Origin of the sequence: Collinsella aerofaciens, from assembly GCF_020709435.1 — a bacterium.
Lineage (GTDB): Bacteria > Actinomycetota > Coriobacteriia > Coriobacteriales > Coriobacteriaceae > Collinsella > Collinsella aerofaciens_AU.
Map to the genome: position 1 here is coordinate 1 of NZ_JAJFDP010000016.1, position 41,405 is coordinate 41,405.

Sequence of the window (41,405 nt, forward strand, 5' to 3'; positions counted from 1 at the left end):
AGTGGCGGCGGGGAGGCACGGTGGCCATTATTCGGTGACCGGGATTGGTCAAAATAGTTTGACTATTAGCGGCTAAAATCGCCCGGCGCTAACATCGATGCAGCGTCTGGAGAAAAGGGCGTCAGCCTGTCTGCTGCGGACAAAATAATTGACTCCGTCTCTAATGAACTGCTGACTGGCTCCAGGAGATTCGAGTATGGGCGGTCCTATGCCATGCTTCTTGGGGCGCTGCGGAAACACCTTAAAACTGACTGCGTCGCGATGGATCCATCTGAGCGCTTCGACTATATCGTTAGCATCTTTTCCGAGGGCTCCCTGCGGCGTTTCTCCGATTACCTTGATGCAGACATCTCGATCATGACCATTCACTCCGCTAAGGGGCTCGAGTGGGACACTGTTTTCATTCCGGGCGTTACGCGTTTCGATTGGCCTGGAGGGATTTGCTCTCGTTGCGAAAATGCTGGTATATGCTTACGTTCTGCGCGAGGTTGCCAGATTGCTGATGCGAAGAAAATGCCAGATGGGCTTATTGAGGAAATAGGCCTGCTGTACGTCGGCGTCACTCGCGCCCGCAAAGCGGTATATGTCTCCGCTTCTATGCAGCGCAGGACAAATTACGGGAACTATCAGGTTGCCCGCCCCTCTTGTTTGACGTCTCTTCAGGGCATTGAGCCTGTGAGTTGGACGGTCATGGACGGGGAGGGGTGATTTGCGGCAGTACGGAGCGTGCCTACTGTTGGCGCGAGGTCCGGTCAGTGGCCTGGCCGGACCTCGCTGGGTGTGAAGAGGCCGTTCAGTGCGAAATATAGTGCCTTAGGGCTTCGGAAAGTTCGTCTCTCAGGTCGCCTTCCAACAAGGAAATTGCACGATCGACATAGATTTTGTTATCAATTCCGAAGTAATGCCCAACGCTTGTTGCAAGAGACTTATCGTTAAATAGCCCGAGAATCTCATTGTAATCATGGTCTTCAATGGCCTGTTGATATCTGTCGTTAACGTTCTTTTCTATGCTCGCAATATTAATTAAGGATACTATGCCATCGGCAGTCAACTGCTCATTATCCGAAATAGTTATTCCGGAAAGCACTTCCTTTACGCCTGCTACAAGCGCTTCCGATGTCTGCTTCTTTGCTTGTTTGCTGAACCTTTCACTTACATATGTCTTAATGCTGGAAAAGGTCTTATCTGCATCAGCACCGAAACGCTGAGATAGAATCTGCACCGCTTCTTTGGTGAGAAAGAGATTTTCAACTTCTGCGACCTTGAGGTGGAAGATCCCCTTTTCCTTAAGTGTGCCGAGCTGTTCCTCGGTTTTAAAGTCTCTGTCTATGATGCCCTGGGCCTTTATGGCATGAAGGCTTGAGGTACGATTATATGCCTTCACATTATTGATGACCTGCTCGCATCCGCCGGAAGGGACTACATAACAATCGGGAAAGAGTGCGGAATAGATCCGCTTGTCGTAACTTCCTTCGGTCCCTTCAACGAATAGGACCTCTTTCCTGTTGCCAAGGAGCTCTATTAAGAGCTCCTTTGGAAGGTCGCTATCGGGAAGCATTTCTAATTCCCATTTGGTGCCATCGAAATTCTTAACCCAGATGATATCTGAGCTTCGGTGTGTTGAGGCGAAATTAACATCGTGGGTTATGTAGATAAAGAGGCAGTCTGGGCGCGACTGCTCTAGGGAAGTCCAGAGTCGCGCCATAAGCGATGGATGCAAATGAACTTCAGGCTCATCCATGATGATTATTTTGTCGTTTGGGACACAAAGAACTTGTGCGGCAAGATATAGCACTGAACGCTCGCCGTCACTCATTTGCGTTGCGCTGTAGCGATCCGTATTACTTTGGGAGTACGCGTAGAAGGCCGCGTCTTCCTGTTCAATCTTTCTTTGAGGAAAAACTTCATCCCAAATTACTTTAAGCTTATCTAGGGTTGTTTTCGGTAGAGGGGGTCTTTCTGCAGAAATAGACTCTGCATGCCTGCATTCATCAATAAATCGCTGGTTTTCAAGATTTACTTGTGCGATGAGGGCTGCTAAAACATCGTCAAAATCGTCAAGGAGCTTTGTCGTATAGCTTTCGCCAAATCCCCATCGAACTTTTTTGTTTTCTTTATATTGAGAGCCGCCGTAAAAAACGTTATCTTCTGCTTCTGCAAAGCTTTTTAAAGGGACTCTCTCAGAAAAATTGATATCGCGTTGTGCTGAGATTCTATGGACCTTTTCGAAATCTTGTTGCTCTATCCAAGCTCCGAGTTTTGATTTGCCTGACCCATTTGCTCCGATGATAACGACGGAGTTGACTTGGGCAATACGGCAGAACTTTATGTTGTCGGCATTGGGTAGCCAGTATTCATATTTCGATTCGTCTTCTGACAATTGTCTCACCTAGTTAATTACGATTATTTATTGATTTAATCATAGTATTGATAAGTCCCAGTGGCTTGCTTGGATCCGGCTTTGCATTGCCATGCTTTTCGATTTTGCGACCATGGTTGTTCTCGTCGGGCTTAAGGTGCCACTCGACCGGTTGCCATTCGATGTTTGATACTCCCGTTGGTATGCAAATTTGGGCGTTTTGATAGCGAGGTTGCGCGTGATGCCTCGGAGTGACTCATAGGTTGGGTGTGGAGTTGGGGCCATTGAAGATGGGGCCGTTCAGATAAATACTATTACCAGAATCGGTCTCCCTATTTAGCAGCCGCTCAAAGCGGTCGTGCCGCACAGTGCCGATCTGGCGCCCGTCCATCAAGTCATCGATATACGTCTCTTTGGGTGCAAACTTCAGTAGGTTGATGACGCCATCGTTCACGTTCCTGCTGCTGAGCGCTGGAAAACCTGACTTCGACTATGATGCCCTCTCTGGGTCGCCTCCATGTTATACTTGCCGTAAAAACTTTACGGCAAGTATAACATGGAGGTCTCGATGCTAACGCGTTTTGAGGTCGAGGGATTCCGAAACTTCTCCCATAGATTTACCTTCAATTTGACCGATGTCAGGGACTACAGATTCAACACGACGGCCATTGAGGGAGGTGTCGTTTCCTGCGGTCTTATCTACGGTAAAAACGCTGTCGGTAAAACAAATTTCTCCAATGCTCTTCTCGATATTTCAGCAAATGTGGGGCGTCGGACCTTCTATTCCAATAAAACTAATTACCTCAGCGCTGTTGATGGAGTCGCGTCAGCCCGCTTTGCTTATACGTTCCGCTTTGGAAATGACGAGGTCGTCTATCGTTACGAAAAGACTGGGATAACAGACTATCTTCGTGAGACAGTGGCTGTTAACGGCAAGATTGCATTTGATTACGACCACCGTGCAGGTAAAGTTCTCGATGGCGATTTGGCTTCTATTGGTGCCGATCGATTAAACTGGGAGTTCAAATCTCCCGGCATTTCTGTTTTGGCGTATGTGTGCAATAACATTCCTTTTGAGAGGGCAATGCCTCTTTTTAAGCTTTATACGTTTGCGCGGTCAATGGATGCCATTGGCGACGCACATATGAACGACCGTAACCTTGTCTCTACCATCGCCGAAAACGTTATTTCGAATGACTTGGTTTCTGAACTTCAGGCTTTTTTGAATGACTTTGGAATTCGAGAACGCCTTGCTGCGCGTGAAACGCCATCGGGTGATATCGCTTTGTACTTTGAAAAAAGTCGACTTATTCCGTTTGCGGAAAACTGTTCAAGCGGCACTGTTGCGCTGCTGCGACTGTTTAATTATTTCCATGCTACAAGTGTGCCGTCCTTGCTTTTTGTCGATGAGTTTGATGCGTTCTACCATCACGATCTCGCCGAGAAGGTCGTTGACTATTTTAAGTCCCAGACTGGACGCCAGGTGCTTTGCGCATCTCATAATACGGACTTGTTCAGCAATAAAATCCTTAGGCCAGACTGTCTATTCATTCTTTCGGATCACAATATAATTTCCGCAGCCAATGCAACAGATAGGGAACTAAGGGAGGGGCATAACCTCGAAAAGCTCTATAAGGCTGGCGAATTCGATGTCTAGGAAGCAAGTCCTGCTTATTGTTGAGGGTGAAAAACAAGAGATTAAACTCTTCCATGCTCTCTTTGAGTGCTATGGCCTCGACATTGGCTATGAGATCGTTTCCTATAACACAAATATCTACGAGCTTTACGAAAGGATGTTTTCGGACGGCTTTCAGGACGACTTATCGCTTCTCGGCGTCCTTAAGGAACGCGCGTCCGAAGAGGATAAGTGGTTATTTGACCAGGATTATTCTGATGTTTTGCTGGTCTTTGACTATGAGCTCCAAGATAATAGGTTCTCACCTGCACGGTTGGAGGAAATGCAACGTTACTTTAACGAGAGCACAGACAATGGCAAGCTCTACGTTAACTATCCCATGGTTGAGGCATGTAAGCATTTTCTGAAAATGCCCGACGTAGAATATTTGAACAGAACTGTTTCGCGAGAAGACGTTTTGAAATACAAGTCAATCGTTGGCAATGCTTCTAGGTATCAGAGTTTTGAGCGGCATTTTATTAGACCTGACGTTGATGAAATGATTGTGCTTACCGCCATCAAGGCGCTTCGGTTGTGCGGCCATAACGGCGAGGCCGGTTATGAGTCTGAGTATAGAGATCTTGACCATGAGACGATCGTGAAGGCGCAAAACGATACTTTGCGTTTGGCTGATGAGGTATGGGTTCTTGGTACCTGCCTGCTATTTATTTTGGATTACTCAACGGGTCTTATTGATTTCGCAGGAATCGAGTCGAAGTTACTTGGCTAGGTTTCTGGATGCTGCTAGTTTTGACTAATGTTGTCAATGCGGGACTTTCATTTCGGAAGTGAGGGGAAAACCGGAAACCTCCGAGCATAACCGGTTTTTTACCAACAAAACCGCAGGTCGCGAATGCCCAAAACCGGGGTCTGGTCTGCCGATCTCGGTTTTTCGCCGTACTTCCGGAAACGCCCGACGGAAGTATGCGGCAAATTCTGGAACCCTCGAGCACAGTGGCTTTTTCATGAAAAGAAACCGCAGGTAGAAGCGTTGTCACTTTCCAGTGTGGTCGGCATGTCTAGAATTTGCCGCATGCTTCAGGATTGGGCGCTTATTTAGCACCCTCGATGCCCCACATCCTCTAAAAAAGTTCTTAAAACAGCCTTAAAGATTTTGGGCATAAGCGCTGACAGCGTACAATACGCGTGTTTGACTATGGCAAAAGTAGAGTTTTGGGGAGGGGTGCGCCGTGGAAGTGCTGGTTGTTGGCAACACCGCGTATGTTGACGATGACTTTTGCGCCAAGGCGTTCCCCGGGGACCACGTTAAGGTCGTGGCCGCGCAGGACGCGCGCCGCGATGAGTCGTCGCCCCATGCCTCGTGGAAAGAGCTCCTCCAGCACCTGGACCAGGCCTACGAGTTTGACCGCGTGGTCTACCTTTCTACCTACCTCACCCCGCATACCGAGACCTTTGGCGACATCGAGCTGTTGCGCTCGGTGTTTCGTGCCTGTATGGGCCGCAATGTGCAGTTTCTGTTTATTGCGGGGCCCGTGGGTGCAGAGGGCGCCGCTGGCGGTTGTTACGATGACGCCACGGCCGCCAGCGGCGCCCAGACGGGCAAGGGCATTATCGCCCGCGCTGCCAACGACCTGTGCCGTCACTATGCCACGCGCGAGGGCATCCAAGCCAAAGTCCTGCGCGTGCCGTTCCTGTATACCGCATCGCCGGCATTAACCGACCCATTTTTGGTGCCGCTGTTCGAGGCGTGCTCGGGCGGGTCAGTCGCGCTTCAGGGTGCGGCGGATGCGCCGTTTCCCCTGCTGTGTGCCGAGGAGCTCGCGGTGTTGGTGCATCGCATCTTTGACAGCTGGGATGCCAACTTTGAGATGCTCGACGTTGCAGACGCTTTTGGCCATACGGCGGGCGACCTGGGCGAAGCGCTTCAGGTGCTCTTTCCAGAACTTACGGTTGCCTATGGCGAGTCGGCTGGCTACGACCTGCCCGCGGACGATACCGTTCGCCTGCGCTACGGCTGGTTCCAGCGCTACGATCTGCTGCGCGACCTTTCGACCATCCAAGCTCGCTGGGCCAACGCGCGCACCAAAAAGACCAATCCGCTGCGCGCGGCCATCGACCGTATTCAAATGCGCACGCTGCCTGTCAAATGTCTGGAGACGGGCGTTGCCTGGGTCTTATTCGAGGCGCTGGAGCGCTTGTTCTCCCAATCGGCTCAGCTCAACGTGCTCGACTATCGCCTGCTTTACGTGGTGCTGATCGGCATACTGTATGGCCTGGACTTTGGCTTGGTCGCGGCACTTCTGGCTTCGATTGGCTTGGCGGCGAGCTACTTTACCCAGTACGGCTACACTTTCCAGGGCTTGTTTTACGAGCCCTCCAACTGGCTGCCGTTTATCGCCTACTTTGTGGTGGGCGCCGTGTGCGGCTATGTGCAGCTGCGCAACAGCGAGGCCATTAAGGTAGAGCGCGACGAGAACGAGCTCGTGCGTAATCGCAATACGTTTCTCACACAGCTCTACCACGATGCCATCGAGGACAAGCGCGCTTACAAGCGCCAGATTGTGGGACGCCACGATAGCTTTGGCAAGATCTTCGCCGTGACGCAGGAGCTCGACGTGCTCAACCCGCGCGACATCTACCGCAAGTGCTGCGAGCTGCTGGGTGAGATTTTGGATAACGACACGGTAACGATCTATCACGTTTCGGGTGAGTCGTTTACTCGTTTGGTCGCCGCGAGTCCGGCAATTTCTGGCGATGCGCTGCGTTCGTTGGCGCTCGACGATCTTAGGGCCATGATGGACAGCGAGGACCGCTCGGGCTTGTGGGTGAACCGTAAGCTGGTGCCGGGGCTTCCCATGTTTGCTTACGTGATGGAGCGCGACGGGGCGCCCGCGGTCTTTATCTTTGTGCGCCGCGCGGCCGAGGGCCAGATGACGCTCTATTACCAAAACCTCTTCCGTATTCTGTGCGGCTTGGTAGAAAGCGCGCTGGGTCGTGCATTTGATTACGAGGCCGTGGCACAGGACAAGCGGTGCATTGCGGGCACACGCGTGCTCAATCAAGATGCCTTTGCCCAAGAGCTGCTGGCAGCTCAGACGCTTGCGGACAACAAGATGGGCAGCTATTTGCTCCTGCGCGTGGTGCCGGGGTTGGAGCCTGTTGGCGAGCTGGTCGGGGCAATTGGGTCGACGATTCGCGAGAGCGATGCCGCAGGTCTGGTCAATGGCGACATGCTCTACCTGCTCATGCGCCAGGCGAACGATGGCGATCTGCCCGTGATTCAGGCGCGCCTGGCCGCCAAGCAGATTACCGTCGAGCACGTCGATGGCGAGGCCGCAGTGGCGCTGCTGCAACAGATTGCGTCCGCTCGCGAAGACGAGGGGGAGAGTGCTTGATTTCGCTCGTAATCGCGGCGGTGTTGCTACTGATCCACATGCTGGTGTGTCTGGTGCTGTCGACGCTCGCAAAACTAGGCATGCTGCCGGTGCGTGGTCACATGTTGCCTGCGATGGTGCTGGTTCCGCTGTGGGGTCCGTTGCTCCTGGTGCTCTGCGCGCGTGGCGAGGCGTTTGGCGACGCGCTTGAGGACGGCACGTTGGAATCGCTACTCTTGAACGACGAAATTCGCCGCGGCATGCAGGTGCAGGTACGCGAGGGCGATGCCGGCGTGGTGCCGCTCGAGGAAGCGCTGATTGTCAATGACCCTAGCGATCGCCGCCGTCTGATGCTCTCCATGCTCACCGACGACCCAGATGCCTATCTGGCGCAGCTGCAAGCAGCCAAGCTCAACGACGACGTTGAGGTGGCGCATTATGCCGCGACGGCTGTGGCGCAGATCTCTAAGGAGTCCGACCTTAAACTGCAGCAGCTGGAGCGTGCCTTTAAGACCGATCCCAGCGCTCAAAACCTTGATGCGTACTGTGACTATCTGGGCGAGTGCCTTGCATCCGGACTGGCCGAGGGCCGCGTGGCGCAGATTCAGCGCCAACAGTACGCCCGTTTGCTTGCGCGCCGTTGCGAACGCGAGGATGGGGCTGCACTGCGCATCCGTTATGCAACGGCGCTGGCCGATGCCGGCAAGCCGGACGAGGCCGAGGCCGTGATTACGCAGCTTGTGGCCGAGGTGCCGGACGATCAGGAGGCTTGGATGCTCTGCCTGCGCTTGGCTGTAATGCGCCGCGATGGCGAGGGCGTGCGGCAGGTGATTGACGCGATCGACAACCAACATGTGTATTTGAGTGCTGAGAACCGCGATAAGCTGGCGTTTTGGCGCGACGGAGGGGAGGCCCGATGAGTCTGGTACATCGTGTGCGCGACCATGCGGGTCGCTTTCGCTGGATGGGGCTGCTCGTGGTATGGGCGGTCTTTATCGCTATGGCAGCCGTGCTGTTAATCGAGCGCGCCGGCGTGCAATATAGCTCCGGGCAGCATAAGTTGGGCATGCTTGCCGCCAACGATGCAGTGCCGGCCTCTTCGGCGATCTTTGGCCAAAAGCCCACGTGCTTGGTTATTTCCGACTCGGACCAGGACGGCGTTGACGACGTCAAGGACCAGTTCGATCAGATTTTGCTCGACATGAAGATTGCCCACCGCGATGTGGATATTGCCACCGATGGCGCGGATGCGATCCCTTCGCTCACGGCGTTTGACCGCGTGATTGTGCTCATGCCCTCACTCGACGGGCTCGGTACGCATCTGACCGACCTGATGAGCTGGGTGAATGCCGGCGGCTCGCTCATGCTGGGCATGACGCCGGAGAACTCCGGCTATCTGCAAGCCGTTGCGCCCAAGTTTGGCATCGATACCGTGGGATATGAGTACACGACTGCCGAGAGCATCGTCCCGAGCAAGGACTTTATGATCGGCGGTGGCCAACGCTACGAGTTTTCGGACCCCTTTAAATCGTCCCTGCTGGTTTCGCTGCGCGAGACGGCGCGCGTGTGGGCCAAGACCGGCGATGCGGGCTCGCCGCGCGAGACGGCGCGCGTGTGGGCCAAGACCGGCGATGCGGGCTCGCCGCTCATTTGGTCGAATGATTGCGGCAGCGGACGCACCGTGGTGTGCAACATTGGCATCTATGACAAGGTCATGCGCGGTTTTTACGCCTCGGCGATCAGCCTGCTGGGCGATGCCACGGCATATCCCGTCATCAACAGCGCCGTCTTCTATCTGGATGACTTTCCTAGCCCCGTGCCCTCGGGCGACGGCACCTACATCAAGCGCGACTACGGGCTTTCCATCGCCGACTTTTATGCCAAGGTCTGGTGGCCCGATCTGCAAAAACTCGCGCAAAAATACGGCATTCGCTATACCGGCGCGATGATCGAGAACTACGAGGACGTGGTCAATCAGACTGAGCCCGCGCGCCAGCCCGATACCACGCAGTTTCGTTATTTTGGCGGCATGCTGTTGCAGATGGGCGGTGAGCTGGGCTTTCACGGCTACAACCATCAGCCTCTTGCGCTCTGGGACACCGACTATGGCACGCTGTACGACTACAAGACATGGAAGAACAAGGAGACGCTCGTCGCATCGCTCAACGAGCTTATCGCCTTCCAGGACGAGGTGCTGCCCAACGCGCACGGTTCGGTTTACGTGCCGCCGTCGAATATCCTTTCGGCTCGTGCGCGCAAGCTTATCGGTACCGATGTTCCGCGCATTAAGACCATTGCCAGTACATACTTTGACGACGGTACCGACTTGCCCTATGTGCAGGAGTTTGGTGTGGCGAGCGATGGTATCGTGGAGCAGCCACGTATTGTTTCGGGCGGCATGGTCGACGATTCCTATATGCGCCTGGCTGCCGTGTCCGAGCTCAACATGCACTACGTGAGCACGCACTTTATGCATCCGGACGACCTTTTGGACCCCGATCGCGGTGCGAAGGAGGGCTGGGAAGTCTACAAGGGCGGCCTGACCGACTACCTGGACTGGCTTACCAAGTCTGCACCCGACCTGCGTCGCCAGACCGGCTCGGAATGCTCGGGTGCCATCCAGCGCTTTTCGTCCGTGACGGTGAGCGTGGATACCAGCGCGGATGCCTGGACGCTTAGTCTGGGCAACTTTCACGACGAGGCGTGGCTCATGTTTCGCGCCAACAGCGGCGAGCCAGGTGCAGTCACGGGTGGCGAGATTGCGCATCTGACGGGCGACCTGTATCTGGTCAAGGCCACAGACAAGACGGTGGCGATCGCGCGTAAGGAGGGTGGCGACAAATGAGAATCTGCTTGGTACTCGAGGGTTGCTACCCCTATGTGCACGGCGGCGTATCCACCTGGATGCATGGCTATATCCAGGCTATGCCTGAACATGAGTTTGTGCTGTGGGTGATCGGCGCGCATGCTGCCGATCGCGGCAAGTTTGTCTACGAGCTGCCCAACAACGTGGTCGAGGTGCACGAGGTGTTCCTGGACGATGCCCTGCGCCTTTCGGGCGAGCAGCACGAAGCCAGCTTTAATGACCGCGAGCGTGAGGCGCTGCGCCGTCTGGTGTCGCTCTCTAATCCGGATTGGGACGTGCTGTTCGATATCTTCCAGCGCCGCCGCTTGCATCCGCTCTCGTTTTTGCAGAGCCGCACCTTTATGGACATCTTTCGCGACGTATGCCTGGCCGAGTATCCCTACACGCCCTTTGCCGACGCGTTCCACACCATGCGCTCTATGCTGCTTCCCGTTCTGTATCTGCTGAGCAGTGAGGTTCCGGTGGCTGATGTGTACCACGCGATTTCGACCGGCTATGGCGGCCTGCTGGCAAGTCTTGGTTCCAGCATGAATGACGCGCCGGCGCTGTTGACCGAGCACGGCATCTACACCCGCGAGCGCGAGGAAGAGATTATTCGCGCCGACTGGGTGGTGCCGTCGTTTAAGGACCGTTGGATTCGCTTTTTCTATCTGCTGTCCGAGGAAATTTACCGCCGCGCCTTCCGCGTGACGAGTCTGTTCCACAACGCTCGCAAGACGCAAATTGACATGGGCTGCGATGCCGATAAATGCCTGGTCATCCCCAACGGCATTCAGTTCGCCCGCTTTAAGGACATTCCCTTAAAGCCCGATGACGGCTGGGTGGACATTGGCGCGGTGGTGCGTTTGGCGCCCATCAAGGACGTCAAGACCATGATTTACGCCTTCTTTGAGCTGCATGAGCGCCTGCCGCACGTGCGCCTGCACATCATGGGCGGCGTGGATGACGAGGAATATGCGGCCGAGTGTCATGCGCTTGTCGACACCTTGGGCGTGCGCGACCTGATCTTTACCGGCCGCGTGGACGTGGTTGAGTACATGGAAAAGCTCGACTTTACGATTTTGACGAGCATCTCCGAGGGCCAGCCGCTGAGCGTGCTGGAGTCGCTCGCCGCGCGTCGCCCCTGTGTGACGACCGAGGTCGGTTGCTGTCGCGAGCTGCTGGAGGGCGCACCGGGCGACGACTTTGGCATTGCCGGGTTTGTATGTCCGCCCATGTATCGCAAGGGTTTGGCGGACGCCATGGAGCGCATGTGTACAAGCCGCGCCCGCCGTATCGAGATGGGGGAGCGCGGCCAGCGCCGCGTGGCCACGTATTACCTGCACGAGCAGATGCTCGCCAACTACTGTGCGCTCTACGACGAGACAGCGCGCGCGTTCGGTCTACCCAAGAAGGAGGTGTAGCCCATGGCTGGAATCGGTTTTGAGCTCAAACGCCTGTTTAAGCGCAAAGGCCTGTTTGCCACGATGCGCGCCTATGGCTATGCCGGCATCGTGTGCACGGGACCTATGCTCCTGGGCGTGTTGCTGCAGGTGGGCATTCTGGTGCTGTGCGGCATGTGGGGTGTGGACCGTGCCAGCCAGGACCTGCTGGTTTGCATGGTGACCTATACGCTGCTGGCGTCGCTTGTGCTGTCGAGTTTTTTCTCCATGCCGGTCACACGCTTTTTGGCCGATATGCTCTTCGCCGAGCGCGAGGATGAGATCCTGCCCTCGTTTTGGGGCTCCAATGTCATCATGCTCGTCGCGGGCACCGTGCTCTACGGCGTCTTTTTGCTGTTCTCGGGCGCCACGCTGCTGCAGGGGCTGCTGTGCCTGTGGCTGTTCAACATCATGATCGTTAACTGGAACGGCATGAGCTACCTCACGGCCATTAAGGACTACCGCGGCATTCTGTATAGTTTTGCCTGCGCGATTGCCGTGGCATGCGTATGCGCGCTTGTTGCGCTGACGTTGGGCCTGCCGCCGGTGGAGAGTTTGCTGGCTTCGATCGCCGTGGGCTATGGGGTAATGCTCATCTGGCACGTGGTGCTGCTCTACCGGTATTTTCCGCAGAGCGACTGCGGCCCCTGGCTCTTTTTGCGCTGGCTGGACCAGTATATGCCGTTGGCGTTGACGGGTTTGTTTACCAACCTGGGCCTCTTTGCGCACTTGGTTATCATTTGGGCCGGGCCCATCGGCGTGCAGGTTAAAGGCCTGTTTTACGGTGCGCCCTACCACGATGTGCCGGCGCTCATCGCGTTTTTGACCATCCTGGTCACGACCGTCAACTTTGTGGTGTCGGTCGAGGTCAACTTCTATTCGCGGTACCGCAACTACTACAGCCTGTTTAACGACGGTGGCGTGGTGGGCGACATTATGGTTGCCGAGGAGGATATGCTCGCCACGCTTAACCGGGAACTGCGGTTTTGTGCGCTCAAGCAGCTGTTTGTGACGGCGGCGGTCATCTCGCTCGAGACCACGGTGCTCTCGGCCTTGCCGCTGGGCTTTAACAACCTGATGCACGGGTATTTTCGAACGCTGTGCGTGGGCTACGGCCTGTATGCCTTGGGTAATACGATCCTGCTGATCTTGCTGTACTTTACCGACTATAGGGGTGCCGTGCTGGCGTCCGGGCTGTTTGCGGGCGTTGCCGGGCTGGCGACGGGTATCTCGCTGGCATTTCCCGCGCAGTTTTATGGGTTTGGGTTTTTGCTGGGCGCAGCGGTGTTTTTTATCGTGGCGCTGCTGCGACTCGATACCTATACTGCCAACTTGCCGTATCGTATCCTGAGTCAGCAGCCCATCGTGGCGACAGACAAAGAAGGCTGGTTTACCGAGTTGGGCCGCATGCTCGAGCATGCAGGGCAGCGCTACGAAGAGCAGCGTCTTGAGGGCGAGCCGCACAGCGCTTTTGAGCGCGCAGTAGTTCGCGTATACCGTAACCATTGGGGAGGTTCTGATGACCGATAAGATGATGTCTCGCCGCCGCCTGATCGAGGCGGCTGCCGGTGCGTTGCTGCTTTCGGGCTGCTCGTCTCAGGACGAATCCTCGACTAAAAAGGTCAAAAAGCAGGGCAAGATAAAAAAGGCCGATGCATCCGACCAGTCTAAGCACTTGCGCGACAAAGATGACCTGTATGAGGTCTACGACGACTCAGGCATCGTGACTATGTACCTGACCGTCTCGCGCGGTAACAGCTCCGAGAACACCGATCACTCCTGGGCTGAGATCAACACGTATTCGGTGTATGACTATCAGGCAATGGATGTCGAGCGCTACCAGGTTTTGGGCTTATTGCAGCCGGGTGACGACAAGGGTCCCGTTGCGGGCGAGGTCGGCTACGGCGAGGAGGCGCCCAATGCCACCGTGCAGGTGCGCGGTCAATCCTCGAGTAAAGGCGTTCAGAAGAACTATAAAGTCGAGCTTAAGCGTGGCAAGGGCACGTGGCGTCAACAACGTTCCATCGCGCTCAATAAGCATATGAGTGAGGGTCTGCGCTTTCGTAACAAGATGGCCTACGACTTGATCCGCGGGATTCCCCAGATGATGGGCCTGCGCACGCAGTTTGTGCATCTGTGGGTGTGCGACCAAACCGAAAAGTCGAATGATACGTTTGCCGACTACGGCCTGTTTACGCAGGTCGAGCAGCTCAACAAGACGGCTCTTAAGGCCCATGGGCTCGATAAAGACGGGCATCTGTACAAGGTGAACAACTTTGAGTTTGAGCGCTATAAGGACATTATTAAGCTGGCTGACGACCCGTCGTTTAATCAGGCGGATTTTGACTATCTGCTGGAAACAAAGGGTGATTCCGATCATTCGAAGCTAATTGAGATGCTCGATGCGCTCAATGATGATTCGCAAAAAATCGACGACGTGCTCGCAACGTATTTTGATTCTGAGAATCTGGTCTATTGGATGGCGTTTCAGATATTGACGGGCAACTGCGATACGCAGAATCGTAACTTCTATTTGTATAGCCCGCTTAATTCCAAGGGTTGGTACTTCTTGGATTGGGATAACGACGGTATGCTGCGCAAGCGTGAGCTTGAGATCCAAGACCATACGGATTATTCGAGCTGGGAACGCGGCGTCAGCAATTACTGGGTCAACGTATTGTTTCGGCGTGCCTTAAAGAGCAAGTTGTTCCGTCGCGAGCTCGACGACGCCGTCAAGGACGTGCGCTCCTTCCTGACCGAGGCGCGCCTGAGCAAGATGATCAAGCATTACCGCGAGGTGACCGAGTCCCTGGTATTTGCGTCACCCGATATCGACCACCTGCCCGTGACCAAGGACGAATACGAACAGATTGCCGCGGCGATTCCATCCGAGATCGAGGAAAACTACAAGAGCTATCGCGAGAGCTATAAGAAGCCCATGCCGTTCTACATCGGCGTGCCGCAGATCGAGAACGGCAAACTGCGCATTAACTGGGATGCGTCTTACGACTTTGAGACGCGCGATATTCGCTATACCGTGGAACTGGCGCGCGACTATGCCATTACCGATGTGGTCTTTAAGGCCGAGGACGTGTTGCTGCCCGAGGTGACCTGCGATGCGCCCGATACCGGCCAGTACTTTGCGCGCGTACGTGCTACCAACTCCGACGGTTATACGCAGGATGCGTTCGATTATTATGTGACCGACGACGGCAAGCAGTACGGCATGAAGTGCTTCTACGTGCAAGACGGCGGCAAGGTCGTGGAGGACACGTATGCGGAGGGCTAGCGCGCTGCTTGAACGCTTGGCGGCCCCGCCCGAGCGCAGCACACAGGAGCGATACCGCCACGAACTCAAATATCTCATCAACGAGGGTGAGCACGCTGCGCTTGCCTGCCGCATGTCGCCGGTGTTTATGCTGGACAAGCATGCGCGCTCGGGCGGTTACACCATTCGCAGCCTGTACTTCGATGATTATTGCAACTCGGCGTACGAGGAAAAAGATGCCGGCATTCTCATGCGAAAAAAGTATCGCGTGCGCATCTATAACGGCAGCGACAAGGTGATTAAGCTCGAGCGCAAAAAGAAGTACGGCAGCTGGATCTACAAGGAGGACGCGCCGCTCACGCGCGACGAGTTTGAGCGCATCCTGGCCGGCGAGTACGACTTTTTGTTGAGAAGTCCCCACCAGCTGTGCCGCGAGTTCTACATCGAGAGCATCTGCAACATGATGCGCCCGCGGACCATCGTGGACTACGAGCGCGAGCCGTGGGTGATGGACGAGGGCACCGTGCGCATCACGTTTGACATGAACGTGCGTGCCGCGGTGGGTAGCTTCGACATCTTTGATGCGACGCTGCCCGCGCTGCCCGTGCTAGAACCCGGCAAGCTGGTGATGGAGGTCAAGTTTACGGAGTTTTGCCCGCAGCTCGTGCGCGATATGGTGCCGCCGGGCGCGGCCGAACTCACGGCGGTCTCCAAGTACTGCCTGTGTTACGAAAAGACCGCCTACCTGCGCGGATTTAATTACTGGGAATCGGATTTTGAGAACCGAGGGGATATTTAGACCATGAGCACCAGGGACTTTTTTAAGAACTCCGTCTTGGAGGCGTTTGGCCAGGTCGACCCTGCCAAGATCGGCCTTTCGCTGCTCGTGGCGCTCGCCATGGGCATCCTGATCTATTACGTGTACAAGCGCTTTTTTACCGGCGTGGTGTATTCGCGCAGCTTTGCCGTGACGCTCGTGGGCATGTGCGTGCTCACCTGCATGGTCACGCTTGCGATCTCGACGAACGTGGTCATCTCGCTCGGTATGGTCGGTGCTCTGTCAATCGTCCGCTATCGTACGGCGGTCAAGGACCCGCTCGACCTGCTGTATCTGTTTTGGGCCATTACCACGGGCATTACGGCCGGCGCCGGCATGTATGCGCTCGTGGGGCTCACGGCGGTGGTGATCGTGGTGATGATCGCCGGCTTTGCGAGCCACCAGGACAAGGCGCGCGTGTACATGATGGTCATCCACTACACGGGCCAGACCACCGGCGACGATATCGTGCGTGCATTTGGGCGCACCAAGTTCACCGTCAAGTCCAAGACCATGCGCGGCGACAACGTCGAAATGGCTGCCGAGGTGTTCTCGGATGGTGTAGATATGCCCTATGCTGACGCCATCCGCGCGCTCGACGGCGTGGAGGACCTCACGCTCATCCAGTACAACGGCGAATACCACGGGTAATTTGGTTCCGGCGCTCGCTAGCGTTTTTTCGACCTGGGTGAAATCGATTCATCCGGAGTGCCTTCATGGGTATCATGATGAAAGCGATTTCAATGACAGGGGTACTCGTGGTAAAGATGAAAGATGTCGCCGAGCTGGCGGGCGTTTCGAGCGCCGCCGTCTCGCGCTACCTCAACGGTGGGTATATCTCGGCGGACAAGGCCGATCGCATTAAGCAGGCGATTGAGCTGACCGGATACGTGCGGTCCAGCCAGGCTCGCGCGCTGCGCACAGGCTCCACCAAGCTCATCGGCGTCATCGTGCCCAAGATCAATTCGGAATCCGTGAGCCGCATTACCGCCGGTATTGGCCAGGTGCTCGGTCGTCGTGGCTACCAGATGCTCCTTGCCAACACCGACAACGCGGCCGATCGTGAGCTCGAATACCTCGATTTATTCCAAAACCACCCGGTCGATGGCATTGTGCTGGTGGCAACTATGATTACCGATGAGCACCGTCGCGCGATTGAGTCGTGCCGCGTGCCCATTGTGTTGATCGGCCAACATGTCGAGGGCGCGGCGTGCGTCTATCACGACGATTACGAGGCCGCCTTTGAGCTGGGCCATGCGCTTGCGGGCCGCGTGGACGGCAAGATCGCCTACATTGGAGTTACCGAAGAGGACCGCGCGGCCGGTTATGACCGCCGTCGCGGTTTTGAGGCCGGCTTGCGCGCCGCGGGTAACCCGCTCGATGCCGCATTGATTCGCCTGGGCTCGTTTACGCTCGACTCAGGCTATGGTGCAGCACGTGAACTGCTTTCCGTCGCTCCCGATGTTTCGTTTATCGCGTGCGCGACCGATACCATGGCGGCGGGCGCGCTTCGTGCCATCGATGAGGTTCGCGGCGTGGGCGAGGGCATGCATCGCGTAAGCGGTTTTGGCGACAACGCGTTTTTGCGCGCGCTGACGGGCGGTATTCCCACCGTGCATTATGGCTACCTGACCAGTGGCGTCGAGGCGACCAATATGTTGCTCAACACGCTCGATGGCGTGGAGGGGGAGAGCGGTCTAAAGACGCTCAAACTCGGCCATCAGCTTATGAATGTCTAGATTTTGGGCACGTCTGCCTGCCTCTGAGCCCTTATGTTTGTCTCAAAACTACCATTCGCCGGCTATTTCCTACCGTTCACCCTACTATGAAAACGATTACAGACATATGAAACTGAAATCGATTACAGTGTAAGTGTCAAAGACGGCCGGGTGCACGTGCGCCCGTTTGAGGAAAGGGAAGTCATGGACTACCGCAAATCAGCCCAAGAGGTGCTCGACAACATCGGTGGCGCCGGCAACGTTGTTTCGGCCGCACACTGCGCCACGCGTCTGCGCCTGGTGATTGCCGATAACGCCAAGGTCGACAAGGATGCCCTCGAGAATATCGACGGCGCCAAGGGCGTCTTTGAGGCCCAGGGCCAGCTCCAGATTATTTTTGGCACCGGCACCGTCAACAAGGTCTACGAAGAGTTCATCGCGCTCAGCGGCGTCGAGGCTGCCACCAAGGCCGAGGTCAAGGAGGCCGCGGCACAGCAGCAGAACATCTTTATGCGTGCCATTAAGGTGCTCGGCGACGTCTTTGTTCCCATCATCCCCGCCATCGTGGCTTCGGGTCTGCTGCTGGGCATTATGAGCGCCCTCAACTTTATGGCCTCCAACGGCTTTGTCGCGCTCGACACCAATAACTTTATTTACAAGATTGCCGACCTGGTCTCGGGCACGTCCTTTGGCATTCTGCAGATTCTGATCGGCTACTCCGCGGCTAAGGCCTTTGGCGCCAACCCGTATCTGGGCGCTGTCGTCGGCGGTGCGTGCATCAACTCCTCGCTGCAGAGCGCCTACACGGTTGCCTCCGAGGGCGTGCAGACTATGGTCACCGTCATTCCCGGCGTGTACAGCTTTGAGTGGGTCGGCTATCAGGGCCACGTGATCCCCATCGTTATCGCCTGCGCCATTCTGGCCTTCCTCGAGAAGCGCCTGCACAAGATCGTTCCCGAGATGTTCGACCTCTTTGTGACCCCGCTCGTCTCGGTGTTCGTGACCGTGCTCGTGACGCTCGTTGCCGTCGGCCCCATCTTTGTCTGGGCCGAGAACGCCGTCCTCGGTCTGATCCAGGCCCTGCTCACCCTGCCCTTCGGCATCGGTTCCTTTATCGTCGGCCTGTTCTATGCGCCTACGGTCGTCACCGGTATCCATCAGATGTACACCGCCATCGACCTGGGCCAGCTCGCCCAGTACGGCGTGACCTATTGGCTGCCCATCGCCAGTGCCGCCAACATCGCCCAGGGTGGTGCCGCACTCGCCGTTGCCTTTAAGACCCGCGATGCCAAGATCAAGGGCCTGGCGCTTCCTTCGGCTCTGTCCGCCTTCATGGGCATTACCGAGCCTGCCATCTTTGGTGTGAACCTGCGCTTCTTTAAGCCCTTCATCGCCGGTTGCATCGGCGGTGGCTGCGGCGCCCTGGTCTGCGCGCTCACTTCGCTGGCTGCCTCCGGCACGGGCGTTACGGGTATCTTCGGTATCCTGCTGTGTCTGGCCCAGCCCGTGCAGTACGCGATCATGTTTGCGGTCGCCGCGCTGGTTTCCTTTGGCGTCTCGTTTGTCCTGTACAAGGACGAGTCCAAGACTTCCGAGCAGGCCTAAGAGCTTTTGATTGAGGGGATGCCCGCGGGTCGTATGCTCGCGGGCGTTTCCCGTATCTGGTGCCGATCTCTGGTGTCTTGTTACTTTCGATCCGTTAGGACTTTGATATGTCTAATGCACTTGGTCGCGACCTTGCAAAGCTGGTCGCCGCTGTTGACGCCGCCGCCTCTGAGTGCGGTCATGGCGCGTATGGCCAGCGCTTCCATATTATGCCGCCGGCGGGCTGGCTCAACGACCCCAACGGTCTTTGCCAAGCGGGCGGCGTGTTTCACGCGTACTTCCAGTATGCCCCGTTTGATGTGAACGGCGGCGTAAAGATGTGGGGCCATGCCACAAGCCGCGACCTTATGAACTGGGAATATGTTGGCGCCCCGCTGCTGCCCGACGAGCCGTTCGATTGCCATGGCGTGTATTCAGGCTCCGCGCTTGCCGAGGACGGCCGCATTCGCGTGCTCTATACGGGCAACGTTAAGCTTTCCGATGCGGACGGCACGTACGACTACGTCAATACCGGCCGTCGCGCCGATACTGTTTATGTCGAGAGCGTTGATGGCCTTGCCGGTCGGGAGTTCAGCCAAAAGCGCGTGGTGCTGGCGTCCGAGGATTATCCCGACGATCTGACCTGCCACGTGCGTGATCCCAAGGTGTGGCGCGATGATGATGGGCGTTACCACATGGTGCTGGGCGCGCGTCGTCGCGTGGACGGGCCGCATGTCGAAAGCCGTTTTTGTGCGATGCACGGCGAAGGTGCCGGGCGCGATGTGGGCGAGATCTTGGTGTATGGCTCGGCCGATATGCTGAGCTGGGAGCTCGAAAGCCGCGTTTCCACGCCCGAGCGCTTTGGCTTTATGTGGGAGTGCCCGGGATACCTTGAGCTTGAGTCGGATGGCGGTGTGCCGGCGAAGTGGCTGTCCTTCTCGCCCCAGGGCCTCGAGGGCGGCCGTTGGGACCGCGGCAACGTGTATGCCGCTGGCTACATGCCTGTATCGGGCGACATCACTGGTGGCAAGGACGCTTATGAGCTGGGCGAGTTCCGCCTGTGGGACGCCGGTTTTGACTTCTATGCTCCTCAGGAGTTTACGTCCGAGGATGGTCGCCACATTTTGATCGGCTGGATGGGCATGCCCGATGAGCCGACCTATGACAACGCGCCCACCGTAGCGTGCGGCTGGCAGCACTGCATGACGGTGCCGCGTGAGCTCACAGCCGGTGTCGACGGCGTGGTGCTGCAGCAGCCGGCGCGCGAGATTGAGCACCATTATGCCTCGGTGCGTGTGGGGGCGGGCTCGTTGGAGGTTGCCGGCGATACCTGCTTTGATGTTGTTGTTGACGGTGTCGACGGCGCGTTTACCGCGACCGTTGATGGCGAGCTGAAGCTGGCGTTTGTGCCCGCTGAGGACGAACTGCCCCCGCGCTTTGAGATGCGATTTACCGATGAGGGCCGCGCTTCTGCCGGCTGCGGTCGTACTGTGCGCTGGGAGTCCGTCGACGAGGTTCGTAACGTGCGCATTGTTGGCGATGTCTCGTCGGTCGAGGTGTTTGTGAACGATGGCTCGCTCGTGTTTTCGACGCGCATCTATCCCGAGGCCTATGGCGTGACCGTTGACGCTCCGGGCGCGAATGTGACCTACCACGCGCTCAACATCTAGGCGATTCGTCGCATATCGGCGCTATACTGCAGCCGTAGCCTACGATGTGGGAAACATCCGCATCGTGGGTTTTTGTTTTGGAGGGAAGGTGCCGTATGGGCGTACAGCAGCTAGAAGAGGCCTGGGCTTTGAGGGCCAGCGCGCGTGAGGCGCGGTTGCTTGCGGCGTCGCATGTGCCGGCAGCGCTGTCGTTGCTGGGGATTGTACGGCCCGGCGATCGCCTGGTGGCCTTTGCGGATGACTTTGCCGATGCGTTTGCGAGCGGCTTTGATGGCTGCGATGTTGTGCTCGTGGGCTCGCCGTCCGCCGAGGCGTTTGCCGCTGCGTCCGAGGGCTTTGATGCTTCGTTTGAGGTCGAGGGGCCGCACCTGTGGTGGTTCGTCAACTCTATTGGCGGGTTTGGACTGCGCGTGCCCGATCTGCGAGCGTTAGGACGCGCCGCGCGTGAGGCCCATGCGCTGCTGGTTGTGGACAACACCGTGGTATCGGCTTTTGGCTGCGATCCGCTGCGGCTAGGTGCTGCGCTGTTGCTCGAGGCGCTCGACCGCGTGTGTGCTGGTAAGGCGCCGCGCAAGCTCGTTGCCGCTTCGGTGGCGCGCTCGCAGCTCAAGCGCCATCGTGTGGATGCCGCGGCTGAGTGCGTGCACGTCCTGTTTGAGGGCTGTGGCTTGGGCAAGCTTGGTTTGCCTACTGACGAGGCTGGTGTGCTGGAGCGCGGGCTGGACTCGCTCGATACCCGCATGCAGGCACACTTCGACCGCGCCCGTGCGCTGGCCGAGTATCTGGCCGCCAACGAGATGGTGCGCAACGTGCGCTATCCCGGGCTGAGTTCGCATCCCGACCATGCGGTTGCAACGGGAATCCTCGAGCACGGCTTTGGCCCGGCAGCTGAGTTTGATCTTATCGAGCGCAGTGCGGGCGATCTCTTTGATGCTTTGCCGGGGGAGTTCCGCACATCGCCGGCTGGCGGCGCAACGACGCGCCTTTCGGCCCCACGCGGCAAGCAGGGGAGCACCGTCCGCCTCTTTGCCGGCACCGACGACCCCTTGATCGTGGCCGCCACCCTAGATAATGCCCTCCGCAACTAGCTAAATCATCCTCGACTTCATAAGTTGCGGTGAAATATGGATTGATTTACGGCTTTAACCGCATAAACAGTCCCTATTTCACCGCAACTTATGAGATGGGGTTGTGTGGCTATAAGGCCCCGTCCCAAATTGGCTACTCTTTGATACTGGCGATGAGGTCGTTGGCCTTTGCGGCAATTACTTGGTTGATGTCGACCTGCAGCTTCTCGTAGACTGCTATGGCTCGCTCGCCGGCGGGGGTGAGCGTGGATCCGCGGGCACCGTCGCGCTCGATGAGTTTGCATCCCAGCTGCCCTTCGGCCTCGTTCACAATGCGCCAGGCCTTGGAATACGCCATGCCCATGCTTTTAGCGGCTCGGTTGAGCGAGTGTTCGCGGGCGATACCTTGCAGCAGCAAGACGCAGCCGTGGCCGAACACGCCCGGCAAATCCTTGTCGCACGCTTGAATGACCAACTTTGCCGTCGTCTTGTACTCCATACGCTCTACGTCTCCCTGCTAAAGTGTTTGCTGGGCAAACGCAAAGCCTGCGTCAAACCCTCGTGTGCTCTTCTTAAATCATGCATTGTAGCAGTCAAAGTGCGTTAAGATACTTCCCCAGTATTGGGCGCCCAAGGTTGGGCTGGGTCCTACGAGGCCTGCAGCCGACCGGTCGCATGGAAAAAGGAGAAACATGGCTACGTTCTTTCCCGGTGAGTCCCACACGTTTTCGGAGTATCTGCTGGTCCCTGGTTACTCGTCCTCGCAGTGCATCCCCAACAACGTCTCTCTTAAGACGCCGCTGACCCGCTTTAAGCGCGGTGAGAAGCCGGCAATCACCCTGAACATCCCCATGGTTTCCGCCATCATGCAGTCCGTCTCGGGCGTCGACATGGGTGTCGCGCTCGCTACTGAGGGCGGCCTGTCCTTCATTTACGGTTCCCAGAGCGCCGAGTCCGAGGCCGCCATGGTCAAGGCCGTCAAGGATCACAAGGCTGGTTTCGTTCAGTCCGATTCCACGCTGACCCCTGACATGACCATGGAGCAGGTCATTGAGCTCAAGGAGAAGACCGGTCACTCTACTATGCCGGTTACCGACGACGGCACCCCCAAGGGTAAGCTCCTGGGCATCGTCACCAGCCGTGACTATCGCCCCAGCCGCGATGACCACCAGACGAAGGTCTCCGAGTTCATGACCCCGCGTGAGCAGCTCATCGTGGGCGACAAGAACATCAGCCTTAAGGTTGCCAATGACGTCATCTGGGACAACAAACTCAACGCCCTGCCCATCGTCGACGATAACGATCACCTCATGGGCATTGTGTTCCGCAAGGACTACGACAGTCACAAGACCAACCCCAACGAGCTGCTCGATAACGACAAGCGCTACATGGTCGGCGCCGGTATCAACACCCGCGACTATGCCGAGCGCGTGCCGCTGCTCATCGAGGCCGGCGCCGACGTTCTGTGCATCGACTCCTCCGAGGGCTTCAGCGAGTGGCAGAAGCGCACTATCGAGTGGATTCGCGCCAACTACGGCGAGGACGTCAAGGTCGGTGCCGGTAACGTCGTCGACGCCGAGGGCTTCCGCTTCCTGGCAGACTGCGGTGCCGACTTCATCAAGGTCGGTATCGGCGGCGGTTCCATCTGCATTACCCGTGAGACCAAGGGCATCGGCCGTGGCCAGGCCACCGCGTTGATCGACGTCTGCCGCGCTCGTGACGAGTACTACGAGGAGACCGGCGTCTACGTGCCCGTTTGCTCCGACGGCGGCATCGTCTACGACTACCACATGACGCTCGCCCTTGCCATGGGCGCCGACTTTATGATGTTGGGCCGCTACTTCGCCCGCTTCGACGAGAGCCCGACCGAGCGCGTCAACGTGAACGGTCAGTACATGAAGGAGTACTGGGGCGAGGGTTCCGCGCGTGCCCGCAACTGGCAGCGCTACGATCTGGGTGGCGCCGCGAAGCTCAGCTTCGTCGAGGGCGTCGACTCCTACGTTCCCTACGCCGGCTCCCTCAAGGACGGCGTGGGCGGCACGCTCTATAAGGTCAAGTCGACGATGTGCAACTGCGGTGCCCTCTCGATCCCCGAGCTCCAGGAAAAGGCACGCCTAACGCTGGTCAGCTCTACTTCCATCGTCGAAGGCGGCGCCCACGACGTAGTCGTCAAGGACTCCCAGCAAAGCGTCAGCTACCGCTAAGCGGCTTTCCCAAGCACCGCACCTTGCCGTTCAAACCGTCGCTCGCGTACCAAAGTACGCGACGCTCCTCTTTCACGGCAATCTGCGGCACTTGGAAAACCCGACCATGCTTGAGCGGGTAACAATTAGCGGTTGATTCCCAACCACGCTATTTAGATAAAGCGAGATGCATGCAAGTCGCAGGCATCTCGCTTGTCGTATTTGCTATCATCATGCGAGTTAACGATGTGGCGGGGCGTTCTTACCTTTGCTCGCTGCAAGTTCCGCACGAGCCGAAGAGCACTTAATGTGCTCTTCGTGCGAGCAGGACTGTCCGCAGCAGCGAGCAAAGGTAAGAACGCCCCGTCCCAACCCAGCTAACAAAGGAGCTGATATGTGCGATTGCACAGATCATAAGGACGAGATCCCTGTCTACGACGCGCAGGCCATTGAGTCCAGGTGGATGAAGGCCTGGGAGGACTCCAACCTCTTTGCCGTCGACACCGACGACAGTAAGCCCAAGAAGTACGTGCTCGAGATGTTCCCGTATCCGTCGGGCGACCTGCACATGGGCCACGCTCGCAACTATACCATCGGCGATGCCATGGCCCGTCAGGCCCGCATGCGCGGCTTTGACGTGCTGCATCCCATCGGCTTTGACGCCTTTGGCCTGCCTGCCGAGAACGCCGCCATCAAGCACAATACGCAGGCTGCCGCCTGGACGTATAAGAACATGGACCAGGCGCTCGCCACGATGAAGCGCATGGGCTTCTCCTACGATCTGGATCGCATGGTCAAGACCTGCAGCCCCGACTACTACCGCTGGGGTCAGTGGATCTTTGAGAAGATGTGGGAAAAGGGCCTGGTCTACCGCAAGAAGAACCCGGTCAACTGGTGTCCCACCTGCAAGACCGTTCTGGCCAACGAGCAGGTCACCGAGGGCAAGTGCTGGCGCTGCGGCACCGAGCCCGAGAAGCGCGACCTTGAGCAGTGGTACTACAAGATTACCGAGTACTCTCAGGAGCTGCTCGACGACCTGGAGAAGCTCCCCGGCTGGCCCGAGCGCGTCAAGCAGATGCAGGCCAACTGGATCGGTCGCTCCGAGGGCGCCGAGGTCGACTTTACCCTGTGCGACCAGGATGGCGAGCCCATCGAGGGCGACGAGGGCAAGATCACCGTCTTTACCACGCGTGCCGATACCCTTTTTGGCGTTTCCTTCTTTGTTCTGGCTCCCGAGTACGCCGGCCTGCACGAGCTCGTCGAGGGCACGGAGTACGAGGAGGCCGTCACCAAGATCGTCGAGGACTCCAAGCATATCTCTGCCGTCGAGCGTGCCCAGGGCACCCTCGAGAAGCACGGTGCCTTCACGGGCCGCTATGTGGTAAACCCCGTCAACGGCGAGAAGGTCCCCGTGTGGGTTGCCGATTATGTCGTTGCCGACTACGGCACCGGCGCCGTCATGGCCGTTCCTTGCGGCGACCAGCGCGACTTTGAGTTTGCCCGCAAGTACGACCTGCCGATCGTGCCGATCATCCTCGACGATGACGATCGCGCTGCCGTCGAGGCCAGCGGCGAGACCATCGATACCTTCCATGCCGAGACCGTCGACTGGGATTGTGCCCACGCTGCCGAGGGCACGCTCGTCCAGTCCGGCAAGTACACTGGCATGCGCGGCGGCAAGCACTCCGAGGGCGAGGCTGCGATCGTGGCCGACCTCGAGGCTATGGGCTGCGGCCGTCGCAAGGTCGAGTTCCGTCTGCGCGACTGGCTCATCTCCCGCCAGCGTTATTGGGGCAACCCCATCCCGGCTATCCACTGCGAGCACTGCGGCATCGTGCCCGTGCCCGAGGATCAGCTGCCGGTGACGCTGCCCGAGAACCTGGACCTGGGTGCCGGCGAGACCCTCGCCGAGTGCAAGGAGTTCTACGAGACCACCTGCCCGGTCTGCGGCCGTCCTGCCAAGCGCGAGACCGACACCATGGACACCTTTACCTGCTCCAGCTGGTATTACCTGCGCTATACCGACCCGCACAACACCGAGCTGCCCTTCTCCCGCGAGGCCGCCGACCGTTGGATGCCCGTCGATAACTACATCGGCGGCATCGAGCACGCCATTCTGCACCTGCTCTACAGCCGCTTCTTTACCAAGGCGCTGCGCGACCTGGGTCTGCTGAGCGTGGACGAGCCCTTCACCAACCTGCTGTGCCAGGGCATGGTCAAGGACGAGAACGGCGATACCATGTCCAAGTCCAAGGGCAACGTCGTGCCCCCGAGTTCGGTTATCGAGCCCTATGGTGCCGACACCATGCGTTTGGCGATCCTGTTTATCGCCCCGCCCGAGAAGGACTTCGACTGGGATCCCAAGGCCGTCGAGGGCGCCAACCGCTTTATCAAGCGCGCCTGGCGTATCGTGTGGCAGCTCGTCCAGTCCGGCGACGCCAGCGTGGCCTTCGACAAGTCCACGCTCGACGAGGTTGCGATGAAGCTCTATCGCGAGCGTCACCGCACCATCGCCAAGTGCACCGAGGACTTCGACCGCGGCCAGTTCAACACCGCCATCTCGGCCGTCATGGAGCTCGTCAACGCGGCGAGCGCCTACCTCAACGCAACTGAGGGCGCATCGCGTGACAAGGCGCTGTGCTACGGCGTGGCTAAGGATATCGTGAGCGTCCTTGCCCCCATCTGCCCGTTCTGGGCCGACGAGCTGTGGCACGAGGCGCTCGGCTGCGAGGGCAATGCCTACACCGCCGCCTGGCCCGAGTTCGACTTGGCCGAGTCCATCGAGGATACGGTGCAGATCGTCGTCCAGGTGCTCGGCAAGGTCCGCGGCCGCATCGACGTGGCCCGCGATGCCTCCAACGAGGTGATGCAGGCTGCCGCCGAGGTCGCCGTCGCCAAGTGGCTTGAGGGCAAGACGGTCGTCAAGGCTATCTGCGTGCCCGGCAAGCTGGTCAACCTGGTGGTCAAATAAGCGCTGCGCGTAAAGCTGACATGCAATAAACGAGGGACGGTCCGGTTGGGTCGCCCCTCGTTTTCTGTTGTATGCCCTGCTTAGTCGGCGCGTCGCACCGTCTTCTACGGGATGTGTACCAGGTCCCTAAAGTAAACGTTGCCCGTTGCCTGTTCGAACATCCAAATGTTGAGGTAGATGTCGTTGAGGTTGTTGTTCACATCAAAGTCCGGGTCGTCGAGGGTGCCTACAAAGGTGAGCATGGCGCGCGTTTCCTCGCCCGCTGCGACCTGCTGACGCATGCGCACAACGCGGACCACGCCGTTGACGTAGGCATAGGAGTCCACATCGCCAAACATCATGTCGACATCGGTGTTGTTTGTCACCGTAAAGACGAGCGCGGCGTCCCCGTAGCCGTCGGTGTCCTTGCCCACGCAGGCAACATGGACGTTCTCGTCTGCCTCTAGGTCGATGGGGAACTGTTCTTGGGGGTCGGGGCCCAAACCCTGGGGATCGACGATGTCCTCGTCTATTTTGTCGAAGCTCACCGGGGGTTCGGTTTTTTCGATGGCCTTGGTGCTGCCAGGGTTCGGTTCGCATGTTCCGGTTTTGCCATCGATGTTGTTGCAACCCGTCAGAGCGAACGAACAGGCAGCTACGACGAGCGCGGTCGCGCAGAGGGTGCCTAGGCGTTCCATGGATCCTCCTTGCCGTAGAGATACTGGAAGGTTGCGCGGTCAATGCGTGCGGCAGGCTTTCTCGCTACAGAATGCCTCTCAGCTTTAGTCTGGCCGATGTGCGCCCAGGGATGGAATGCCCATAGGGCCCGATTCGGTCGGCGCTCTGGGACGCATGGCCCGTTTTGGGGCTGTTGAGGGTGCGCCGCATGGGGTTCCTCGACCAATTGTCCTATTCTTGTGGAGAAGCTGTGCGCACGCTGACCTGCAGATTCGTACTGTGCTTGCACGTTTCCGCAGCTATTGGTATAGTTTGCTTGCAAATGAAGTTGTAATTGAAAGAAGTGGGGTTTCGGCCCCGCTTCTTTTTTGTATGGATGGAGGTGCCGCAATGGTCAAGACCAAGACCGAGCAGGCGATCATCGACGCGCTCGAGGCCGTCGCTCCCCAGCACGATGTCGACATCGTCGACGTCGAGCTCGTGGGTGCCACCAAGGCCCCCTGCGTGCGCGTGCGTATCGAGGGTGCCGAGGGTCAGAGCCTGTCGCTCAACGACGTCACGGCCAACACCAAATGGGTCGGCGATGTGATTGAGGAGCTCGACCCCATCTCTTCGAGTTATACGCTCGAGGTGTCGAGCCCGGGCATGGCGCGCCCGCTACGCCGCCCGTGCGACTTTGCCCGCTTTGTGGGCGAGAACTGCGAGCTCACCTCCACCGCCACCGAGGGTCGTCGCAAGTACGCCGGCAAGATTGCCGCCGCCACCGAGACGAACGTGACCCTTGAGCTCGAGGGCGGCGAGTCCGTTACCCTCGATTTCTCTGATGTTAAAAAGTGCAAGTTGAAGCCCACCTACGACTTCAAGCCCGCGAAGGAAGGAAAGTAAGATGGCAGCATCCGACATGATGTCCGCCCTGATGGAGCTTTGCCAGGAGAAGCACATCGACCAGCTCTACCTGATCGACCGCCTGGAGCAGTCGCTCGCCAAGAGCTATGCCGAGATCCTGCATCTTGAGTGGGGCGCCAAGGTGACCATCGACCGCACCACCGGCAAGATCTACGTCTACCGCCTGGAGCCGATCGACGATTCCATGGACGAGGAGGGCAACTTCACCGAGTTCGAGGAGATCGACGTCACCCCCAAGAACACGAGCCGCATCGCCGCCCAGCACGCCAAGGCCGAGATCAACGCCATCGTGCGCAACTCCGCCCGCGAGCAGATCTACGAGGAGTTCTCCGGCCGCATCGGTGACCTCATCAGCGGTACCGTGCTGCAGTCCACGCCCGACTTCACGATCGTCAAGATTCGCGAGGGCGTCGAGGCCGAGCTTCCGCACTTCGACCAGCGCCGTTACGAGAACGAGCGCAACGAGCGTCCGATGGGCGAGCGCTACCTGCACAACCAGCACATCAAGGCCGTGATCATCGACGTTCGCGACCCCAACTCCAACCTGCAGCCGGTTCGTGGCGAGCACAGCCGTCCGCCGATTGTCATCTCCCGTACCCACCCCGAGCTCATGCGTCGTCTGTTTGAGCAGGAGGTGCCCGAGATCTATGAGGGCACCGTCCAGATCAAGTCGATCGCCCGCGAGCCCGGCCAGCGCTCCAAGGTCGCCGTTCACTCGCTCGACGACCGTTTGGATCCCGTGGGCGCCTGCGTCGGCCCCAAGGGCAGCCGTGTCCGCGCTGTCGTGGGCGAGCTCCGTGGCGAGCGCGTCGACGTCATCCTGTGGGATGCCGATCCTGCCGTCTACGTCGCCAACGCCCTGTCGCCCGCTAAGGTCACCCGCGTCCTCATCGACGAGGAGAAGGCCTACGCCGGCGTCATCGTGCCCGACGACCAGTTGTCCCTCGCCATCGGCAAGGAGGGCCAGAACGCCCGCCTCGCCGCGCGCCTGACCGGCTGGCACATCGACATCAAGTCCGAGACGCTTGCCGCCGACATCCTCAAGAACGTTCCCGTTCACGAGGAGCCCGCCGCCGACCTGATCGGTGACGAGGAGGACGAGGACGTCCGCCGCTGCGAGTACGTGTCCGAGGACGGCATCCAGTGCCGCAACCAGGCTCGTCCCGGCTCCCGATTCTGCGGTGTCCACGACACCGACGCCTTCGATGATGCGGAGGACCTGATCTAGCGCGCGGTCGCGCCGGGCGGGTCCTGGCGCGTATCCCACGCTCGTTCAGTCTCTAGGCACCCAAGGTGCCAGAAAGGGTAGGTGAAGTCATATGGCAAAAGTCCGTGTGTCCACCCTGGCCAAAGAGTTCGGCATGACCTCCAAAGAACTGATGGGTCATCTCGCCGAAATGAAGATTCCCGCTAAGTCTGCTTCCTCCACCTTGGAGGACGCTTATGTCGCTATGGTCCGCAAGCAGCTCGCCTCGGTGATTGAGGCCCGCGCCCAGGAAGTCGAGGCTGCCAAGCAGGCCGAGGAGCAGGCAGCTGCCGCCGAGGAGGCCGCACGCGCCGCCGAGGCCGAGCGCGAGCGCATCGCTGCCGAGAAGGCACGCGAGGAGGAGCGCCGCCAGTTTGCCGCAGCTCAGGCTGCCGAGGAGGCCGCCCGTGCCGAGGCTGAGGCCAAGAAGAAGGCCGAGCAGGAGCGCCTTGCCCGCGAGAAGGAGGAGGCTGCCCGCGAGGCTCAGCGCCGCGCCGTTCCCGCTTCCGACTCCGGTTCGCGCTTCCGTTCGCTGCTCGACCAGATCGCCGCACAGGAGACCGTGCTCAAGGAGAAGAAGGACGCCGAGGACAAGGCCAAGGCCGAGCGCGCCGCTGAGCGTGGTAACCGTCGTGGCGGCAACAACGACCGCCGCGGTGGCCGTCGTAACGATCGCAACGCCTCCGACAACAACTCCGAGCGCAACGCTTCCGAGAGCCGTCCGCACAGCCATCGCACCAACGCCAGCAACAACGTCGCTGCCGGCATGGACTTCCCCAACCCCGACAAGCAGGGCAAGGGCAAGAAGCGCAAGGGCGGTCACAACAACGAAGAGGACCACTACAGCCGCATGGCTCGCGAGGCCGAGGAGTACAGCCGCGAGAAGGTGCTCGAGGAGGCTCGTGCCGCCGTCGAGGAGGCCTCTCGCGAGTCCACTGGTCGCCGCAAAAAGCGCAAGGAGAAGCGCGAGCGCGAGGCCGCAAAGGCTCAGGAAGAGCGCAAGATTGAGGAGGCGCTGGCCCAGGGCGTGAACCCCGAGGACCTCGACGCCATCAAGGTTTCCCAGGGCGTTACCGTCCAGGAGCTCGCCGAGGCGCTCGACGTTCCGGCCAACGACATCATCAAGCGCCTGTTCCTGCTGGGCACGCCGCTTACCATGACGCAGTCCATGTCCGACGACCTCGTCGAGCTCGTTGCCGACGACCTGGGCCGCCAGATCAAGATCATCACCCCCGAGGAGGAGAACACCTTCTCGTTCTACGACGATCCCGCCGACCTTAAGCCGCGTGCCCCGGTCGTCACCGTCATGGGCCACGTCGACCACGGCAAGACGAGCCTGCTCGACGCCATTCGTCACACCGGCGTCGCTGCCGGCGAGGCGGGCGGCATTACTCAGGCCATCGGCGCTTCGCAGGTCATGATCAACGACCGCAAGATTACCTTCATCGATACCCCCGGTCACGCCACCTTTACGGCCATGCGTGCCCGCGGCGCCAAGGTGACCGATATCGTCATCCTGATCGTGGCTGCCGACGACGGCGTCATGCCCCAGACCATCGAGTCGATCAACCACGCCAAGGCCGCCGGCGTTCCCATCGTCGTCGCTGTCAACAAGATCGATAAGCCGGGCGCCAACCCCGACCGCGTGCGCCAGGAGCTCACCGAGTACGGCATCATCCCCGAGGAGTGGGGCGGACAGAACATGTTCGTCAACATCTCGGCCAAGCAGAAGATCGGTATCGACGACCTGCTCGAGACCGTCCTGCTCCAGGCCGACGTTCTCGAGCTCAAGGCCAACCCCGATACGTTCGCTTCGGGCAACGTCCTCGAGGCTAAGCTCGACAAGGGCCGCGGCTCGGTTGCCACCGTGCTCGTGACCCGCGGTACCCTGCGCGTGGGCGACACGCTGGTCGCCGGCCTCACCTATGGCCGCGTCCGTGCCATGCTCGACCCCAAGGGCAACGCCGTCACCGAGGCCGGTCCTTCCGACGCCGTCGAGATCTTGGGCCTACAGTCCGTCCCCAACGCCGGCGATGAGTTCCGCGTGTTCGAGGACGAGCGCGAGGCACGTGCGCTGGCCGACGAGCGTTCGCTCAAGGCCCGTATCGAGGAGCAGAGCCGCGTGAAGCACGTGACGCTCGAGAACCTCTTCGAGACCATCGCCGATGCCGAGGTCAAGGAGCTCAACCTGATCATCAAGGCCGACGTCCAGGGTTCTATCGAGGCCCTTCAGGACTCCCTCGACAAGATGGATCAGTCCGAGGTGCGCATCAACACGATCCACTCCGCCGTTGGCGCCATCAACGAGACCGACGTCGTCCTGGCCGACGCCTCCAACGCCATCATCATCGGCTTTGGCGTCCGTCCCGACGGCAAGGCCCGCTCCGCCGCCGAGCGCGAGGGCGTCGAGATCCGTTGCTACGACGTCATCTACAAGTGCCTCGAGGATCTCGACGCTGCCCGCATCGGTATGCTCAAGCCCACCGAGGTCGAGGTCTCCACGGGTTCCGCAACCGTTCTGGACACCTTCAAGGTGCCCAAGGTCGGTATCGCCGCCGGTGTCCGCGTCGAAGAGGGCGAGATCGCCGCGACCGATTCTGTGCGCCTGGTGCGCGACGGCATCGTGGTCTTCAACGGTAAAATCGCCTCGATGCGCCACTACAAGGACGAGGCCAAGAGCCTCAAGAGCGGCTCCGAGGGCGGTATTGGCCTGGAGAACTTCCAGGACATCAAGCCTGGCGACACCATCGAGGGCTACCGTATCGACCAGGTTGCCCGTACCGAGTAGGGGGTAGCGCTATGAAGCAAACGCAGGCAACCCGCCGTCTGGGCGAGCAGCTTCGCGAGAAGCTCGGTTATATCCTGCTCTTTGAGGTTTCCGATCCGCGTCTCGACCTGGTCACCCTGACCGCGGTCGAGGTCGCGGTGGACCGTTCGTTCGCGCGCGTGTACGTGTCGTGCGACGCGAGCCGCTACGACGAGGTCATGGAGGCGCTCGCCAGTGCCAAGGGCCGCATCCGTAGCCTGTTGGCCCGCTCGCTCGATTGGCGCGTCACGCCCGAGCTCGATTTTCGCATCGATCGCTCGACCGATGAGGCCGAGCGCATCACGCGCGCGCTGGAAAACGTTCCCGCCACGCTTGCGATCGAAAAGGACGAGGACGGCTATCCCATAGCGGATGCCGCCCAGGAGGCAGCTTTAGATGAGTAATTCCGCCGACCTCGCATCGTGCGAGTCTGCAGATATTCAGCGACGCATCCTCGAGCTCATCGAGGGTGCGTCCTCCATTGCGATTTCGGGACATACGTCTCCCGATGGTGACGCCCTGGGCTCCGTGCTGGGTCTGGGCTTATCGCTTATGAAGTTTTTCCCCAACAAGGACATTGCCCTGCTGCTGGCAGACGATGACCCGGTTCCGCGCATTTACCGCTTTATGGAGGGTGCCGACCGTCTGATGCCGGCATCTGCGTATACCGGCAATCCGGACCTGTTCATCTCGGTGGACGTGCCGGTCGTCGAGCGTCTGAACAACTCCGCCGAGGTGCTCCGCCGCTCGTCGCATGTGGTGTGCTTCGATCACCATCCGGCGCGCGAGGAATTTGCCGAGCTGAGCCTGAGGTGCGTCGACGCCGCCGCCTGCGCCATGATCATCGACCGATTTTTGGATAATTGCGGTATTGTGGCTCGCAATGGCGTAGCGACGTGTCTGCTGTGCGGCCTGGTGACCGATACCGGTCGTTTTCAGTATCAAAACGCCGATGCTGCTGCGTTCCATGCCGCCTCGCGCCTGGTCGCGCACGGTGCCGATCCGGCGCGCGTTGCGCTCGAGGTCTACCAGAGCATGCGCGTTGAGTTCTTGCATCTCAAGTCCATCGTTATGGGCCGCATCAAGACCGTGGCGCACGGTCGCGTGGCATATAGTTATGCGTACCAGAGCGACCTCGAGGCCTGCGGCGTCACTTCGGACGAGTGCGACGGCCTGGTCGATGTGGTGCGTTCGGTGATGGGCGTGGAGGTCTGTCTGTTCCTGAAGGGCATTGAGGGCGATACCAAGGTGCGCGGCAACCTGCGCTCCAAAGGTGACCTCGATGTGTCCGAGATCGCTGCCAACTTTGGCGGTGGCGGGCATCATGCCGCCGCCGGCTTTTCCAACAACGGAACGATTCGCGAGACGCTCGCCGTGGCACTTCCCATGCTGGCCGAGCTGGTAGGGGAGGATCCCGCTTCGGTGACCGTCGAGCTCTAACATTTTGGATGGTACATGGCTCGTCGTACGCCTTCTCAATTGAATATGCTGCTCGCCGTCGATAAGCCGGTGGGCTGTACGTCCCACGACGTGGTATCGCAGTGCCGACGCGCCCTTCATGAGCGACGCGTCGGCCATGCCGGTACGCTCGACCCCATGGCCTCGGGTGTCATGGTGGTGGGCGTGGGCCAGGCGACCCGTCTGCTGGGCATGCTAACCCTCGATACCAAAAGTTATGTCGCCGACATTTCGTTTGGCGTCGAGACCAATACCGATGACGCGGAGGGCGAGGCCGTCCGCACGGTGCCCGTTGCCCACGAGCTGCGCGATTTCGCTTACGCCCGTGAGCAGCTAGCCGCTATGCTTGGCCCGCAGATGCAGGTGCCGCCAGCGTTTTCGGCCATCTCGGTCAATGGCGTTCGCGCCTATAAGAGTGCTCGCGAGGGCAATGCGGTTGAGTTGCCCCCGCGCCCCGTCGAGGTCTATGCCGCCGACCTGATCGCCGTGGGCGGCGAGGGCGATACGTGCGTCTGGACCGTGGCGTTTTCGGTAAGCAAGGGCACCTACATTCGTGCGCTCGCTCGCGATCTGGGTCGCGCCTGCGATAGCGCTGCGCATATTTCCGCGCTGCGCCGTACGGCCTCCGGCGTGGTTTCCATTGGCGCCTGTCATGCGGTAGAGGAGCTCTCTGCCGAGTCCGCTGCCGGCTTCGCTCTGGATCCCATTGCCGCCCTTGGTGCCACGCGTGTCGATTTGCCGGGCAATCTTGCAGACGACCTGCTTTGTGGTCGCCGCATTCCCGTTGAACGCGCGCTTGCGGACTTCGATATGGCGAAGGCGCCGTTCGCGCTCGTGCTCGATGGGGGGCTCAAGGCGCTTGCTCGTATCGAGGGCGGCCGCTTTGTGATGGAGCACGTCTTTCCGCAAGCGATCGGCGGTGTTCGATGATGCTGGCGCCCCACGAGCTCGCGCGTATCTTTTTCGCGGGTGAGTTGGATGAGGCCCGTATCGTTTCTGCCGATGCGTTTGATGGTTGCGAGTTCTTGGGTGCCGCGTCGATCACCATTGGCGTGTTTGATGGCGTGCATCGTGGGCACCAAGAGCTGATCGACGCGGTTATTCGCGATGCGCATGATCACGGTAGCAAAGCGGTCGTGGTCACCTTCGATCCTGATCCGGACGTCGTGGTGAGTCCGTCGCCCGCTCAAAAATTGATGACGACGGCCGACCGCTTGCATGCCCTGGCTCAAACCGGGGTCGATGCAGTGGTGGCAGTTCCCTTTACGCCCGCCGTGGCGGCACTCGACCATGTCGGGTTTCTGGAGCTGTTGTCGCGCGTTGTCGACATTCGCTCCATTCGTGTAGGCAGCGACTTTAGGCTCGGCCGCGGCGGCGCTTCGGGCGTTGACGAGATGCGCGCCTGGGGCACTGAGCGTGGGGTTGACGTTTACGGCCACGATTTGCTCTGCGTTAACGGGCAGACCATCTGCGCCACGCGCATCCGCCATGAGCTGGGTCAGGGTCATGTGGAGCTGGCTGCCGAGCTTCTCGGCCGTCCCTATATGCTGCGCGGCGTTGTGGCGGCTGGCCGTCACGAGGGCTCCGACATGGGCTTTCCCACGGCAAACATCCAGGTGCCCGACGGTATCCAGGTGCCCGCCGATGGCGTCTATGAGGGTCTGGTGCTGGTCGACGATACCGTATGGCCTGCTGCCGTTAACGTCGGCCTGCCGCCGACCTATGCCGATGATGCCGCCTCGGCGCATCTCGAGGCCAACTTGATCGGCTATGCGGGCGACTTGTATGGCGCTTCCGTGTCGCTGGCGTTTACGCGCTGGCTGCGTCCGTCTCGCGTGTTCGATTCCCTGGACGAGCTTATCGCGACCGTCGAGGGTAATATCGACGATATCCGTCATAACTTGGGTGAGCAGGGGGTGAGTATCCGTGATTAGTGATGAGGAAAAAGATCAGGTACGCGCGGCGTCGGACCTGGTTGCCATCGTGCAGGAAACGGTTGAGCTCAAGCCCCGCGGCCATGAGTTTTGGGGCTGCTGCCCGTTTCATGGCGAAAAGACCCCATCGTTTCACATTATCCCTGCTACGCAGGTGTGGCACTGCTTTGGCTGCGGCGAGGGCGGCGACGTCTTTACCTATATCATGAAGCGCGAGAACCTGGGTTTTCCCGAGTCGATCCGCTATTTGGCTGATCGTGCGGGCATTGAACTGCACGATACCGGTGCGCAGCGCGATCGCGGCACCAAGCGCGCCCGCATCTATGACCTGTGCGCCGAGACGGCCCAGTTCTACCACACCATGCTTATGCGCGGTAAGGACAGCCGTCCGCGCGAGTACTTTGCCAGCCGTGGCATGGGCGGAGATGTCTGTCGCCGCTACTGCCTGGGCTTTGCGCCGGGTCGCAACGCGCTGGTTTCGCATCTGTCGCAGGCGGGCTTTACCCCGCAGGAGATGATTGACGCCAACGTGGCAGTGAGCCGTGGACGCGGACAGCTTGCCGACCGTTTTTACGACCGCGTGATGTTTCCCATCTTTGATGAGCAGGGTCACAATATCGCCTTTGGCGGGCGTATCATGGGCGATGGTCAGCCTAAGTACCTCAACACCGCCGAGACGAGCGTGTTTCATAAAAAGCGAAACCTCTACGGCTTTAACTGGGCCAAGGAGTTTATCGTTGCGCAGGATACCGCCATCGTGGTGGAGGGCTATACCGACTGCATCGCCTGCTGGGAGGCAGGGATCAAAAACGTCGTCGCCACGCTGGGCACGGCGCTCACGGAGCATCACGTAAAGACGCTAACCCGCTTTGCCAAGCGCATTGTGTATATGTTCGATGGCGATGCCGCCGGTCAAAAGGCCGCTCGCCGCGCGATTCAGTTTATCGAGCAGGATTCGATGGACCTGCGCTGCGTGGTGCTGCCCGACGGCAACGACCCCATGGAGTTCATCACGGCGCATGGCGGCGAGGCACTTCAGGCGCGCATCGATGCCGCCGAGCCCCTCATGGACTTTGTCTACCGTTCGCTGCAGGAGTCGAGCGACATTACCACGCCGGGCGGTCGTGCTAAGGCGCTCGAGGACGCGCTGACGCTCATCTATCCGCTGCGCGACAGCTATATGATCGACACGTACTTTATCCAGATTGCCGATCTGTTGGGTTTGGACCTGGAGACCGTGCGCGCGAGCTCGGGCCGCGTGTTTCGCGATGTCGCCAAGCGCGAGGATGCCGAGCGCCGGCGTGAGCAGAGCTACGAGCGTCAACGCGCACAAGCTGAGCGCGCGGGCGGTTCGCAGGGACGAAGCTCGGGCGGCGGTGCGGCCGGTGCGCGCAGTGCCAGTCGTGGTGTCTGGGCCGCGGGTGCAACGTCGCCGGTGTCCGCACCGGTCGAGGAGGACCCGTACGATTACGTTCCGCTTGATGCCTATGGGGCCGCACCGGTGGAGGTCGACGAGGACCTGCCGCCAATCGATGTGCCGGCGGGAATGGAAAGCGCTGCGCCCGTTGCCGATAGTCCAAGCGCGGCGGCAGCTCCGTCGATGCCGATTGTTTTGACCGATCTGGAGCGGAAATCCCTGGCGGGGGAGCGCGAGCTGCTGACGATGCTCACGAGCTACCCCGATCTGTTCCGCACGTATGCCGATCGCATTTGTTCTATCGAGTGGGTTGACCCGCGTCACGAGTCCATTGCGTGGGCCGTGCTGGCAACGCCGCCGGGAACCGATCCTGCGGCATGCATGGATGCGGCGCGGGCGGTGTGTCCCGAGGCGGCGTCGCTTGTCAGCACCGGGCGCATCTCGGCGACGAGCAAGCACCCGACCGAGACGAACATCGTCTTTATGCTCGATACGCTCGAGCTCTACACCATCAAACGTCGCATGCGAGCCGCGCAGGCCAAGTTGCGTCAGGACCGTTCACTCGACGATGAGGCTCGTCGCGTGCTGACGATGCAGGCGGTGCAAGATTCACAGCGCCAGCGCGAGCTCCAAAAGTCGATCGGTGGCGTGGCCGACCCGTTCCGTTTGATCGGTTTGGAGACCGCAGGTGCCGATCAGGCCTAGATGTTGTGGTCAACCAGCGTATTCTCGCCTATATCCTGTCTTTATTTTGGGTATAGAGGTGTACGTGTGTGCTAAAGTATTGAGTCCTGTGGACTACGAAGGGAGAATCTGTGCCAAAAAAGACTGAGAGCACGGGTACTGGGCTGGAATCCTACGTTGCAAAGCTCATGGGCAACGGCTCAAACAGGACTTCGGTAACCGAGGACGAGATTCAGGTCGCCCTGAAGGATATCGATGTTACTGATGAGCAGCTCAACGCGGTGTATTCCGCGCTGCGCAACAGCGGCATCCAGATTATCTCCGCGAGCGGAAACGACGACGCCCCGATGGACGTCGACGATGACGATAACGATACCGATGATTTTGACGATGGCGAGCACGATTCCGGCTCGCTTGACGATCACGAGCTTAAGATGGCCCGCCAGGCCGACGCCGAGATGGGCTCTTCCAAGAGCAAGAAGAAGCGCACCGTGCGCACGTCCCGTTCGCGTTCGCGCGTGCGCGGCATCGATGCCTCCACGGTGATGCTGACCGGCGACCCGGTTCGTATGTACCTCAAGGAGATCGGTAAGGTCGACCTGCTGACCGCATCTGAAGAGGTCGATCTGGCCATGAAGATCGAGGCCGGTCTCGAGGCTACCGAGAAGCTCGAGGCTGCCGATGCAGGCGAGATTGAACTCACACGCTCCGAGATGCGTCGACTTACGCGTATTGAGAATGTTGGTCTTGAGGCCAAGCAGGCGCTCATCAGCGCAAACCTGCGTCTGGTCGTCTCCATCGCCAAGCGCTATGTCGGCCGTGGCATGCTGTTCCTGGATCTGATTCAGGAGGGCAACCTCGGTCTGATCCGCGCCGTCGAGAAGTTCGACTACCAGAAGGGCTTTAAGTTCTCCACGTACGCCACGTGGTGGATCCGTCAGGCCATTACGCGCGCTATTGCCGACCAGGCCCGTACCATCCGTATTCCCGTGCACATGGTCGAGACCATCAATAAGCTCGTCCGCGTGCAACGCCAGCTCCTCCAGGATCTGGGTCGCGACCCGACCCCTGAGGAGATCGGTGCTGAGATGGACATGAGCGCCGACCGCGTCCGCGAGATCCAGAAGATTTCGCAGGAGCCTGTGTCGCTCGAGACCCCGATCGGTGAGGAAGAGGATTCCCAGCTGGGCGACTTCATCGAGGACTCCCAGGCTATCGTTCCGCCCGATGCCGCCAGCTTCTCCATGCTGCAGGAGCAGCTCACCCAGGTGCTCGATTCGCTTGCCGATCGTGAGCGCAAGGTTATCGAGCTGCGCTTTGGTCTCGTTGACGGACATCCCCGCACGCTCGAGGAAGTCGGTCGCGAGTTTGGCGTCACGCGCGAGCGTATCCGCCAGATCGAGTCCAAGACCCTGGCCAAGCTCCGTCACCCGAGCCGTTCCAGCAAACTGAAAGACTACATCGAAAGCTAATCAAGCAAGAGGCGCCCTCAAGCACATCCGCTTGAGGGCGCTTTTATGTAGTCGTTGGGGACGTTCTTGAATGACTGGTCGTTTAAGAACGTCGCCAACGACTAGGTGGTTGATTTCCGATCTCAGCCGAACACATTGAGCAAATAGGCCATTCCCGCAGTTAGCTGAACGCCCCCGCGGCCCCTCCTGGAGTCCGGGGGCGCCGTTTTCCCAGTTGATGGAACGGTGGAGATGTGTTTCGATGGGTCCGGTGGCCATGCTCCGCCCTCCGCCCGGCACCTCTTCCCAGACTCAGCCGGACGGCCGGTCCGTCTATTCCGTTATTTCCTTCAGGCTAGGACAGCGGGGCATCGCCCCTCTCTGCGCGCGCCCGCCCTATCAGCCCCGGCGTCAGGTCGAGCTCGTCGAGCGGCACATCCTCCACGCCGTAGGCGTCCAGCAGCGCCGCCGCGTCGTCCCCGAGCATCGCCCTGAAGGCGCGGGCGGGCGTCGCGAAGCCGAGCGCGCCGCGGGGCTCGGAGTTCACGTGCGACATCGCGAGCGCCAGGTCGGCCGGGGAGAGCCGGTCGAACCTGAGGCCGGCGCCCTTGGGCAGCAGCTTCCTTATCTCGACGTGGTTGCGCTCGCAGGCGCCCTTCTGGTCGCTTCGCCCGGGGTCGCAGTAGAACAGCCTCGTCTCGCCGGGCCCCTCGCCGAGGAGGGCCGCGACCGCGCCCTCGTCGGCGAACTCCGCGCCGTTGTCGGTGAGCACGGCGCGGAACACGCGGCGCGTCCCGTCTGCGCCGAGGACCGCCCGGACGCCCTCCAGGGCGGCCGCGACGCGCCCGGAGGTCTTCTCCCCGAGCAGGAGCGCCAGCTGCAGCCTGCTGGGGCGGTGCAGCAGCGTGAGCAGGCACGCGGAGTCCTCCCGGGCGCCCTCGACGGTGTCCATCTCCCAGGCCGCGGCGCACGCGTCCTCCCCGAGGGCGAGGAACGCGGCGTATGACCTGCGGGCGGAGTGGCGTGTGGCCGCCCGGCCGGCGGCGCGCTTCCTCGGCCTGTAGCCGACCTTCCGCCTGAGCTCCATGTTCGTCATCCCGTCGTAGCCCGCCGAGACCCAGCGGTAGATGGTCGACGGCGACAGGTCCACCGGGCCGCCGTTGCGCGCCGCCATCTGCTCGGGCGACAGCCCCCGGCGCAGGCAGTCCCTTATCGCCTCCAGCCTGGCCGCCGCGGCGGGCTCGTCGGCGTCGATCCCGCGCCTGGACGAGACGAGCACCGAGTCCGCGCACAGCTGCGCGGCGCGGGCCTCGTAGAAGACGTGCGGGCGGCGCTTGCAGCCCATCGCGCGGTAGCGGCCGCACCCGTTGCAGCAGCGCGGCCACGCCGCCAGGCGCGGGCAGGCCGACGACAGGTCGGTGTCGGCGCCCACGCGCTCGCCGCGCCTGGGCTTCGGCGCCGTCACGAACCTGTGCGACGCCACCTCGGCGCTCACCGTCGAGGGCGACCTGCCCAGCTCCCTCGCGATCTCCCTGCACGAGGCCCCGCGCTCCAGCATCCTCTGGACCGTGTCCCGCTCGTGCCTCGTGAGCCTTCCGTAGGCCCTCGGGACCGCCCTCGCGGAGCCCCTATTCTTCTTTCCGGACATGCCGTCCTCCGATCTCCCGGGGCCGGCCGGTCCGGCCCTCAGGGTATCGGGTTCCCACATTCATCCGCACATGTGCGGATGAATGTGGGAGGTGTTCGGATGAAGTTGATAATCAAGGCCAACGACTAGGTCGGAAATTTTTCAAAAAAGTTCTTGCCCTGAGCTGATTCGTCCGTATAATAAACTTCGTTGCTTGAGAGCACGCACCTATTCCTCGGTAGCTCAATGGTAGAGCACGCGGCTGTTAACCGCGCTGTTGTAGGT

30 protein-coding genes are annotated in these 41,405 nt (G+C 59.6%); 26 read left to right on the forward strand and 4 right to left on the reverse strand.

Annotation, left to right across the window (positions count from 1 at the left end; all coding sequences use genetic code 11):
• Positions 1-261 precede the first annotated feature (261 nt).
• A complete protein-coding gene (locus LK493_RS10390; RefSeq protein ID WP_227790712.1) occupies positions 262-708 on the forward strand; it encodes a 3'-5' exonuclease in 447 nt (148 codons plus the stop codon).
• Positions 709-793: 85 nt separating this feature from the next.
• On the opposite strand, the gene LK493_RS08405 is transcribed toward LK493_RS10390, so the two are convergent.
• Entirely contained in the window at positions 794-2,380 is a 1,587-nt protein-coding gene (locus LK493_RS08405) for a DUF4435 domain-containing protein (RefSeq protein WP_227790713.1), read from the reverse strand.
• A gap of 547 nt (positions 2,381-2,927) precedes the next feature.
• Between LK493_RS08405 and LK493_RS08410 the strand changes: the two genes are divergently transcribed.
• From LK493_RS08410 to LK493_RS08475, 14 genes are all read left to right on the forward strand, one after another.
• A complete protein-coding gene (locus tag LK493_RS08410; RefSeq protein WP_227790714.1) occupies positions 2,928-4,016 on the forward strand; it encodes an AAA family ATPase in 1,089 nt (362 codons plus the stop codon).
• A complete protein-coding gene (locus tag LK493_RS08415) occupies positions 4,009-4,764 on the forward strand; it encodes a hypothetical protein (protein ID WP_227790715.1) in 756 nt (251 codons plus the stop codon). The genes LK493_RS08410 and LK493_RS08415 overlap by 8 nt, the downstream gene beginning before the upstream one ends.
• Before the next feature lie 460 nt (positions 4,765-5,224).
• Positions 5,225-7,390 (forward strand): DUF4118 domain-containing protein, encoded by a 2,166-nt coding sequence (locus tag LK493_RS08420; protein ID WP_227790716.1) that lies wholly within the window; start codon positions 5,225-5,227, stop codon positions 7,388-7,390.
• Positions 7,387-8,289: a tetratricopeptide repeat protein gene (locus LK493_RS08425; RefSeq protein ID WP_227790717.1), complete on the forward strand. Its 903-nt coding sequence runs from the start codon at positions 7,387-7,389 to the stop codon at positions 8,287-8,289. The genes LK493_RS08420 and LK493_RS08425 overlap by 4 nt, the downstream gene beginning before the upstream one ends.
• Positions 8,286-10,214 (forward strand): DUF2194 domain-containing protein, encoded by a 1,929-nt coding sequence (locus tag LK493_RS08430; RefSeq protein WP_227790718.1) that lies wholly within the window; start codon positions 8,286-8,288, stop codon positions 10,212-10,214. The genes LK493_RS08425 and LK493_RS08430 overlap by 4 nt, the downstream gene beginning before the upstream one ends.
• On the forward strand, positions 10,211-11,638 hold the full coding sequence (pelF, locus tag LK493_RS08435) for a GT4 family glycosyltransferase PelF (RefSeq protein ID WP_227790719.1): 1,428 nt from the start codon (positions 10,211-10,213) through the stop codon (positions 11,636-11,638). The genes LK493_RS08430 and pelF overlap by 4 nt, the downstream gene beginning before the upstream one ends.
• 3 nt (positions 11,639-11,641) lie before the next feature.
• Positions 11,642-13,186: an exopolysaccharide Pel transporter PelG gene (gene pelG, locus LK493_RS08440; RefSeq protein ID WP_227790720.1), complete on the forward strand. Its 1,545-nt coding sequence runs from the start codon at positions 11,642-11,644 to the stop codon at positions 13,184-13,186.
• On the forward strand, positions 13,176-14,945 hold the full coding sequence (locus LK493_RS08445; protein WP_227790721.1) for a CotH kinase family protein: 1,770 nt from the start codon (positions 13,176-13,178) through the stop codon (positions 14,943-14,945). The genes pelG and LK493_RS08445 overlap by 11 nt, the downstream gene beginning before the upstream one ends.
• Positions 14,932-15,723: a polyphosphate polymerase domain-containing protein gene (locus tag LK493_RS08450; RefSeq protein ID WP_227790722.1), complete on the forward strand. Its 792-nt coding sequence runs from the start codon at positions 14,932-14,934 to the stop codon at positions 15,721-15,723. Before LK493_RS08445 ends, LK493_RS08450 begins: the two co-directional genes overlap by 14 nt.
• 3 nt (positions 15,724-15,726) lie before the next feature.
• The gene (locus tag LK493_RS08455) at positions 15,727-16,392 is read left to right on the forward strand and encodes a DUF4956 domain-containing protein (protein WP_195363146.1); all 666 of its coding nucleotides are present in this window, start codon (positions 15,727-15,729) and stop codon (positions 16,390-16,392) included.
• A 116-nt stretch (positions 16,393-16,508) separates the two neighbouring features.
• Complete coding sequence (locus LK493_RS08460; protein ID WP_227790737.1) at positions 16,509-17,480, forward strand: LacI family DNA-binding transcriptional regulator; 972 nt, start codon at positions 16,509-16,511, stop codon at positions 17,478-17,480.
• A gap of 183 nt (positions 17,481-17,663) precedes the next feature.
• Positions 17,664-19,064 (forward strand): PTS transporter subunit EIIC, encoded by a 1,401-nt coding sequence (locus tag LK493_RS08465; protein WP_227790723.1) that lies wholly within the window; start codon positions 17,664-17,666, stop codon positions 19,062-19,064.
• A 107-nt stretch (positions 19,065-19,171) separates the two neighbouring features.
• The gene (locus LK493_RS08470; protein ID WP_227790724.1) at positions 19,172-20,713 is read left to right on the forward strand and encodes a glycoside hydrolase family 32 protein; all 1,542 of its coding nucleotides are present in this window, start codon (positions 19,172-19,174) and stop codon (positions 20,711-20,713) included.
• Positions 20,714-20,808: 95 nt separating this feature from the next.
• Entirely contained in the window at positions 20,809-21,801 is a 993-nt protein-coding gene (locus tag LK493_RS08475) for a PLP-dependent transferase (protein ID WP_227790725.1), read from the forward strand.
• A 133-nt stretch (positions 21,802-21,934) separates the two neighbouring features.
• Here the strand turns inward: LK493_RS08475 and LK493_RS08480 are convergent, their stop codons facing one another.
• Positions 21,935-22,279, reverse strand: a complete 345-nt coding sequence (locus LK493_RS08480) for a winged helix-turn-helix domain-containing protein (RefSeq protein WP_227790726.1) — start codon at positions 22,277-22,279, stop codon at positions 21,935-21,937.
• Between the two features lie 193 nt (positions 22,280-22,472).
• Here LK493_RS08480 and LK493_RS08485 point away from each other — a divergent pair, with 193 nt between their 5' ends.
• Positions 22,473-23,984, forward strand: coding sequence for an IMP dehydrogenase (locus tag LK493_RS08485; protein WP_006234046.1), 1,512 nt, complete (start codon positions 22,473-22,475; stop codon positions 23,982-23,984).
• Between the two features lie 373 nt (positions 23,985-24,357).
• Positions 24,358-26,934, forward strand: coding sequence for a leucine--tRNA ligase (gene leuS, locus LK493_RS08490; protein WP_227790727.1), 2,577 nt, complete (start codon positions 24,358-24,360; stop codon positions 26,932-26,934).
• A gap of 104 nt (positions 26,935-27,038) precedes the next feature.
• Here the strand turns inward: leuS and LK493_RS08495 are convergent, their stop codons facing one another.
• Positions 27,039-27,611 (reverse strand): hypothetical protein, encoded by a 573-nt coding sequence (locus tag LK493_RS08495; RefSeq protein WP_227790728.1) that lies wholly within the window; start codon positions 27,609-27,611, stop codon positions 27,039-27,041.
• 370 nt (positions 27,612-27,981) lie between these two features.
• Between LK493_RS08495 and LK493_RS08500 the strand changes: the two genes are divergently transcribed.
• The 9 genes from LK493_RS08500 to rpoD all read left to right on the forward strand — a co-directional run bounded on the left by LK493_RS08500 (position 27,982) and on the right by rpoD (position 39,514).
• Entirely contained in the window at positions 27,982-28,476 is a 495-nt protein-coding gene (locus LK493_RS08500) for a ribosome maturation factor RimP (RefSeq protein ID WP_227790729.1), read from the forward strand.
• A 1-nt stretch (position 28,477) separates the two neighbouring features.
• Positions 28,478-29,725, forward strand: a complete 1,248-nt coding sequence (nusA, locus tag LK493_RS08505; RefSeq protein ID WP_006234042.1) for a transcription termination factor NusA — start codon at positions 28,478-28,480, stop codon at positions 29,723-29,725.
• A gap of 91 nt (positions 29,726-29,816) precedes the next feature.
• Entirely contained in the window at positions 29,817-32,531 is a 2,715-nt protein-coding gene (gene infB / locus LK493_RS08510) for a translation initiation factor IF-2 (protein WP_227790730.1), read from the forward strand.
• Between the two features lie 11 nt (positions 32,532-32,542).
• Positions 32,543-32,953: a 30S ribosome-binding factor RbfA gene (rbfA, locus tag LK493_RS08515; RefSeq protein ID WP_117647311.1), complete on the forward strand. Its 411-nt coding sequence runs from the start codon at positions 32,543-32,545 to the stop codon at positions 32,951-32,953.
• Positions 32,946-33,989 carry a DHH family phosphoesterase gene (locus tag LK493_RS08520; RefSeq protein WP_227790731.1) on the forward strand — a complete coding sequence of 348 codons (1,044 nt, stop codon included), beginning with the start codon at positions 32,946-32,948 and terminating at the stop codon, positions 33,987-33,989. The genes rbfA and LK493_RS08520 overlap by 8 nt, the downstream gene beginning before the upstream one ends.
• A gap of 15 nt (positions 33,990-34,004) precedes the next feature.
• Positions 34,005-34,937, forward strand: a complete 933-nt coding sequence (gene truB / locus LK493_RS08525) for a tRNA pseudouridine(55) synthase TruB (protein WP_227790732.1) — start codon at positions 34,005-34,007, stop codon at positions 34,935-34,937.
• Positions 34,934-35,941, forward strand: a complete 1,008-nt coding sequence (gene ribF / locus LK493_RS08530) for a riboflavin biosynthesis protein RibF (RefSeq protein WP_227790733.1) — start codon at positions 34,934-34,936, stop codon at positions 35,939-35,941. The genes truB and ribF overlap by 4 nt, the downstream gene beginning before the upstream one ends.
• Complete coding sequence (dnaG, locus tag LK493_RS08535) at positions 35,934-38,063, forward strand: DNA primase (protein ID WP_227790734.1); 2,130 nt, start codon at positions 35,934-35,936, stop codon at positions 38,061-38,063. The genes ribF and dnaG overlap by 8 nt, the downstream gene beginning before the upstream one ends.
• 110 nt (positions 38,064-38,173) lie before the next feature.
• Positions 38,174-39,514 carry an RNA polymerase sigma factor RpoD gene (gene rpoD / locus LK493_RS08540; RefSeq protein ID WP_227790735.1) on the forward strand — a complete coding sequence of 447 codons (1,341 nt, stop codon included), beginning with the start codon at positions 38,174-38,176 and terminating at the stop codon, positions 39,512-39,514.
• A gap of 334 nt (positions 39,515-39,848) precedes the next feature.
• Here rpoD and LK493_RS08545 read toward each other — a convergent pair whose 3' ends face one another.
• Positions 39,849-41,141, reverse strand: coding sequence for an IS30 family transposase (locus LK493_RS08545; RefSeq protein ID WP_227790736.1), 1,293 nt, complete (start codon positions 41,139-41,141; stop codon positions 39,849-39,851).
• Positions 41,142-41,405: the final 264 nt, after the last annotated feature.

What these genes read in the sequence shown, in the direction of transcription:
- LK493_RS10390 (WP_227790712.1), top strand. Translation starts at nt 262, where the DNA reads ATGGATCCATCTGAGCGCTTCGACTATATCGTTAGCATCTTTTCCGAG.
- LK493_RS08410 (WP_227790714.1), top strand. Translation starts at nt 2,928, where the DNA reads ATGCTAACGCGTTTTGAGGTCGAGGGATTCCGAAACTTCTCCCATAGA.
- LK493_RS08415 (WP_227790715.1), top strand. Translation starts at nt 4,009, where the DNA reads ATGTCTAGGAAGCAAGTCCTGCTTATTGTTGAGGGTGAAAAACAAGAG.
- LK493_RS08430 (WP_227790718.1), top strand. Translation starts at nt 8,286, where the DNA reads ATGAGTCTGGTACATCGTGTGCGCGACCATGCGGGTCGCTTTCGCTGG.
- pelF (WP_227790719.1), top strand. Translation starts at nt 10,211, where the DNA reads ATGAGAATCTGCTTGGTACTCGAGGGTTGCTACCCCTATGTGCACGGC.
- pelG (WP_227790720.1), top strand. Translation starts at nt 11,642, where the DNA reads ATGGCTGGAATCGGTTTTGAGCTCAAACGCCTGTTTAAGCGCAAAGGC.
- LK493_RS08445 (WP_227790721.1), top strand. Translation starts at nt 13,176, where the DNA reads ATGACCGATAAGATGATGTCTCGCCGCCGCCTGATCGAGGCGGCTGCC.
- LK493_RS08450 (WP_227790722.1), top strand. Translation starts at nt 14,932, where the DNA reads ATGCGGAGGGCTAGCGCGCTGCTTGAACGCTTGGCGGCCCCGCCCGAG.
- LK493_RS08455 (WP_195363146.1), top strand. Translation starts at nt 15,727, where the DNA reads ATGAGCACCAGGGACTTTTTTAAGAACTCCGTCTTGGAGGCGTTTGGC.
- LK493_RS08460 (WP_227790737.1), top strand. Translation starts at nt 16,509, where the DNA reads ATGAAAGATGTCGCCGAGCTGGCGGGCGTTTCGAGCGCCGCCGTCTCG.
- LK493_RS08465 (WP_227790723.1), top strand. Translation starts at nt 17,664, where the DNA reads ATGGACTACCGCAAATCAGCCCAAGAGGTGCTCGACAACATCGGTGGC.
- LK493_RS08470 (WP_227790724.1), top strand. Translation starts at nt 19,172, where the DNA reads ATGTCTAATGCACTTGGTCGCGACCTTGCAAAGCTGGTCGCCGCTGTT.
- LK493_RS08475 (WP_227790725.1), top strand. Translation starts at nt 20,809, where the DNA reads ATGGGCGTACAGCAGCTAGAAGAGGCCTGGGCTTTGAGGGCCAGCGCG.
- LK493_RS08480 (WP_227790726.1), bottom strand. Translation starts at nt 22,279, where the DNA reads ATGGAGTACAAGACGACGGCAAAGTTGGTCATTCAAGCGTGCGACAAG.
- LK493_RS08485 (WP_006234046.1), top strand. Translation starts at nt 22,473, where the DNA reads ATGGCTACGTTCTTTCCCGGTGAGTCCCACACGTTTTCGGAGTATCTG.
- leuS (WP_227790727.1), top strand. Translation starts at nt 24,358, where the DNA reads ATGTGCGATTGCACAGATCATAAGGACGAGATCCCTGTCTACGACGCG.
- LK493_RS08495 (WP_227790728.1), bottom strand. Translation starts at nt 27,611, where the DNA reads ATGGAACGCCTAGGCACCCTCTGCGCGACCGCGCTCGTCGTAGCTGCC.
- LK493_RS08500 (WP_227790729.1), top strand. Translation starts at nt 27,982, where the DNA reads ATGGTCAAGACCAAGACCGAGCAGGCGATCATCGACGCGCTCGAGGCC.
- nusA (WP_006234042.1), top strand. Translation starts at nt 28,478, where the DNA reads ATGGCAGCATCCGACATGATGTCCGCCCTGATGGAGCTTTGCCAGGAG.
- infB (WP_227790730.1), top strand. Translation starts at nt 29,817, where the DNA reads ATGGCAAAAGTCCGTGTGTCCACCCTGGCCAAAGAGTTCGGCATGACC.
- rbfA (WP_117647311.1), top strand. Translation starts at nt 32,543, where the DNA reads ATGAAGCAAACGCAGGCAACCCGCCGTCTGGGCGAGCAGCTTCGCGAG.
- LK493_RS08520 (WP_227790731.1), top strand. Translation starts at nt 32,946, where the DNA reads ATGAGTAATTCCGCCGACCTCGCATCGTGCGAGTCTGCAGATATTCAG.
- truB (WP_227790732.1), top strand. Translation starts at nt 34,005, where the DNA reads ATGGCTCGTCGTACGCCTTCTCAATTGAATATGCTGCTCGCCGTCGAT.
- ribF (WP_227790733.1), top strand. Translation starts at nt 34,934, where the DNA reads ATGATGCTGGCGCCCCACGAGCTCGCGCGTATCTTTTTCGCGGGTGAG.
- LK493_RS08545 (WP_227790736.1), bottom strand. Translation starts at nt 41,141, where the DNA reads ATGTCCGGAAAGAAGAATAGGGGCTCCGCGAGGGCGGTCCCGAGGGCC.